The 57,671-nt window shown below is 67.8% G+C and carries 34 protein-coding genes, 2 tRNA genes and 2 pseudogenes (2 of these 38 cut by a window edge); 17 read left to right on the top strand and 21 right to left on the bottom strand.

Annotated features, from left to right (window positions below; genetic code table 11):
- From ybgF to IP92_RS21395, 6 genes are all read left to right on the top strand, one after another.
- Window positions 1–367: the end of a tol-pal system protein YbgF gene (gene ybgF, locus IP92_RS21420; protein WP_145878932.1), read on the top strand. Its footprint begins 380 nt before the window's first position; the window shows 367 of its 747 coding nt (coding positions 381–747); the start codon falls outside the window, past its left edge; its stop codon occupies window positions 365–367.
- Between the two features lie 250 nt (window positions 368–617).
- Window positions 618–693, top strand: a tRNA-Lys gene (locus IP92_RS21415).
- 24 nt (window positions 694–717) lie between these two features.
- A tRNA-Lys gene (locus IP92_RS21410) sits at window positions 718–793 on the top strand.
- 223 nt (window positions 794–1,016) lie between these two features.
- Window positions 1,017–2,711: a TIGR04141 family sporadically distributed protein gene (locus IP92_RS21405; RefSeq protein WP_145878929.1), complete on the top strand. Its 1,695-nt coding sequence runs from the start codon at window positions 1,017–1,019 to the stop codon at window positions 2,709–2,711.
- A 258-nt stretch (window positions 2,712–2,969) separates the two neighbouring features.
- Window positions 2,970–3,404, top strand: coding sequence for a hypothetical protein (locus tag IP92_RS21400; RefSeq protein WP_145878927.1), 435 nt, complete (start codon window positions 2,970–2,972; stop codon window positions 3,402–3,404).
- A 4-nt stretch (window positions 3,405–3,408) separates the two neighbouring features.
- Complete coding sequence (locus IP92_RS21395) at window positions 3,409–3,879, top strand: hypothetical protein (RefSeq protein WP_145878924.1); 471 nt, start codon at window positions 3,409–3,411, stop codon at window positions 3,877–3,879.
- Window positions 3,880–3,889: 10 nt separating this feature from the next.
- Here the strand turns inward: IP92_RS21395 and IP92_RS21390 are convergent, their stop codons facing one another.
- The 3 genes from IP92_RS21390 to IP92_RS21380 all read right to left on the bottom strand — a co-directional run bounded on the left by IP92_RS21390 (window position 3,890) and on the right by IP92_RS21380 (window position 8,055).
- The gene (locus IP92_RS21390; protein ID WP_229418902.1) at window positions 3,890–6,634 is read right to left on the bottom strand and encodes a TonB-dependent receptor; all 2,745 of its coding nucleotides are present in this window, start codon (window positions 6,632–6,634) and stop codon (window positions 3,890–3,892) included.
- A gap of 217 nt (window positions 6,635–6,851) precedes the next feature.
- On the bottom strand, window positions 6,852–7,754 hold the full coding sequence (locus IP92_RS21385) for a sulfurtransferase (protein WP_229418901.1): 903 nt from the start codon (window positions 7,752–7,754) through the stop codon (window positions 6,852–6,854).
- 118 nt (window positions 7,755–7,872) lie between these two features.
- On the bottom strand, window positions 7,873–8,055 hold the full coding sequence (locus tag IP92_RS21380; protein WP_145878920.1) for a hypothetical protein: 183 nt from the start codon (window positions 8,053–8,055) through the stop codon (window positions 7,873–7,875).
- Between the two features lie 108 nt (window positions 8,056–8,163).
- On the opposite strand from IP92_RS21380, the gene IP92_RS21375 reads away from it, so the two are divergent.
- From IP92_RS21375 to IP92_RS21360, 4 genes are all read left to right on the top strand, one after another.
- Entirely contained in the window at window positions 8,164–11,148 is a 2,985-nt protein-coding gene (locus tag IP92_RS21375) for a reprolysin-like metallopeptidase (protein WP_145878918.1), read from the top strand.
- A 147-nt stretch (window positions 11,149–11,295) separates the two neighbouring features.
- The gene (locus IP92_RS21370; RefSeq protein WP_145879288.1) at window positions 11,296–11,868 is read left to right on the top strand and encodes a cohesin domain-containing protein; all 573 of its coding nucleotides are present in this window, start codon (window positions 11,296–11,298) and stop codon (window positions 11,866–11,868) included.
- A gap of 111 nt (window positions 11,869–11,979) precedes the next feature.
- A complete protein-coding gene (locus IP92_RS21365; protein WP_145878916.1) occupies window positions 11,980–13,164 on the top strand; it encodes a DesA family fatty acid desaturase in 1,185 nt (394 codons plus the stop codon).
- A 57-nt stretch (window positions 13,165–13,221) separates the two neighbouring features.
- On the top strand, window positions 13,222–13,818 hold the full coding sequence (locus tag IP92_RS21360) for an IMPACT family protein (RefSeq protein WP_145878914.1): 597 nt from the start codon (window positions 13,222–13,224) through the stop codon (window positions 13,816–13,818).
- Here IP92_RS21360 and IP92_RS21355 read toward each other — a convergent pair.
- Entirely contained in the window at window positions 13,815–14,999 is a 1,185-nt protein-coding gene (locus tag IP92_RS21355) for a DUF418 domain-containing protein (protein ID WP_145878912.1), read from the bottom strand. The two genes, IP92_RS21360 and IP92_RS21355, sit on opposite strands and share 4 nt — an antisense overlap.
- Before the next feature lie 136 nt (window positions 15,000–15,135).
- Here IP92_RS21355 and IP92_RS21350 point away from each other — a divergent pair, with 136 nt between their 5' ends.
- Window positions 15,136–17,157, top strand: a complete 2,022-nt coding sequence (locus IP92_RS21350; protein WP_145878910.1) for a DUF945 family protein — start codon at window positions 15,136–15,138, stop codon at window positions 17,155–17,157.
- Here IP92_RS21350 and IP92_RS21345 read toward each other — a convergent pair.
- The 4 genes from IP92_RS21345 to IP92_RS21330 all read right to left on the bottom strand — a co-directional run bounded on the left by IP92_RS21345 (window position 17,154) and on the right by IP92_RS21330 (window position 24,203).
- Window positions 17,154–19,091, bottom strand: coding sequence for a helicase-related protein (locus tag IP92_RS21345; protein WP_229418900.1), 1,938 nt, complete (start codon window positions 19,089–19,091; stop codon window positions 17,154–17,156). The two genes, IP92_RS21350 and IP92_RS21345, sit on opposite strands and share 4 nt — an antisense overlap.
- A gap of 73 nt (window positions 19,092–19,164) precedes the next feature.
- Window positions 19,165–21,567: a sensor domain-containing protein gene (locus IP92_RS21340; protein ID WP_158206821.1), complete on the bottom strand. Its 2,403-nt coding sequence runs from the start codon at window positions 21,565–21,567 to the stop codon at window positions 19,165–19,167.
- Between the two features lie 268 nt (window positions 21,568–21,835).
- Entirely contained in the window at window positions 21,836–23,056 is a 1,221-nt protein-coding gene (locus IP92_RS21335) for an MFS transporter (RefSeq protein ID WP_145878905.1), read from the bottom strand.
- 229 nt (window positions 23,057–23,285) lie between these two features.
- The gene (locus tag IP92_RS21330; protein WP_145878903.1) at window positions 23,286–24,203 is read right to left on the bottom strand and encodes a LysR family transcriptional regulator; all 918 of its coding nucleotides are present in this window, start codon (window positions 24,201–24,203) and stop codon (window positions 23,286–23,288) included.
- 116 nt (window positions 24,204–24,319) lie between these two features.
- Between IP92_RS21330 and IP92_RS21325 the strand changes: the two genes are divergently transcribed.
- A complete protein-coding gene (locus IP92_RS21325; protein ID WP_145878900.1) occupies window positions 24,320–25,333 on the top strand; it encodes a zinc-dependent alcohol dehydrogenase family protein in 1,014 nt (337 codons plus the stop codon).
- 6 nt (window positions 25,334–25,339) lie between these two features.
- On the opposite strand, the gene IP92_RS30735 is transcribed toward IP92_RS21325, so the two are convergent.
- From IP92_RS30735 to IP92_RS21295, 6 genes are all read right to left on the bottom strand, one after another.
- Entirely contained in the window at window positions 25,340–26,932 is a 1,593-nt protein-coding gene (locus IP92_RS30735) for a methyl-accepting chemotaxis protein (protein ID WP_145878898.1), read from the bottom strand.
- 191 nt (window positions 26,933–27,123) lie between these two features.
- Window positions 27,124–28,470 carry a cytochrome c gene (locus IP92_RS21315; RefSeq protein WP_145878896.1) on the bottom strand — a complete coding sequence of 449 codons (1,347 nt, stop codon included), beginning with the start codon at window positions 28,468–28,470 and terminating at the stop codon, window positions 27,124–27,126.
- 9 nt (window positions 28,471–28,479) lie between these two features.
- Window positions 28,480–30,255: a GMC family oxidoreductase gene (locus IP92_RS21310; protein WP_145878894.1), complete on the bottom strand. Its 1,776-nt coding sequence runs from the start codon at window positions 30,253–30,255 to the stop codon at window positions 28,480–28,482.
- Between the two features lie 12 nt (window positions 30,256–30,267).
- Window positions 30,268–30,990, bottom strand: coding sequence for a gluconate 2-dehydrogenase subunit 3 family protein (locus tag IP92_RS21305; protein ID WP_145878892.1), 723 nt, complete (start codon window positions 30,988–30,990; stop codon window positions 30,268–30,270).
- A 30-nt stretch (window positions 30,991–31,020) separates the two neighbouring features.
- A complete protein-coding gene (locus tag IP92_RS21300; RefSeq protein ID WP_145878890.1) occupies window positions 31,021–31,686 on the bottom strand; it encodes a response regulator in 666 nt (221 codons plus the stop codon).
- Window positions 31,683–33,122, bottom strand: a complete 1,440-nt coding sequence (locus IP92_RS21295; protein WP_145878888.1) for an ATP-binding protein — start codon at window positions 33,120–33,122, stop codon at window positions 31,683–31,685. The genes IP92_RS21300 and IP92_RS21295 overlap by 4 nt, the downstream gene beginning before the upstream one ends.
- A 271-nt stretch (window positions 33,123–33,393) precedes the next feature.
- Here IP92_RS21295 and IP92_RS21290 point away from each other — a divergent pair, with 271 nt between their 5' ends.
- Genes IP92_RS21290 through IP92_RS21280 form a run of 3 tightly spaced genes read left to right on the top strand, consistent with a single transcriptional unit; the run spans window position 33,394 to window position 36,573 of the window.
- Complete coding sequence (locus IP92_RS21290) at window positions 33,394–33,813, top strand: hypothetical protein (RefSeq protein WP_229418899.1); 420 nt, start codon at window positions 33,394–33,396, stop codon at window positions 33,811–33,813.
- On the top strand, window positions 33,814–35,283 hold the full coding sequence (locus tag IP92_RS21285; protein WP_145878887.1) for an ATPase domain-containing protein: 1,470 nt from the start codon (window positions 33,814–33,816) through the stop codon (window positions 35,281–35,283). It begins immediately after the preceding gene.
- A gap of 6 nt (window positions 35,284–35,289) precedes the next feature.
- Window positions 35,290–36,573, top strand: a complete 1,284-nt coding sequence (locus IP92_RS21280; protein ID WP_145878885.1) for a hybrid sensor histidine kinase/response regulator — start codon at window positions 35,290–35,292, stop codon at window positions 36,571–36,573.
- A 22-nt stretch (window positions 36,574–36,595) separates the two neighbouring features.
- Here the strand turns inward: IP92_RS21280 and IP92_RS21275 are convergent, their stop codons facing one another.
- Both IP92_RS21275 and IP92_RS21270 read right to left on the bottom strand, forming a co-directional pair.
- Complete coding sequence (locus IP92_RS21275) at window positions 36,596–38,827, bottom strand: xanthine dehydrogenase family protein molybdopterin-binding subunit (RefSeq protein ID WP_199271825.1); 2,232 nt, start codon at window positions 38,825–38,827, stop codon at window positions 36,596–36,598.
- 11 nt (window positions 38,828–38,838) lie between these two features.
- Window positions 38,839–39,321: a (2Fe-2S)-binding protein gene (locus IP92_RS21270; protein ID WP_145878883.1), complete on the bottom strand. Its 483-nt coding sequence runs from the start codon at window positions 39,319–39,321 to the stop codon at window positions 38,839–38,841.
- Between the two features lie 118 nt (window positions 39,322–39,439).
- Between IP92_RS21270 and IP92_RS21265 the strand changes: the two genes are divergently transcribed.
- Window positions 39,440–41,236: an amidase gene (locus IP92_RS21265; RefSeq protein ID WP_145878881.1), complete on the top strand. Its 1,797-nt coding sequence runs from the start codon at window positions 39,440–39,442 to the stop codon at window positions 41,234–41,236.
- Window positions 41,237–41,335: 99 nt separating this feature from the next.
- Window positions 41,336–41,887, top strand: coding sequence for a DUF6622 family protein (locus IP92_RS21260; protein ID WP_307724867.1), 552 nt, complete (start codon window positions 41,336–41,338; stop codon window positions 41,885–41,887).
- Here IP92_RS21260 and IP92_RS21255 read toward each other — a convergent pair.
- From IP92_RS21255 to IP92_RS21240, 5 genes and pseudogenes are all read right to left on the bottom strand, one after another.
- Complete coding sequence (locus tag IP92_RS21255; protein ID WP_145878877.1) at window positions 41,866–43,938, bottom strand: calcium-binding protein; 2,073 nt, start codon at window positions 43,936–43,938, stop codon at window positions 41,866–41,868. The genes IP92_RS21260 and IP92_RS21255 overlap by 22 nt on opposite strands.
- 209 nt (window positions 43,939–44,147) lie before the next feature.
- Window positions 44,148–48,650 (bottom strand): annotated as a pseudogene (locus IP92_RS21250) (beta strand repeat-containing protein); the annotation flags it as partial.
- A 1,485-nt stretch (window positions 48,651–50,135) separates the two neighbouring features.
- A pseudogene (locus IP92_RS30820) lies at window positions 50,136–50,477 on the bottom strand (calcium-binding protein); the annotation flags it as partial.
- A 442-nt stretch (window positions 50,478–50,919) separates the two neighbouring features.
- On the bottom strand, window positions 50,920–57,093 hold the full coding sequence (locus tag IP92_RS21245; protein WP_145878874.1) for a calcium-binding protein: 6,174 nt from the start codon (window positions 57,091–57,093) through the stop codon (window positions 50,920–50,922).
- A gap of 200 nt (window positions 57,094–57,293) precedes the next feature.
- Window positions 57,294–57,671, bottom strand: partial view of a hypothetical protein gene (locus tag IP92_RS21240; RefSeq protein ID WP_229418898.1) — the 3' portion only. It continues 138 nt past the right edge of the window; the window shows 378 of its 516 coding nt (coding positions 139–516); its start codon lies beyond the right edge, outside the window; its stop codon occupies window positions 57,294–57,296.

The raw sequence follows: 57,671 nt of genomic DNA, 5'->3' as shown, positions 1-57,671 counted from the left end.
CGAACAGAACGCGTACGACGCCGCGATGCAGCAGTTCAAAGACGGCAACTACGACGCCGCCGCCACGGCCCTGCAGAACTTCGTACGCCGCTACCCCGGCTCGGCCTACGCCGCGAACGCCCAGTACTGGCTCGGCAACGCCTACTACGCCCAGCGCGACTGCAAGAACGCGATCCTGGCGCAGCAGCAGCTGATCAAGACCTACCCGGACAGCCCGAAGGCCCCGGACGCGATGCTGAACATCGCCAGCTGCCAGGCCGAGCTGAAAGCCGTCAACAACGCGAAGAAGACGTTGAACGAGCTGATGAAGACCTACCCGAACTCGGCCGCCGCGAAGACGGCGAAGGAGCGGCTGGGCGGGAAGTAAACCTCACGGTTGTGTTCGTGTCCTTCTGGGGTCAGACCCCAGGGCACACGAGCTGATTGGTAGCGGCGCCCTGCCGGAGAGTTACCCGCTCGAGCAAGGGCACGTACGGACGAGATCAAGGCAGAGCCCGTGTCCTGTCGGGGTCTGACCCCAGAAGGACACGAGCTCGGCTGTAGCGGAGACGACTCGATGCTCCGGAGCATTTGACAGAACGGTTGGGTCGTCCTATAATCCCGCTTCTTCTTTCGGAGGGTCGTTAGCTCAGTTGGTAGAGCAGCGGACTTTTAATCCGTTGGTCGCAGGTTCGAGCCCCGCACGGCCTACCACTTGCAGGAATTTTTTGTTTTTGTGGGTCGTTAGCTCAGTTGGTAGAGCAGCGGACTTTTAATCCGTTGGTCGCAGGTTCGAGCCCCGCACGGCCTACCACATGATACGCAGAGAAGCCCACGAACTTCGGTTCGTGGGCTTTTTTGTTTTTTGGATTCCTAATCGCGCCGCAAACTATTTTTCCCGAAGCAGCCATCAACTTCCGTTGTATCTCGACAACTAAGCGGTTGCGGGGAAATTTGAACAGGGCTACAGTCAGGCTGATCAGAAACCAAGAGTTCCGGGTTCCGCTGACTGGGCAGCACTAAAGAAGGGACACATTATGGGCGGCAATGATGCGAGCACATCGATCAAGCATGCACTTGCTCAGAAACTTCCGGGCACCGAGACGCCCGTGGAGGATGATGAACCAAGACAACAGGTGAGCATTTTTCGCCTGCACATGAAGTACCTCCCAGAACTCGAAAGGATTTTCTCTCCGACCGACAAAACGGCAGTAACCTTATCCGCCATGGAGGGGCTTGAAGGACGCTTTTTCCCTCTGCCTGGAGAAACCGCTCCACCCAGCTGGCTAGGGGCAGTCGAGCGCTTACTTCCCCCAGACACGAAGCTAAATCTCATCGGATTGCACCCTGGGGGCATGTTATATGTGAAATGTAACGATGAGCACTTTGCGCTTACATTTGGCCATGCTTGGGCATTGCTAAAGGACGAGTGGTTAGTAGCCAGATTTGGGATCAGGGTCGCTCTAAACTGCATTGCGAGAAACCAGCTCACGGAGTTGAAGGCTGAACAAGTATTTGCTGCATGGCACTTATCTAATGAGCGAGCTCCGAAGCCCTCCTCTGTCCAAAAATTCTCACTGGAGAGCGATAGAGATCTCGTACATACTATTGAGGGACAACCGAGCGAAAACATCGCTACGCATCTTGGAAGTAAAATTAGAGGAGGCACTTCCTTAAAAGCAAATATCCAGTTTTCGAAGTTGCGTGAGGTGCTAAGCATTGTATCCGCCTTAGAAAAGAAAACTGACTTCCAATCCATTTGGCCCGAGATCGACAATCTCGTATTGCTGTCTGACGCTTCTGAACTGGAGGCGCTGGACAAAAAGCTCGAGGAAACATTCAGAAATAAAGAGAAGTTCTCGGAACTAAATCTGGTAGTTCCTGCACAACGGAACTCTGAGCTGCCCCCTCCCTTCGGTTACGTTATCGGGCGGTTACCGGCAAAAGGAAAAAATGGAAGGCCGTACGTTCCTTACTTAATGCCAAGCGCTTGGCAAAGCTACCTTAACCAACAGAAGCTACCTTTAACGGTTTACAGTGCCAAATCGACAAGTGTGCACTTTCTGGACGAGAAACAGGAGAGGGTATTTGTCTCGAACATATACGATTGCATAGGATTCGAAACTTCCGTTGACGAAGACGGATCGACCGGAGACTATGTACTATCGTCTGGGAGATGGTACAGAGCCTCATCATCATTCATTGCTTCTGTTAACCAAGAGCTTATGAGGTTAGCCGTACCAGACCGACACCCTCTGAAACCATGGAATTCAACGGACGATGAAGGCGTCTATAACTCGTCGTGTACATTAGGAAGCGCAAGCCTTTACCTCTTCGATGCAAAAAATATTCGCCATGGAGGTGGGCAATCGCAGTTCGAGTTCTGCGACATTCTGGACGTTCAAAGCAAGACACTTTACTTTGTCAAGCACGTGGGGAAATCGCACCACTTTAGCCATCTATCCGAGCAGGTGAGACGAACGGTCGAACTTACGTTTGGGCCCGACGATGCCTTCCGCAAAAAGTTGAGCATCCTTGTTAGCTCGCTATACCCAAACTTAGACATTTCATGGATTACACATCAGCGCCCTATGCCAGGGAGTATCAATCTCTGTTTTGTCTCAATGGGTAAACATTATTCCAAGTTCCCTTTCTTTGCCAAGTGTGGCCTATCGAAGCTGAGCAAGGAGCTGAGCAGGTTAAACCATAATGTCCAGTTTATTTCGGTTTAATTGTGCATGGCCATAATTACAGGTAACGTGTTGAGGCTCGTCGAAACCGCTAGGCTAGCGATGTACGACTTCCTCCGTATCCTTCGATCAGCCTTCACGCCCCGAAGCCGCAAAACGTTTCGAAGGGCGATTACGCCGACAGCACCCTGGATAAGTTCTCAACGCATCGTCCCGAAAACTGGGCGATCCGCGCGCCAACGGCGCCCAACGTAGTGATGGGCATCGTAAGGAGCCGCAGTCCCCTCCGTTGGCCGCGCGGTGGCACAGCGGATCAAGGCACAGGGTTACACCCTCAATCAATTGATCGCCAGGCAAACGGTACGTGCACATGGCGAGCGGGCGGTGTTTTCACGGTTGTCGACAACGCGTCAGAACGCAATTTATGCGGAAATCGTTTCGTCCGCCGGACGGTCGAATGCCGCGGTGACGCGTGCCATGGCACGGATGCGCTATGCAGGCAGGGGACTTATCGTCGTCGCGGTCGCGCTGTCGGTGTACAACGTCGCGACCGCAACGAACAAGGGTACCGCATTCAAGAAGGAACTGGCAGCGAACGGCGCGGGCATCGCAGGTGGCGTCGCCGGCGGGGCGGTGGCGGGATTGGCTTGTGGCCCGGGCGCCCCGGTCTGCGTCACGGTGGGCGCTTTTGTCGGCGGAGTGCTGGCCGCTTTCGGTTCAACCTATCTTTGGTAACGCAATGAAAATCCAGTCCCGCTCCCGATTCGATCTGCGACCGCTGCCTCAGGCGGACGAGGCGCACCCGCTGAGCGAGATCCTGATTGACGGCCATCCGAGCAGCGTCACGATCGCCGGTGCGGTGCTCGAGGCCTGTGTGGAGTGCGATGACGGCTTCCTGGTGTTCGCCAGCGATGACATCCCGTACGAGGAAACGTTGCGGATCTATTTGCTGAACCCCGCGTTGACGGTGCTCGACAAGGCGACGCTGAGCGCGCCCTATACGACCGGCGCGTTCGCCAACCTGCGTATCGTCGACCGCAGCACGCTGCGGTTCGACTTCTTCGGCGGCGTGCCGTGGACATTGACCCTGCACGAGCACGAGGTCTTCGCCCTCCCCTGGCGGCCGGCCCCCAGGGGAGTACGAAGGCCGTTCGGCTTGCGCCGCCGCTTTCAGCTGTCGGGCGATCCCCTGCCCGACAAGGACGGCTGACGTTCGATACTCAGAACGCCACCCTGACCCCCACATTCACCCTTCTCCCGACATCCTCCAGCGTCAGGAACTGGCTCTCGTTGCTGGCGTACTCGCGCATCCGCTTGTTGCCCAGGTTGATGCCGTCGGCGTACAAGGCGATCGTCGGCGTGATGTTGTAGCGCAGGCTCGCATCCGTCTGACCGTACGCCGCGCGGTTGCGCGGCAAGGTGCTGCCGCCGCCGCAGTCCACCGAGTAGTGGTTGCGCCAGTTGTAGCTGACGCGCGCCTGGAAGCGGTCGTTCTCGTAGAACGCCGAGGCGTTGTACGACTGCGGCGACAGGCCCGGGTAGCCGCACTCCAGTGCGCCGGCATCGCCTTCGCGCGTGGCGTTCGCGTCGACGTACGTGTAGTTCGCCGCGACGCCGAAGCCCTGCAGCCAGCGGATGTTCGTATCGAACGCGTACTGGCCGGCGATCTCGACGCCCTTGATCTTGCCGCTCTGGCCGTTGCGCACGCGCGAGTCGTGCACCACTTCGTCGTACTGCGGGATGCGCATGTCGACCAGCCGGGTCTCGAGGAAGTCCGACACCTTCTTGTAGAACACCGCGGCGCTGACGTAGTTCGTCTTCGACAGATACCACTCGTACGACACGTCGAAGTTCTTCGACTGCATCGGCTTCAGGTAAGGGTTGCCGCCGCCGGTCTGCACGTCGCCGAACCGGCCGCCGTACCAGTTGTCCACGCCCATCTGCGACAGCGTCGGACGCGTTTCCGTCTTCGATGCGCCGAAGCGCAGCAGCATGTCGCGCGTCACGTCGATCTTCAGGTTCGCGGACGGCAGGAAGCTGTGGTAGCTGTTCTCCACGGTCGTGGGCGCGGATGGGCCCCAGTTCAGGATGTACGTCGTGTCGTTCGGGCTCTTCGTGGCCGAGATCAGCGTGCGGCTGACGCCCGACGACATCGACTTCACGTGCACGTACCGGAAGCCCGCATTGGCGGACCAGCCCTCGCCTTCCCAGCGCGAGTCGGCGAAGAAGCTCGCCACCTTTTCCTTCACGCCCCAGGTGGATGCGGGATTGCGGTAGTCGATCGCCATCGGGCCGTTCGGATATTTCGTCTTGTCCGAGTACAGCGCCGGATCGTTCGACTGCGCGATCAGGGCCGGCTGGTTCAGGTAGGCCATGTACTCGTACGGGTCGAAGCGCAGGTACGACGACGGCACCTTGCCGCCGCCGAAGTAGCCGTCCAGCGGCGTGACGGTGAACAGCGATGCCGGCAGCGACACGTGGTAGCCGGAGAACGCGTTCCACGAATCGCTTTCCCACTTCGTGCGGCCCACGTCGCGCTGCGAGTACGACACGCCCGTATCGAAGCCCTTGAAGAAGCCCATCTCGTGATCCCACGACAGGTTCAGGCGCCCCTCGTGCAGCTTGTCGCGGTTGTGCACGTCGCCGTTCGACACCGCGTGGGCGCGCACCGCCGTGGGATCGGCGATGTTGTCGCCGAACGTGATCGACGGGATCGCGTCGAACACGAGCGTGTCGCCGTTCTTCGGCACCATGCCGGCCACCACCCACATGTCCGGCGAGCGCGACGTGGTGCGCGACGTGGACACGTCGCCCTCCAGCCGCCATTCCGGCGCCAGCGTCCACTTCGAGTTCAGGCCGAACGCCTTCGTTTCGGACAGCCGGTCGCCGCCCTTGACGATCATATCGTTCGAGTTGGCTTCGCCCAGCAGCTTGCCGGGGCCCGCGATGGCCGGGTTGTTCGCGTAGAACGTGGCACCGGGCCGCAGGAAGCTTGTGATCTGGTCGTTCTGGTCGTACTTGACGCCCAGCTGCACGGGGTTGTTCCAGTCGCTGAACGCGATCACGTCGTTGCGCTGGTCGAGGCGCGAGTACAGCGCGTCGGCCGTCATCTTCCAGGCGGGGGACGGGTTGTACTGCACCGTCAGGTTCGCCACCGTGCGCTTGCGGCTTTCCTTCTCCTGCTGGAAGCCGTAGCTTTGCGGGATGTACAGCTTGCGGGTCGTCACGTCGGCCATCGTCAGGCCCCTTGAGTTCAGGTCGCCGTTAATCATCGACACGTCGCGGTAGTTCCACGCATCGTTGATGGCCTTGTTCTGCTTCGATGCGCGGTCCGTGTACGAGATCGAGCCTGTCACGCCGAACGTGCGATCGTCGTTCGCGAACGAGTACATGCCGCTGATGTTGGGCGTGTGCTCCTTCGAGTTCGAGTCCCACGAGTGCGACACGTTGACGACGGACGTATGGCCCGTCTTGCCGGACAGCGGCCGGGCCGTCTGGATGTCCACCGTCGAGCCGATGCCGCCTTCGGGCAGGAACGGCTGCGACGTCTTGTACACGAGCGCCTTCGAGATCAGGTCCGACGACAGCAGGTCGAACGAGAACTCGCGCCCGCCCGTATCGCTGGTGATCGTGCGCCCGTTGACGAGCACGTTGTTGAATTCCGGCCCCAGGCCGCGTACCGAGATGTAGCGCCCCTCGCCGTTGTTGCGCTGGATTTGCACGCCCGTCACGCGCTGCAGCGACTCGGCGATGTTCGTGTCGGGGAACTTGCCGGCATCCTCGGCCGACACGGCGTCGACGACGCCTTCCTGCATCCGCTTCGTGTTCAGCGACGAGCTGAGGGAGGCGCGGATGCCCGTCACCACCACCCGCGCGGACGGGTCGACGTCGCCGCCCGTTTGCGCGGCTGCCCCGCCGGCGATCAGCATTTCGGCAATCAACGCAGCCAGGACGTTCTTGCGCATTCTTGTTGTATGCATCGCTTTCTTGTCTCCATTTGTTATGTTTTAAACCGGATTTCCTCCTGCTTCCCGCAGCACAGATCGTTACCGTGCGCGGCCATTGTTGTGTGATAGTCGGCCGCTGCCGGACCATTTTAGGCACAGCGGTTTTGCGACTTGCTATTGATTATTTATCATCCGCTATGCCAAAAACATATACATGGCATCGCTACCACATATCTCAGGCAGCTTCGCAGGCGACCGCCCGGCTCCATTCGAGCCAGCCGCCGTCGTAGACGCAGATGTCGGGCCAGTCCATCAGCCACGCATAGAAGAAGGCCAGCGACGCGCGCCAGCCGGTGCCGCAGTAGAACGCATTGCGTTGTCCCGGCACCACACCTGCCGGCCCCCAGAAGGCGGCGATGTCGGCTGCCGGCTTCATCCGGCCAGCCTCGTCGTGATACGCGCTCATGCTGTTGACGTCGCCGTCGGCACCGGCCCTGCCCCAGCGGGCGCCGGGGATGTCGCCGCGGGCGGCGATGTAGTGGTAGCCGGACACCTTGCCGAGGAATTCAGCCTCGCTGCGGATGCTGACCAGGGCGCCGTCCGCACTCGCCAGCAGCGCCCGTGCTTGCGGCAGGCCGATCAGGTAATCCGGCCGGCCGGGAAATGGCGCGCCGAAATCCGCCACGGGGAGGCAAGGCGGCGGCGGTCCCGTTTCAATCCGCAGCCCGGCCGCTTGCCAGGCCGCGAAGCCGCCGTCGAGCAGGCGCACGTCCGTCACACCCGCGTACAGCAGCAGGTGCGCGGCGCGCGCGGCGGCCAGGTTGTTGCGGCCGTACAGGATCACGGTGGTGTCATGCCGGATACCGAGCGCCCACAGCACGCCGAGCAGCGTGTCGTCAGCGACCTTGTTCCATAACGGCGGCCCCTCTATGGCGTTTGTGTCGAGCCGGAGCGCACCGGGCACGTGTGCCTGCATGTAGTCGCCTGCGCCGTCGCAGCCCACTTCCAGCAGGCGCCATCCGGGCCTCGGCGCCTCCGGTACGCGTGCGCCATCCACGAGCGCGGCCAGCCAGGCGGCGCAGACGAGCTGGCGGGAGCGCACGAGGTCGTGGCGGAAACAGGCGGCAGGCTGGGACAAGGCGGCGCGGGACAAGGAGGTGAGCGGCGATGGCGAAGGCGCATTGTAGACCATCGCCATGTAGCGGCCGCTGCCGGAGAGAGATTACATGCGCCTTACCGCAAGCCGATTCGTCTATTTACAACATGATAAAAATTAAACTTGTGTCAAGTAACAAATAAGCAATAGCATGGTCGAGTTCACTGAGCCGATCGGCCGCGGTGAACGCCACCGCCGCGCCAGACGGCGGAACGGGATTTTCCCGCACAACGGATGCAGGCATCGGATCGGCAGCACAGCAGCTCAGCAGCAATGCATGCACGCACTGCACCACATCAAGCACCACTCAAGCACTACTTCAAGCACGACAGCGAAAGAACAACAGAACCAGCCACTTCAAGCGTAGAACACCGTCGCGAAAGGACACCGCATGAGAAACAAGCCGTCGATTCCGCCGTACCACGGCGGGCTCACCGGACCAGGCGTGAAATCCTCCCTGGCCCTCTGCATCGCCCTCGCCTTTGCCGCCGCGCCGATCGCGCACGCCGCCCAGGCCACCGTCCAACCCGTCGTGAACCAGGCTGCCGCGCCCTATTGGCAGGACGTGCCGGTCGCTTCCGAGTCCCTCACCGTCGGCGGCGCCAAGCGGCCCGCCCTGAAGCTGAAGCGCTTCCATGGCGCGGCCCTGGACAAGGGCGGCATGAAGGCATTGACGGCCGGTGCGCCGGCCGAGCGGCCCGACGGCTCGATCGGCAACGCGCTGACGATCGCCCTGCCCCACCCGGACGGCGGCTACCAGCGCTTCGCCCTCGTTGAATCGTCGATCATGGAACCGGGCCTGGCGGCCCAGCATCCCGACATCAAGACGTACAAGGGCAAGGGCATCGACGACCCCAGCGCCACGCTGCGCATGGACATCACGCCGCTCGGGCTGCATGCGTCGGTGCGTTCGCCGAACGGCGGCTGGTACGTCGACCCGTACTACCGCCTGGACGACAGCCTGTACGCCAGCTATCACGCCCGCGACCTGACCAACCAGCACGGTCCGCTGGTCGAATCGGCGGCCGGGGAGGCGCGGCTGATGCTGTCGCGCGGCTTCTACCAGGAAGGCGACAACGTCGAGGTGCGCGGCAGCGGATTCGCGCCGGGCGCCAGCGTGACGGTCACGGTGCGCAGTGAAGGCGACGGCACGGCATTGCAGAGCGCCGTGGCGACGGCCGACAGCAAGGGCACCGTCACCGTCACGCTGCCTGCCGGCAGCGCGGGCGCCGGTGCGTTCGAGGTGGTGGCCAGCGACGGCCGCGCCGAAAGCACGGCCTCGTACCACGTCGTCGACGCCGGCGTCGCGGCGAATGCCGCCACCGGCACGCAGCTGCGCACGTACCGCCTGGCGCTCGTCACCGACCCGGCCTATGCCACCTACTTCGGCGGGGCTGCCAACGTGACGGCGGCCAAGGTCACGCTGATCAACCGCGTCACGCAGATCTACGAGGACGAGACGTCGATCCGCCTCGTGCTCATCGACGGCAACGATGCGCTGAACCTGAACACGGCGGCGCAGATGACGGGCACCAACGGCCCCTGCGGCGGCGCGGCCTGCTTCACCGCCGACCAGGCGGAAAGCTGCGGCAGCCCGACGCTGTCGCGCAACCGGATCGTCACGGGCCTGCTCGTCGGCGCCAGCAAGTTCGACATCGGCCACATCGCGCTGGGCACGCCGGGCGGCGGCGTGGCGAGCCTCGGCGTCGTCGGCGGCAATGCCAAGGCGCAGGGTTGCACGGGCGTGGAAACGCCGGAGGGCGACCTGTTCGCGGTCGACTACGTGGCCCACGAGATGGGCCACCAGTTCTCCGGCAACCACACGTTCAACGGCACGCAGGGCAGCTGCGGCGGCAACGGCAACGACGACACGTCGATCGAACCGGGCAGCGGCTCGTCGATCATGGCCTATGCCGGCATCTGCCGCACCGACAACCTGCAGGCGCACAGCGATCCCTACTGGTCGCAGCGCAGCTTCGACGAGATCAATGCCTACGTCTCCGGCCCCGAAGCGTCGCTCAATGAAGTGCAGGCGGCCGCGCTGCGCAATTTCGCCAGCACCGGCCAGCAATTCCAGGTCAGCTGGAACGGCAACCTGTCGGCACCGATCGTGCGCGGCACCAACTACACGGCGGCCGGCATCAAGGCCGCGATCCAGGGCATCGCCGGCTGGCCGGCGGGCGGCGTCGTCAGCATTACCGGCGTGTCGAACAACGGCTTCACGGCAACCTTCGGCGGCACGCTCGCCGGCACCAACGTGGCGCAGCTGCAGCTGGTGAACTTCACGGCCGGCAGCAGCGGCTTTGCCGGCGAGATCGTGGCGGGCGGGCGCACCAACCGGGGCGGCGCGCTGTCCGCCACGGGCAACGCGGCCCCCGTCGTCACGGCGCCGGCCGGCTACACCATTCCCGTGCGCACGCCGTTCGCGCTGACGGGCGATGCCAGCGATGCCGACGGCGACCCGGTCACCTACATGTGGGAGCAGAACGACCGCGGTACCGGCAGCACGCTGCTGAGCAACGCGAAGACGAACGGCCCGCTGTTCCGCCAGTTCGGCAAGCGTGCGCTCGTCAGCGCCACCGACACGCTGGAATACGATTCGCCCGGCGAGAACCACACGACGGCCGATCCGACCCGCGTGTTCCCGGACCTCGACCAGGTCCTGGCCAACAACACCAACGCGCAGACGGGCGCCTGCCCGACGCCGGCCGCCACGCCGACCGCCGCCGACATCGACTGCTACTCGGAATACCTGCCGACCGCGGCCTACGTGGGCGTGCCGGGCACGAACGCGAACCCGGCGTCGCTGAACTTCCGGCTGACGGCGCGCGACGGCCGCGGCGGCGTTGCCAGTGCCGACACGAAGCTCGTGCTGGCACCGAACGCCGGTCCGTTCCTCGTCACGGCGCCGAACACCGCGGTGTCGCTCGAAGCGGGAACGGCGCAGACGGTGACGTGGAGCGTGGCCAACACGAACGTCGCACCGGTGTCCGCCGCGAACGTGAAGATCACGCTGTCGGCTGACGGCGGCAAGACGTGGCCGTACGTGCTGGCCGACAGCACGCCGAACGACGGCAGCGCGTCCGTGACGCTGCCGGCCATTGCCACGACGACGGCACGCATCAAGGTCGAGGCCGTGGGCAATGTGTTCTTCGACGTGTCGAACGCGAACTTCACGATCCGCCTGACGGGCGACGTGAACGGCGATGGGCAGGTAGACTGTGGCGACCTGGGTCTCATCAAAGCGTTGTATGCCAAGCGTACCGGCCAGATTGGCTTTGACGGCCGTGCGGACGTGGTGCAGGATGGGGTCATCGATGCACGCGACCTTTCCTACGTCGCCCGGCGCGTGGCAGCGGGCACGGCATGCAATTGAGGGTGGAAGCTGAGGGTGGAAGCTGAGGGTGAAACCCGACGCTGACCACAGTTTCGGAGTGAGGTAACACTGCTGCAACCGGCGCCGGCGGGAAATCGTTCCAGCCGGCGTCGACAACACTGCCCCTGGTGGCAACAAGGAGAAAACATGCGTGAATGGAAAAAATACCTGGGCGCCGCACTGCTGAGCTTTGCCGCCGCCCAAGCCGGTGCGGCCACGCTGACCGCCACCGCCAGCCCGAACCCGGCAAACGTCGGCCAGTCCGTCGCCGTCGCCGTGCAGATCATCGATGTGCCGGACTTGTTTACGTACCAGTTCTCGATTTCGTTCGACCCGACGGTGCTGCAGGCCACGTCGGTCGCGCTGGGCGACATCCTGGTCACGGGCGGCACGTCGTTCGGCGCGCCGGGCGCGATCGACAACTCGGCCGGCACGATCTCGTTCTTCTACAACACGCTGATCGGCCCGATCTCCGGCGTCACGGGCTCGGGCACGTTGGCCAACATCACGTTCCAGGCGGTTGGCGCGGGCAGCTCGACGTTCGGCTTCACGGACATCATGCTGCTCAACAGCGGCGGCGAAGACATCGCCTTCGGCGTGGCGAACCCGCGCGTGGACGTGTCGGCCGTTCCCGAGCCGGCCACGTATGCGATGCTGGGCGTGGGCCTGATCGGCGTGGCGGCACTGCGCCGGCGCCAGCTGGCCGCGACACGCAGCTGACGTTGCCGGGCCCGGCCGCCGCTGCGGCCGGGCTCAGCTTGACGTGCGTACATCGACGCACCAGGCGAATCTGGCTATGCTGACACCAGGCCCCGATCGGAAAGGAACAGCATGGACGAATCCGTCATTCTCGCCTTCTTGTCGCATGGAGTGCTCGACTGGAGCGCCTGGCAGATCGTTGCCTGCACGCTCGCACTGACCCATGTCACGATCGCCGCCGTCACCATCTACCTGCACCGTTGCCAGGCGCACCGCGCCCTGACGCTGCATCCGCTGGCAAGTCATTTCTTCCGTTTCTGGCTCTGGTTGACGACCGGCATGGTCACGGCCGAATGGGTAGCCGTGCACCGCAAGCACCACGCCCGCTGCGAAGCGGACGGCGACCCGCACAGCCCGGCCGTGTTCGGCATCCGCCGCGTGCTGCTGGAAGGCAGCGAGCTGTACCGCATCGAAGCCGCCAATGCCGCCACCGTCGCACAGTACGGCACCGGCACCCCAAGCGACTGGATCGAGCGCCATGTGTACGGGCGCTGGACGTGGCAGGGCGTGGGCCTGATGCTCGTGATCGACGTCGTGCTGTTCGGCGTCGTCGGGCTCACCGTGTGGGCCGTGCAGATGCTGTGGATTCCCATCACGGCGGCCGGCGTCGTCAACGGCCTGGGCCACTGGTGGGGCTATCGCAACTACGACGGTCCCCATGCGGCCACGAACATCGGCCCGCTGGGCCTCCTGATCGGCGGCGAGGAGCTGCACAACAATCACCACACCTACCCCACGTCGGCCAAGCTGTCCGCACGATGGTTCGAATTCGACGTGGGCTGGCTGTACATCCGCCTGCTGCAGGCGTGCCGGCTGGCGCAGGTGACGCGGGTCGTGCCGCGTGCGCGCCGCGCGGTGCCGAAAGCCGTCGCCGACTTGCACACACTGCAGGCGATCATCGCCAACCGGCACGAGGTGATGGCGCGCTACCGCCGCATGCTGTGCCGCGCATTCCGCGCCGCCAGGAGCGACATGGGCGCGGACAAACGTTCGCTGGCCCAGGTGTACCGGCTGCTGCGGCGCGACCCGGCGTTCGTCACCGGCGAACAGGCGGCCTCGCTGGCGCACAGCCTGCGCCAGCACAGCGCGCTGTGGGAGATGCAGCAATTGCGCGCGGAACTGGCCGAGCTGTGGCAGCGCAAGCATGCCCAGCCGGAGGAGTTGCTAGCCCATCTGCGGCAATGGTGCGAGCAGGCCGAACGCTCCGGCATCACGATCCTGCGCGACTTCGCCACCCGGCTGCGCAGCTACGCGTGATTCCAGGCGGGCGCACCGGGCGGTTACAATGCCCCGTCGCCCCACGTTTCGCCACCGATGCCCCATACGCTTGCCGCCCCCTGCTCCGCCGAACTCCTGATCAAGAAAAGCCGCTTCATCGCCTGCGTGCAGCCGATGACCGACCGGGCCGCCGCGCAAGCCGTCGTGGCGCGCCAGAAGGCCGAACACCCGGGCGCCGCGCACGTGTGCTGGGCACTGCTGGCGGGCGGCCAGTCGGCCGCCGTCGACGACGGCGAACCGAGCGGCACCGCGGGCCGGCCGATGCTGGACGTGCTGCGGCACCAGGATCTGGAAGGGGTGCTGGCCACCGTCGTGCGCTACTTCGGCGGCGTCAAGCTGGGTGCCGGCGGCCTTGTGCGGGCCTATACTGACAGCGTCGCACAGGCGTTGCTGAAGGCGGAACGCATTGCAATCGTCAAAGCGCGCACGTTGCGCTGCGCCGTGCCGTATGCGCTGGAAGGCTTGCTGCGGCGCGAGCTCGATGCCGCGGGCGCCACGCTGGGCGACGTGGCGCATGGCGACGATGTCGTTTGCGAGTTCACGCTGCCGGAAACCGCGGCGCCGGCGCTCGTCGCCCGGTTGAACGAGGCGGGTAACGGCCGGGTGCGGTGGATCGATCCGGAAGAGGCTTAAACGGCCGCGGCCTGCGTCCGCCCTGCCCCGACCCACGTGGCGCGATGCCACAGCGTTTCCAGCGGCCCCTGCTTGTGGCGCTTCAGCCACCATGCCGAGAACAGCCCCTGCAGCAGCGCCAGCGCGATGCCGATCAGCAGGCACACGGAAGCGCCCGTGTAGCGGTACAGGCCGAGCCCAAAACCGTAGTACAGCGTGGTGCCGACCACCGATTGCATCAGGTAGCTCGTCAGGCTCATGCGCCCGAGCGGCGCGAACGCCTGCAAGGCGCGCGTCACCACACCCTGCTGGTACAGCAGCGCGAAGCCGGCCACGATCACGCCCATCAGCGCGAAGTTCGCCCACGACTTGACGATCATTACGAGCGGCCGGCGCAGCGCTTCGCCCGCCACCTGGCTCTCGATGCCCAGCTTGGCCGCGTACAGCGCCGCGAAGCACAGCGCGGCGACGGCCAGCGTACGCCGCCACCACGCGCGGTTCGTTACCGACAGCGCGAACACGCCGGCGCGGCCCGCCAGCATGCCCAGCATGAACAGCGCCGGAATCTGGAACATGCGGCCGTTTTCCCAGCTCCACAGCACTGCGGCCGTCTTGCCGTTCGTGAGATTGCCGTACCACGTCTCCAGCAGCGTGCCGTTCGCCAGGTAGGCGTTGCCGCGGCCGAAATAGGTCCACGATGCCGGGTCGGCCAGCTTCGCATCCGGCTGCGGCAGCGCCTGCAGCACCTCGTACCAGCCGTACGGTTGCAGCAGCAACGCGCAGGCGATCGCGAGGACGGCCCGGTCGCCCAGCCGCGCCACCGGCAGCAGCGCGAACGCCATCACGGCGTAGTACGACAGGATGTCGCCCTGGTAGAACAGCGAATTGACGAGGCCAAAGCCCAGCAGCAGCACCATGCGCCACGCGAAGCGGGGCCGGAAATCCTCGCCCTGCGCGGCGCGGCGGGCGAACTGGATCTGGAACGTCAGCCCGAAGAGCAGCGCGAAGATCAGGTAGGACTTGCCGCCGAACAGGAAGAACGCCGTCTCCCAGATGCCCTTGTCCAACGCCACCAGCCAGCCCGGCTGGCCGTCCGGCAGGTGGTACAGGTCGAAGTGTTCGAGGTTATGCAGGAGCATGATCGACACGATCGCGAAGCCGCGCAGCGCGTCGACGAGTTCCAGGCGGGAGGAAGAGTTCATCGGGCAATTATAGTTGGAAAGCTTACCAGTTTCGCAATTACCAGCATTTTGTGCATCGTTGTGATTATTTGCGCATTTTCCGAAAAGAAATTTCGCTAGACTGCGGGGCTTGCTCAACCATTTCCCCTATCGAATTGTGAAAGTACCATCCCTGCTGGCGATGCTCGCCGCCGCCACGTTCGGCTCGGCCGCCGCGGCCGAGCCGCCCGCCGCTGCCACGCCCACCGATCCGGTCGCCCTCGCGGCCGAAGCCGCGCGCGACGCCGCCGATGCTGCCGAGACGGCCCGCCGCGCCCATGCCGAGGATGCACGCCTGCGTGCCGAAGGACAGCGCGCGCTGCAAGGCCTGTCGCTGCAACTGCAACGCCACGTCGATCCGCTGGCGAAGCAGCAGGCGCCGACGACCGACCAGCTGGACGCGATGGAGCGGGTGTTCAAGAGCCGGCAACCGCTGCGCGTGGAACTGTTGTCGAAGCGCGGCGCGCCGAAGCGCCAGCGCCTGACGTTGCCCGCCGGCGCCTACACCGGCATCGACGGAACGACGACGTGGCAACCGCTGACGTGGCAGGTCAACCACAGCGCCGACGCGCGCCGGATGGACTCGACGTTCGTGTGGCCGGGAGCCGTTCATGCCCAGGCCAAAGGCACGTTGACGGTGCAGGATGCGGCCGGCAAGAGCCAGCAGCGGCGCGGTACGGACGGCCTGTGGTTCGGCAGGACGCACTTCACGGCCGAGAACGTGCGCTTTGAAGCGCCGAACTCGCCGCCTGCCGACTTCATCCACCTGCGCGGCCGCAGCACGACCAGCCCGGCAGGCAAGTCGATGCACCAGGACTATGACATGCTGGTGGAACGGCTCAAGGTGGCCGACTTCACACTCGAACAGCTGCACATGGCGTTCCAGTTGCGTAATCTCGACCGGGCTGCCGTGGCACGCATCGCGCAGACCGAAGCCGGCGACAAGGACCTCGTCTATGCGCAATTGAAGCAACTGGCGCTCTCCGGCGCGGAACTGCGCATCGACGACATCAGCGCGCGCTACAAGGGACATACCGCGAGCGTGCACGGCACCGTCGCGCTGCCCGGCGTAACGAACGACGACTTCTCCTCCGTGGCGAAACTGACGCGCAAGCTGAAGTTCCGCTTCGACGCGAAGGTACCGCTGCCGCTCGTGCGCGAGATCGCCACGGCGTTCGCGGCCAGGAACACGGCCAAGGGCGCGCCTACCGCCGAGCAGTTGTATGCGGGGATCGTCGGCAAGGCCGTCGGCGACGGCTGGGCCCGCGTCGAAGCGGATGCGTTGCTGACGTCGATCGAATGGCGCGACGGCAGCCTGGTCATCAATGGCAAGCCGGTCGAGTTGCCGCAGGCCGCGAAGGCTGCGCTGGTCGTCGTGCCGCCGGCAGATCCGCAGCCGCCGCAAAGGCTGTCGATGGCCACACGCCCGGCCGATTCCCTGCTGGCGCACGCGCTGAACGGTCATCCGATGGCGCTGGCGGCGCAGTGCCGCAGGGAGGTCGAGCGCGGCGCGGACGCCACCGACACGGCGTTCGACTGGTGCCGCAAGGCCGCGGACAAGGACATGCCGGAAGCCTTCGGCCAGCTCGCCGTGCTGTACGACCGGACCGGCGACAAGGCCCAGGCGGAAGCATGGCGCCGCCGCGCCGCCAGCGCGGAGCCCGAGCTTCCCCGCGACGAGCTGGAGCACGGCGGCTCCGAAGTGCTGCGGCAGCGCGCCGGTGAATGGGACATCAGCGAATTCCGCTTCGACCCGCGCTTTGCGCGCGACCTGCTGGTGTCGATGGAGACGCCGCGCAAGCATGACAAGTGGGTGCCGGTGCTGTCGCTGTGCGTCGCGGCCGAAGCGCCGAGCGACCGGGTATGCCTTGCAATGTCGCGGTATGGGGACGACACGCAACTGGCGGTGACCAAGCGCGTGCAAAGCCAGCTCGTAGACAAGCCGCAGCAGCGGCTGGACGCGGAAGCCGCGCTGGGCATGTCGCATCACGTGCGGGTGTATGTGCGCGACGACGTCGTCTATTTCGAATTGAACGGCAACCGCGTCATTGCCGAGCCGGTGGGATTCCCCGTCGAGGTCATCGAACTGGGGTGCTCCACCGCGGATTGCCGGTTCTCCTTCATCCCGCCCGCTCCCTAGCGCCGGCGGTGCCGCCGCCGCGCCGCCGTGTTCTGGTCCTGCAGCATCGAATCGACCCGCTCCGACGCGCGGCGCGACAGTTCCTGGGCCAGCTCGATGTCCGGGAAGTAGTCCGGCAGGCGGTAGCCGAGCCACGCATACGCCGAGTACATGCGGCACGTGTCTTCCACCTCCTGCAACGTCATGTAGTACAGCGACGTGCCTTCCTGCAGGCGCGTGGTGCGCTGCTTCGACAGCGCCACGCACCAGTGCTCCCACGCGTTCTGCAGCGCCACCACCTTCGTCGACACGGGCACCAGCGACAAGGTGAACTTGTCCGCCACCGACAGCGGCAGCGTATCGAGCCATGTGGCGCGCTCCATCTGGTCTTCCGTGATGCGCGGGTAGAAGAAGCCGTCCGGCACGTCGATGTTGTGGATGAAGCGTTTCAGCAGCTTGGCGAGCGACGTTTCGCCCGTGACGGCGGCGATGCGGTGCAGGTGCTCCAGCGTGGGCGCCACCGCGAACCCGGTCGTGTTCAGCGGCACGGGCTTTTCCTTCAGCAGCGAGCGCATCACCTCGTGGCTGTCCGCGTCGTAGCCGGCCACCAGGCCTTCCTCGTGGATGCCGTAGCGCCCTGCCCGGCCGGCGATCTGGCGCGCCAGCGCGGCCGGGATCTCTTCCTCTTCGTAGCCGTTGAACTTGATCGTGCTCGTCATGACGATGCGCTGGATCGGCATGTTCAGGCCCATCGCGATCGCATCGGTGCCGACGACGATGTCCGCCTCGCCATCGCGGAAGCGCTGCGCCTGCGCGCGCCGCACTTCGGGCGACAGGTTGCCGTACACGGTGGCCACCGAATGGCCCATCTCGGCCACCATGTCGCGCCACATCAGCACATCGCGCCGCGAAAACGCGATCAGCGCATCGCCCGGCCGCAGGTTCTTCACCTTGCGCACGGGCCCCGGCTCCATCGCCAGCGGCCCCTTACGCTTCAGCACGTGCACTTCCAGCTGGCATTCCAGGCGTTCGGCCAGCGCCTCGACGGCGCGGCGCGCTTCCGGTGCGCCGACCAGGTACACAGTGCGGGCCGGCGCGCCGCACACGGCCGCCGTCCACGCGGCGCCGCGGTCGCGGTCCGCCAGCATCTGGATCTCGTCGATCACGGCCACGTCGACCGGCGTGCGGGTGTCCAGCATCTCCACCGTGCTGGCCACGTGCGTGGCCCCTTCGGCCAGGCGGCGCTCCTCGCCCGTGACGAGGCTGACGGCCAGCGGTTTGCCGTGCTGCGTGACCTCCAGCAGGCGCTCGTAGTTCTCCAGCGCCAGGAGCCGCAGCGGTGCCAGGTAGACGCCGCTTGCGGCCTTGGCCAGCGCTTCCATCGCCTTGTGCGTCTTGCCCGAATTGGTGGGGCCCAGGAGCGCGATGAACTTGCGCGGCAGGCGGCGCGCCACCTCGAACGACGCCGGGTATTCGGCCAGGTTGATGCTCTGGCGCGTGCGCTCCGCATGCCGCTCCTCGCGCTGGCGCTCGACGGCGTGGCCCAGGCGCTGGCGGATGCGGTCGAACACGACAGTGGCCGGCTCGGACGTCTGCAGGTCCGCCAGCGTGTGCAGGAAGTCCATCGGCGCGAGGCCGTATTCGTCGCACTCGCCGGCCAGCTCGCGCACGAAGCCGGCGGCAGCGCCATGCAGCTCGCGCAGCGCACGCTCGTTCGAACGCTCGCGGATCAGCGCGGCGCGCGCCTCGGCATCGAGCTTGCGCCATTTCGACGGCTTGGCCAGCACGCCCTGTGCCGGCACCAGCGCATACGGCACGTGCAGTCCGGCGTGATCGACGCTGCCGGCAATGCGCAGGAACACCCTGCCTTCCATCTTGACGAGAGCGATGCCGCGCGCGGGCAGGTCCAGGTCGAGGCTCAGTTGGTCGTCGTCTTCGGGGGTCTCTACGGTCATCGTGGTCGGTGTTTCTCGGCTGGGCCACGAGTATAGCGTGCGCGGCGCAGCGGCGGAGGACGGCTCGCGCCCCTCAGCCGGCGTGCTCGGCCGCGATCAGCTCCCCCATCCGCTCCGCATCGACAGGCTCGCTCAGCAGATTGCCCTGCGCCGTGTCGCAGCCGTGCCGGCGCGCCGATTCCCATGCCTGCCTGGTCTCCACACCCTGCGCGCAGACGGCCATGCCCAGGCCATGCGCGATGCCGACGATCGCGGCCAGCACACTGCTTTCGGCCTCCTTTGTGCCGGCATCCTCGATCAGCGTGCCGCAGGGCTTGACGACGTCGACGGGATAGCGCGACAGCGACGACAGCGCCGTCAGCTCCGTGCCGAACGCGTCCAGCGCCAGGGCCACGCCCAGTTCCTTCAGTTGGGCGAGGTATTTGTCGGGGAACTTCGGATCGAGCACGAGGCTCTCCCTGACTTCCAGCTGCAGCGCGGGGCATGCCCGGTTTTCCTGCACGAGCCGGCGCAGCACGGGCAGGAAGCGCGGATGCTTGAACTGCCGGGCCGACACGTTCACCGTCAGCGGCGCCGCAAAGCCGCCGCCGCTCCATTCGCGGTGCTGGCGGCAGGCCGTGCGCAACGTCCATTCGCCGATCGGCAGCATCAAGCCGGCCTGCTCCGCATCGTCGATGAACTGCCCGGCCGTGAGCAGGCCGCGCTCCGGATGATGCCAGCGGATCAGCGCCTCGACGCCGGCGATGCGGCCCGAGCGGATGTCGAATTGCGGCTGGTAATGCAGGCAGAACTCTTCCTCGTGCAGCGCGCGCAGCAGCTCGCGCTCGCTGCGCTGGGCATCGCGGGCGGCCGCGCCCATCTCGTCGCGGTAGCGCTGGAAGTTGTAGCGCCCGCGCCCCTTCGCCTCGTACAGCGCCAGGTCGGCCAGCTTCATCAGCTGCTCGCCATCCTGCGCATCGAGCGGATACACGGCGATGCCGAGCGACGCGCCGCTGTGCACCTCCTGCCCCTCGATCGCGTAGGGCCGGCCCAGCGTCTCGACAAGCTTCTCGGCCAGCGCGCTGGCGGCCGTCGGGTCGGCAAGATGCGTCTGGATCACCACGAACTCGTCGCCGCCCAGGCGCGCCGCCAGGTCGCTGGCGCGGATGTGCGTGCGGATGCGCTCGGCGACCTGGCGCAGCAGCACGTCGCCCACGTGGTGGCCGAGGCAGTCGTTGATGAGCTTGAAGCGGTCCAGGTCAAGCAGGTGCAGCGCCACCATGTGATCGTCGCGCCGCGCGTAGGCCAGCGCGTCGCGCAGCCGGTCCGGAAACTGGGCGCGGTTGGCCAGGCCCGTCAGCGGATCGTGGTTGGCCAGGTGATACGACTGCTCCATCGCCCGCCGCAGGTCTTCCTGCGCCTTCTTGCGTTCCGTGATGTCCTCGACGATCGCCACCGTGTGCAGCGGCACATTGCCTTCGCGGCGCAGCGCCGTCGTCACCTTCACCCACAGGAACGAGCGGTCGTGCCGGAGGAAGCGGTTTTCCATCACGTGCGCATCGACTTCGCCGGCGGCAAGGCGGCGGTACAGCGCCAGCGTTTCTTCCCCGTCGGCCGGGTGCGTGATGGCGTGCACGGACAGGTGGCGGAACTCGTCGGCGCTGTAGCCCAGCATGTCCAGCAGCTTCGGGTTGGCGTTCAGGAAGCGGCCATCCAGCGCGCACTCGGCGATGCCCAGCGGCGCGTGCTCGAACGTGGCGCGGAAGCGCTCCTCGCTGCGTCGCAACGCTTCCTGTTCGGCCTTGCGGCGGGTGATGTCCTGTATCATCATGCTGGCCATCATGCCGCCGGTGCCGTCCCGAAACAGGCTGGACGAGACACTGCCTTCGAAGCGTTCGCCGCCGCGGCGAATGAATGTGATCTCGGCACTCGCCTCGCCGGTCTCGGCGCGCGCTTCGCAAGCGGGCGCGACGCGCGGATCGGCCATGTCGATCACTTGCTCCCGCCGCAACGTCAGCATTTCCCGCTCGCTATAGCCGAACAGCCGCAGCGCGGCCGGGTTGGCGGAGACGATCGTGCCGTCCGGCTCCATCAGCAGCACGGCATCGTTGCTGTGTTCGAACAGAGCACGGTAGCGCGCCTCGCTTTCGCGCATTGCCGCTTCGCTGATCTTGCGTGGGCTGATGTCGCGCACGAGCTTGACGAAGCCTTGCAGCGTGCCTTGCTCGTCATACAGCGCGGAGAGCACGATCGAAGCCCAGTAGCAGCTGCCGTCCTGCCGCACACGGATGCCTTCCTCGCTGAAGCTGCCGTCGCGCGCGGCCAGCGCCAGCGCCTCGGCCGGCCGGTTCGCCGTCCGCTCCTCGGGGGTGTAGAAGATCGAGAAATGCTGGCCGAGGATGTCGGCCGCGCCGTAGCCCTTCAGGCGCTCGGCGCCGGCATTCCAGGTGCGGATCGTGCCGGCTGTATCGAGAATGAACAGCGCGTATTCGCGCAATTGGTTCAGGAATGGGCCCAGCTGGCCGGCATAGCGGTCGAGTTGTCCTTGGCCTTGCCCTTGGCCTTGACCTTGGCCTTGTCCTTGGCCTTGTCCTTGGCCTTGTCCTTGGCCTTGGCCTTGGCCTTGGCCTAGACCTTCACCTTGTCCCTGGCCCTGCTGCGTAGCCTCCATGCGCGGCCCCGTGTCGTGCAGGCACCGCGCCACCGCGGCGGCCTGATGAACGATAGACAGGGCCGGGTTCGATAGGTTCCCGGAATTTCGTGGTTCAGGCTGCCGACAGCGCGGCCCGTGCACTGCCGCGGTCGACGGCGATCGACAGCGCCAGCACGGCGATGCCGCCCAGCGGCAGGATCGCGCCGACCAGGGCGGTCGACGTCAGGCCGTAACCGGCGGCGATCGCCATGCCGCCGGCCCATGCGCCAAGCGCGTTGGCGACGTTGAACGCCGAGTGGTTCAACGCGGCCGCGACTGTTTGCGCATCGCCGGCCACGTCCATCAGGCGCGTCTGCACGGCGGGCACGACGGCGATGCCGGTGCCGATCAGGAACAGGTTCAGGCCGGCCAGCCACAGATTCGAGCTGGTCCACGCAAAGGCGGCCAGCACGAGCGCCTCCCAGACCAGCACGCTGAAGATCGTGGCTGTCTGCGCGCGGTCGGCGAACCAGCCGCCGGCGAGGCTGCCGACCGTCATGCCGACGCCGATCAGCGCCAGCAGCACGGAAATCTGCAGCGGCGTCGCGTGGGTGATCTGCTGCAGGGTCGGCGTCACGTAGGTGTACATCGCGAACATGCCGCCGAAGCCGATGCCGACCATCAGCAACGTCAGCCACACCTGCAGCCGGCGGAACACGCCCAGCTCGCCGCGCACGCTGGCATTGCCGGCCGGGATATGCGGCAGGCACAGGGCCACCATCGCCACCGTCAGCAGCGCCAGTCCGCCGACGATGCCGAACGCGGAACGCCAGCCCAGCATCTCGCCCAGCAGCGTGGCGAGCGGTACGCCGAAGATATTGGCCACCGTCAGGCCGAGCATCACGCGGCCGACGGCCTGCGCGCGCTTGTCCGCCGTGACGAGGCCGGCGGCAACGAGCGCGGCGACGCCGAAATACGCGCCGTGCGGAATGCCGGCCACGAAGCGGGCCAGGATCAGCAGGGCCGGCGTGGGCGCCAGCGCGCCGAGGAAATTACCGACGGCATACATCAGCATCAGGCACATCAGCATCATCCGGCGCGGCATGCGCGCCAGGAAGATCGCGATCAGCGGCGCACCGACGACGACGCCGAGCGCATAGGCGCTGATCATGTGGCCCATCGCCGGCAACGTGGTGCCGAGGTCGCGCGCGACGAGCGGCAGGATGCTCATCGACGCGAACTCGCCGGTGCCGATGGCGAGGCCGCCAAGCGCCAATGCCAGTTCGGCAAGGCCGGCGCCACGGGGCGCGATGATGGTGGGAATCTGGGAATCGGGAAGTGCTGCTTCTTGCATGGGGGATGGTGCGACGAAAACGAAGCCGGGCAGGATAGCACGGTGGGCGAATTCGTGCAGGAGCTCGCTTGCGCGGCAATGGCTCAGCTCGTGTCCTTCCGGGGTCAGACCCCAGCGGGACACGAGCTGAGCCGGGGCATCGGACACACGCGCGGCGTGGTTCTGGTTGAGCTCGTGTCCTGTCGGGGTCTGACCCCAGCGGGACACGAGCTGTGCCGTAGGCTGCGGCTCAGCACCGCACGTCGCGGTGTGCCAGCAGGGGCGGGATGCTTTCCAGCAGCGCGTCGATTGCGGCGCGCACGCGCAGCGGGATGCGGCTGGCGTGCGGCCAGACGAGGTGGATGTCGTTCGCCACCACCTGCTCCGGTTCCATCACGATCGCCAGCCGGCCTGCCAGCACGGCCGGGCCCACCAGCCAGCACGGCATCCACGCCAGGCCGGCGCCGGCCAGGACGGCGTCGGCGATGGCCTGCAGGTCGTCGAAGCGCAGCTGGCTGCGCGGCGTGACTTCGCGCACCGTGCCGTCCGGGCCGTACAGCTGCCACGGCACGGGGCGGCCATTGTGGGCATACACGACGCCCGCGTGCGATAGCAGGGCATCCGCGTCCGCCGGCACGCCGTGGCGCGCCAGGTAGGACGGTGCGCCGCACAGGCACATGCGCTGCATGCCCAGCTTGCGCGCGACCAGCGTGGCGCTGTCGGGCAGGGTGCCGATGCGCACGGCAAGGTCGAAGCCCTCTTCCGGCAAGTCCAGCACGCGGTCGCTGAACACGCATTCGATATCCAGCGCCGGGTGCCGCTGCGCCAGTTCGACGAGCGCCGGGGCCACGCAGTGGCGGCCGAACAGCACCGGCACCGAGATGCGCACGCGCCCGGCCGGTTCGTGGCGGCCGTCGTCAAACGCCGCTTCCACCGCGCGCAACTCGGCCAGCGCGCGCTGCGCGCTTTCGTAGTAGGCCTGGCCGTCGTCCGTCAGTGCCAGGCGGCGGGTGGTGCGATAGAACAGGCGCACGCCCAGCCGCGCTTCCAGCCGGGCCACCGCCTTGCCGACGGCCGAACGGGTAACGCGCAATCGCTCGGCGGCCTGGGCAAAGCTCCCCGCCGTGGCCACTTCGACAAAGACGCCGACGCCTTCCAGGTTATCCATCGATTGCATCCTCCATGGCGACAATGAGGGGAGCAACTCTCCCCAATGGAACCGCAGATTCTACGTTACCTTGGCGTCCTGCGTTCAACGCCTATCCAACCGCATGAAAGGACACCATGAAAGCCTACCAACTGCAACCGGGCGACGGCATCGCCGGCCTGCGCCGCATCGGCATCCACACCCCCACCCCGTTGCCCCACCAGGTGCTGGTGCGCACCCGCGCCGCGGCGCTGAATTACCGCGATCTGATGTTCGCCCGCGGTAACTACGGCGGCCATGGCGCCGCGGCGCTGGTGCCGCTGGGCGACGGCGCCGGCGACGTCGTCGCCGTCGGCGCGCACGTCACGCGCTTCAAGCCGGGCGACCGCGTGATCCACGCCTACTTCCCCGGCTGGGCGGACGGCGCACCGACACCCGCCAAGACGGCTGCCTCGTTCGGCACGCACATCGACGGCACACTGGCCGAAGCCTTCGTCGCCGACGAAGCGGCGCTGGCCCACATGCCGGCGCACATGGATTACGTGCAGGCGGCCACGCTGTCCTGCGCCGGCACGACGGCGTGGAACGCGCTGTTCGTCGCAGGCCGGCTGAAACCCGGCGCATCGGTACTGCTGCTGGGGACGGGCGGCGTGTCGGTGATCGCGTTGCAGCTGGCGCGCGCGGCGGGCCTGGCGGCGATCGTCACGTCGTCATCGGACGAGAAGCTGGAACGGGCGCGCGAACTGGGCGCGGCCGGCACGATCAATTACCGTGCGACGCCGGAATGGCAGGAGGAAGTGCTGCGCCTGACGGGCGGGCGCGGCGTGGACCTGACGGTGGAGACGGGCGGCGAAGGCACGCTGGCCCGGTCGATCGCCGCGACGGCGATGGGCGGCACGGTGGCCGTCATCGGCATCACGAGCGGCCTGGGTGGCGCGCAGATCGATCCGATTTCACTGATCGCCGGTGCCAAGCGGCTGTCCGGCATTTTCGTCGGCAGCCGGGTCATGCTGGAAGACCTGGTGCGCTTCACGGAAGCGGCCCGCATCAAGCCGGTGGTCGACCGTGTGTTCACGTTCGACCAGGCGGCCGAGGCCTACACGTATGTCGACCAGGGCCGCCACTTCGGCAAGGTGGTCGTGACCGTTTAGATCACGTCAGTACAGCGCCAGCGCGCGGTTGGACGAGCGGCCGGAGGACGGCGCACCTTCCAGCCGGAACGTGCTGACCAGCTCTTCCAGCTGGGCCGCCTGCTGGCGCATCGATTCGGCGGCGGCCGCCGCTTCCTCGACCAGCGCGGCGTTCTGCTGCGTGGCCTCGTCCATCTGTGCGATGGCCTGGTTGATCTGGTCGATGCCGGCGCTCTGCTCTTCGCCCGCCAGCATGATGTCGGACATGATCGTCGTGACCTTCTCGACGCTCGTCACGATCTCGTCCATCGTGCTGCCGGCCTTGCCGACCAGCTGCGTGCCCGCTTCCACCTGATTGACCGATGCCGTGATCAGTTCCTTGATTTCCTTCGCGGCGGCGGCCGAGCGCTGGGCCAGGTTGCGCACCTCGGAAGCGACGACGGCGAAGCCGCGGCCCTGCTCGCCCGCACGCGCCGCTTCCACGGCGGCGTTCAATGCGAGGATGTTGGTCTGGAACGCGATGCCATCGATGACGGCGATGATGTCGACGATGCGTTTCGAACTCGTATTGATCGTGTCCATCGTGTCGACCACCTGCGACACCAGCTGGCCGCCCTTGCCGGCCACCGACGATGCCGTCAACGCCAGCTGGTTCGCCTGACGCGCGTTGTCGGCGTTCTGGCGCACGGTCGACGTCAGCTCTTCCAGCGACGACGCGGTTTCTTCCAGGCTTGCGGCCTGCTGCTCGGTGCGGCGCGACAGGTCGGCATTGCCGGCCGAGATTTCATGGCTCGCTACCGCGATCGCGCTGCTGCCGTGGCGCACGCTCTGCACCGTGGCCGCCAGTTGCTGCTGCATCTTCGACAGGCCGGCCAGCAGGTTGCCCATCTCGTCATGCGACGTGACGGCGATGCGGTCGGCCAGGTTGCCGGCGGCGATCGCATCGAAGTGGCCCAGTGCCTCGTCGAGCGGGTTCATGATCGCGCGCAGCAGCACGATCGTCGCGCCGACGATCACGATCAGGCCGATCGCGATGGCCGCCGTGAAGCCTTTCAGCACGCCGTCGTAGAACGACTGGCTTTCGGCGAAGTGCTCGGCCGCCGATTTCATCTGGTATTGCTCGAGCTTGTTCGACGCGGCATCGAACGTCGAGAACATCGGCGTCAGCTTCTTCATCGCCAGCTCGTCGATACGGGCCGTGTCTTTCGAGCGGATCGCGTCCATCAGGCCGCGCAGGCCGTTGTCGATGTAGGCGGTGCGCTTGGCGTCGAGGTCGGCCGTCAGCGCGCGCTCGTCGTCATCCATCGGCATCGCCAGGTATTCGCGCCACGACTTGTCGGCATCCTTGATGAAGCCGTCCGCACGGCCCAGCGTTTTTTCCAGGTCCGGCGCTTCCGGATGGAACACGCCGCGGTCGATGACGAACCGGGAACGGTTGAGGAAATTCTTCGCCTCCGCCAGCTTCAGCGCCGACGCCATCTGCTTCTGATACACATCTTGCAGTGCAGCATTCACGGTCCGGATACCGTTGATGCCGACGCCGCCGATGACGACGAGCAGGATGCCGAGAAAGGCCATGCAGGCGATCAGCCGCAGGCGAATTGTCAACCGTTTAATCATGATTATCTATCCGTAAATTTGGTGCATTGCACTTGATCGTCGCGCTTTGCCCGTCCAGAAAGTGAAAACGGCGGTGCCCCGGGATCACCGTTGCACCGCCTGCTTGTTGCATCGCAACAATTACTGCAAGTCTATCACAAAGTTGCCGTGTATAAACTGTTTATTGGTGAATTTTGTTGCTTTCCATCCAGTCAGCGCGACGCATGTTCCGCATCGAGCTGTTTGCGTACCTTCGCCACGGCCGATGCCGTCGCGGCCGGGGCCTGGTTGCCCCAGCTGGTGCGCACGAAGGTGACCAGTTGTGCGGTCTCTTCGTCCGACAGGCGCCAGGCAAAGCCCGGCATGCCCAGGTTCGACGGCGCCTTGCCCGTCGTCGGCAGCGCGCTGCCCGCCAGCACCAGACGGATCAGCGACGCCGGGTCGTCCGCCAGCACGGAGGGATTGCCGGCCAGCGCAGGGAACGTGACGGCATTCGACTTCGCATCGGTGCGGTGGCACGCGGCGCAGTTGTCGACGTACAGCTGCGCGCCCCGGTTCTCCTCATTCCCGGCGCGCAGCGCGCGCGCCGTCGCCTCGCTGGCGGCGAACGTCGCCTTGCCCTGCCCGACCGCGGGCAGCGACTTCAGGTAGGTGGCCATCGCTTGCCGGTCCGCGTCCGTCAGGTGCTGCGTGCTTTGCGCAACCACGTCCGCCATCGGCGTGCCGACGACGGCCGCATGGGCATTGCGCGCCTTCGCCAGCGTATCGGCGATGTCACGTTCGCTCCAGCGCCCCAGGCCGTCGGCCGCGTCGCCGCGCAGGTTGACGGCGAGCCAGCCGTCGATCACCGCGCCGCCGGCCAGGTAATGGGGCGACGACTCGTCCTGCGCCAGTTCCTGCATCGTCGTGGCGCGCGGCGTGTGGCATGCGCCGCAGTGGCCGAGGCTTTGCACGAGGTAGGCCCCGCGTGCCAGCGCCGCGCTCTGGTAACGGTCGACGGGGATCGTGGCGACCGGCGGCGCGAACGCCTTGCGCCACAGCGCCAGCGGCCAGCGCATCGACAGCGGCCAGCGGATGTCCGCCGTGCGGTTCGCCGATTCGACCGGCGCCACGCCCTGCATGAAGTACGCATACAGCGCGCGCAGGTCGGCGTCCGTCATCTTCGCGTACGACGGATACGGCATCGCCGGATACAGCGTGCCGCCGGCCGGCGTGATGCCGTGCCGTACCGCGCGGTCGAAGTCGTTCAGGCTGAAGTTGCCGATGCCCGTCTTCTTGTCCGGCGTGATGTTGGAGCTGTACAGCGCGCCGATCGGCGTGGCCATCTTCAGGCCGCCGGCGAACGGCTTGCCGCCCGGTGCCGTATGGCAGGCGATGCAGTCCGACGCGGTGGCGATGTAGCGGCCGGCGGCGATCAACTGGTCGGTTGGCTGCGTTTCGGCGCCGGGGCCGATCGCCCGCGTGTCGGTCGGCAGCGCTGCCACCAGCGCGGCGCCGCCGACGGCCACCACGGCCAGGCCCAGCACGATGGCGAGTGCACGTTTGGTTGTTGTCTTCATCGATGATCCTTATGCGTGCACCAGCGGGCCGGGGTTCTTCAGGTACTGCTCGCGGATCGCCGTGGCGCACCAGTACGCCAGCGCGCCCACCATGCCGGTCGGGTTGTAGCCATTGTTTTGCGGGAAGGCGTTGGCGCCCGGAGCGAACACGTTCGACACGTCCCACGATTGCAGGTAGCGGTTCAGCGCGGACGTCTTCGGGTCGCTGCCCATGATCGCGCCGCCGCACGTGTGCGTGCTCTGGTACTGCGTCACGTTGTAGTGCGCGCCGTCCTTCTTCGCATCGCCCTTCATCGCCTTCGGGCCCAGCACCTTGCACATGTCGGTGGCCTTTTCGACGAGGTATTGGGACGCCTTGATCTCGTTGTCGTGCCAGTCGAACGTCATGCGCAGCAGCGGCCGGCCGAAGGCATCCTTGTAGGTCGGGTCCAGGTCCAGGTAGGCATCGTCGTAGGACATGCACGAGCCCTGCACCTCGTAGTAGAACGAGTGGCGGAACGCTTCCTTGACGCCCTGCTTCCACGCGCTGCCCCAGTTCGGCACGCCGGGCGCCGTCTGGATGCCGCGCACCGGGCCGGCGCCGGGCTGGCGCGCCCAGATGATGCCGCCGCCGATGTAGCCGCTCTTGGCGCTGTCGTTGCGGTTGCCGTTCAAGTCGTCGAACGTGGCGCCGCCGCCGCCGATGCCGATGAACGGGTTGGCCTGCACGGATTCGTCGAAGAACAGCACGACGCGGTTCAGGTTCTGGTACGAGTAGTTGCGGCCCACGGTGCCCGTCTTCGTGACGGGGTCGTATGGCGTGCCGATGCCGGAGACCAGCATCATGTGCACGTTGAACAGCGAGAACGCGCACAGCAGCACGAGGTCGGCCGGCTGCTCCGTCTCGCGGCCCTGCGCGTCGAGGTAGGTGACGCCGGTGGCCTTCTTGTTGTCGGCCGTCAGGTTCACTTTCAGCACCTGCGCCAGGGTGCGCAGCTCGAAATTCTCGCGGCCGCGAATGGCCGGGAAGATGCACGCATTCGGGCTCGCCTTCGAGTAGTTCAGGCAGCCGTAGTCCGAGCAGAAGCCGCAGAAATTACAGGGCCCCATCTGGCAGCCGTACGGGTTCGTGTACGGCGCGGAAGCGTTCGACGCGGGGATCGGATACGGGTGGTAGCCCATCTCTTTCGCGGCCTTGTAGAACCACTCGGCGCCCAGGTAGTTCGGATTCGGGCCCAGCGCGTAGTCGCGCGAGCGGGAGCCTTCGAACGGGTTGCCGCCTTCGATATATTTACCGTCGATGACGCCGGCCTTGCCGCTCGTGCCGCACACGTACTCGAAGTGGTCGAAGTGCGGTTCCAGGTCTTCGTACGTGATCGGGAAATCCTGCACCGTCATGTTCGATGGGATGAATTTCTTGCCGTAGCGCTGCTCCAGGTTGCTGCGCACCTTGAAGTCTTCCGGCAGCGCACGGAAATGGCAGCCGGACCAGTGCGAGCCGGCGCCGCCGACGCCCGTGCCCGGCTTGAACGACCCCATTTGGCGGTACGGCACGGCCGTGTCGGCGATGCCGTGGCGGATCGTCACGGTTTCCTTCGACAGCGCCTGCAGGTACTTGCGGTGCACGGAGCCTTCCAGCTCGTCGACGACGCGCGGGTACGAGAAGTCCGGCTGCGTGTCGCGGTCCGGACCCCGTTCCAGCACGACGACGGACAGGCCCGCATCCGTCAATTCCTTGGCCATGATCGCGCCGGTCCAGCCGGCGCCGACGATCACGGCATCCACTTTGTTCTTTACGATGGTCATCTTCGATTCTCCTTATCCGCGCCGGCCGGCCAGGTCCACCGGGCCGATCGGATACGGTTTGTCGCGTACCTCGACCCAGTCGAGGTAGTCGGCGCGCATGCCGGGGTAGCCGATCATCTTCCACGCGCCCATGTTCTGGTTGCCGCCATGGCGCGGGTCGGCGAAGTAGCCGTTGCGCACCTCGGCCAGCAGGGTCGAGAAGAACAGCTTGGCCGAGATGTCGTCGAACTTCAGGTCGCCCTTCTCGGCCGCCTGCAGCAGCGCATCCTGCTGCTTGCCGTCCAGGTCGGCGAACGCCTTGCCGGCAAATTCGCGGCCTACGTGGGCATCGAACGCCTTGATGCCGACGCGGACGATGTCGCGCAGCGCGAGCTTGCCCTGGTAGCCGAACTCCGGCGCGGCCTTCACGAACGGGCCCTGCATGTACCAGATGTCGCCGGCCGCGTACGGCGTCTGCATGTGCTTGTCGAGGAAGCGCGGCACGTTCATTTCGACGGCACCAGGGCCGTGCTCGTCGTGCGGGATCAGGCGGTCGCAGGCCGCGTGCACGAAGCGCCATTCCGCGCTCGTGAAGAACGTGGGCGTGTAGGCTTCCGGCTGGCCTTCCGGCGCCGGGCCGGCCGCGCTGGCATCGAGCGCGCGCACGGCGCCGGCACCGGCGGCCGCGCCAAGTGGCAGGAAGACGAGGCTCTTGATGAGACTTCGCCGCGAAGTGGGTTGCTTGTCGTCCGACATGCTGTCTCCGGTCGTGGGTTGAAAGTGGGACTACAGCCAGCGATAGCCGATCCCGTAGACGGCTGCGATGGCATCGGGCAGGCCGGCTTCGCCGAGCTTGCGGCGCAGGTTCTTCACGTGCGCATCGATCGTGCGGTCGCTGACGACGCGGTGGTCCGCATACACGTTGGCGCGCAGCTCGTCGCGGGTGCGTGCCACGCCGGGGCTGTCGCGCAGCACCTTCAGCAGGCGGAATTCGACTGGCGTCAGCGCCAGCTCGCGGCCGTCGACGAAGGCACGCAGCGCCAGCGCGTCGATGTGCAGGCCGGCGCGCGGCGTCGCCTGCGGCGGGCGGCGGCGCAGCACGGCGCGCACGCGGGCCACCACTTCGCGGGGGCTGAACGGCTTGCAGATGTAGTCGTCGGCCCCGCTGTCGAGGCCTTCCAGGCGGTCTTCCTCGGCGGCGCGGGCCGTCATCATGATCACGGGCAGGTCGCCGCCTGCACGCAGCGCGCGGCATAACGTCATGCCGTCGACACCGGGCAGCATCCAGTCCAGCAGCACCAGGTCGACGCCGCCGGCCGCGACGAGCGACTGCACGCGGCGGCCGTCGTGCAGCGCGGTGGCGCGGTACCCGGCCGCTTCCAAGTACGACACGAGCAGGCGGGCCAGCCGCAGCTCGTCCTCGACCACCAGCACGTGCTGGGCGGCGCTCATGCCGGCTCCTCCAGCGGCAGGCGCAACGTGATCGTCAGGCCGCCGCCCAGCGTGGCGCCGGCCGCGATCGTGCCGCCATGCGCCTCGGCGATGCTGCGGCAGATCGCCAGCCCCAGGCCGCTGCCGCCGGTGCCGCGGCTGCGCGAGCTGTCGCCGCGCCAGAAGCGCTCGAACAGCATCGTCAGCGCCTCGTGCGGCACGCCGCGGCCGTCATCGGCGAACGTGAGCACGGCGTGGCCGTCCTCGCGCTTCAGCAGCAGCGCCACGCGCGTGGCCCCTTCGGCATGGCGCAGCAGGTTCGTGAACAGGTTGCGCAACAGTTGGCGCAGGCGGATCGTGTCGCCGCGCGTCGTCAGGTGTTCCGGCAGCTCCGCGTACACGGCGGTGCGGGCGACCGCCAGCGGATCGCGCCACTTCGCCAGTTCGGCGCCGACCAGCTGGGCCAGGTCCAGCGGCGCGATGTGGTAGTCGAACACGCCGGCGTCCGTCAGCGTGATCTGGCGCATGTCCTCGATCAGGCGCGACAGGGTCGCCACCTCTTCCGTCAGCAGCGTCACGCTGCGCTGGTTCATCGGCTCGATGCCGTCCTCCATCGCTTCGAGCTGGGCCTGCAGCACGGCGAGCGGCGTGCGCAGCTCGTGCGAGATGTCGGCCATGAAGTGGCGGCGCAGGGCCTCGTTGCTTTCCAGCGTCGCCGTCATGCTGTTGAAGTTGCGCGCCAACGTGGCCAGTTCGTCGCGGCCGCCGTCCGGCACCCGCACGCCGTAGTCGCCGGCCGCCACCTTCGCGGCGGCGACCGTCAGCCGCCGGGTCGGCGCGACAAAGCTCCGCGCCAGCAGCATCGCGGCCAGCGCCGCCAGCGCCAGCGTGGCCAGGCCGATCAGCGCGCTGTCGCGCTGCTGCTGCACGAGGAAGCCCTGCTCCGCCTCTTCCGACAGGCCGCGCAGCGGCGCGCCGACCAGGGTCGCGACCTGCCGGCCGTCGACCAGCACGCGCTGGTAGCGCAGCGGCATGTCGCCTTCGGTCTGGTGGTTGCCGGCCAGGTGGGCGCCGTCCATGTCGTACAGCGCCAGGCGGCGCGGCCCGCGGCCGGGCACGGCGTAGTAGATCGAATCGCCGCCCTCGTGGTGGATCGACGTGTCGCCGGCCAGCGGCGCGGTGGCGCGCTCGCGGCCGATCGCGCCGGTGTAGCGCTCCCATGCGCCCTGGTTGCCGCGGATGAAGTCCCAGTTGCCGTGTTCCCGGTAGGCGCGCGCCAGTTCGAACGCCATCGCCTCCATGCGCCGTGCCTCCACCTCGTTCAGGTAGCCCTGGAAGCCGCGCTGGAAGCTCCAGCGGGTGCCCAGGCCGACACCGAGCGCCGTCAGCACGCTGACGACGAGCAACGCGCAGAACAGCCGCGTGGTGATGCCGATCCTGATGCCGAGTATTAACATCCCGACATTTAGCCACGGCAACTAATTCGGTACAAGCCCTCGCCCGCGCGACAGTTTAATTCTTCACAGAAACTTCACAATGTTTCGTTTGCGTTATCGAACCAACAATGCCAATATCGCCAGGCTCCCTCCGCGCCCTTTATATTAAGACGGTACAATAAGGCCGCACGATCAGCACTCTTAGCGAGCGGCTGCTCAGCGGTACGCCGGCTATAATGTGCCAAACGGCGGCTTGTTCAGCCGCCCGGCACATACACACTGATCAGCATGCATGGATAACAAAGACGACAAGCGCCGGCAACTGATTCACGCGATGCTGGCGCAGCCCGGCGGCGGGGATCCGGCCGAGCGCCATCTGCTGCCATGGCGCTCGCTGGCGGTGCATCTCAGCCCCCTGATCGGCGAAAGCGGCTTCGGCGCACTGTACGGCAGGACGGGGCGCCTGCTGGCGCAGCAATACGGCTGGCTCACGGTCAGCCCGTCGTCGCAAACGCTGGACGCATTGTTCCGCACACTGAAAGAAGACCTCGCCAGGGCCGAGCCGGCGCAAGCGGCGCTGGCGAACGAAGCCCTGCTGACCACGTTCACGCGGCTGCTTTCCGACCTGATCGGAACGGCACTGACGACGAGGCTGATCGACTCCGCGTGGCACAGCGCGCAGGCACAAAACAATGCAGGGGAGCAGAAGTAAATGACCGACAAAGTAAGCTTGGGATTGCTGGAGACCGGTGTGCCGGGGTTGGATACCCTGCTCGGCGGCGGACTGGGCGAGTATTCGTTCAACCTGATCGCCGGCACGCCCGGCAGCGGCAAGACGACGCTGGCGCACCAGATGATGTTCTCGCTCGCCTCCCCCGAGCGGCGCGCGCTGTTCTTCACCGTGCTGGGCGAGCCACCGCTGAAGATGCTGCGCTACCAGCAGCAGTACAGCTTCTTCGAGCTCGACAAGGTCGGCAGTGCGATCCGCTACGTGAACCTGGCCGACGACCTGAAGAACGGCGATTTCTCCGGCGTGCTCGAGCGCATCATGCGCGAGGTCGAGGCATTCTCCCCAAGCCTCGTGTTCGTCGACTCGTTCCGCTCCGTGGCGCAGACGGCGAAGAGCGGCAGCGAAGGCATCGCCGACCTGCAGCACTTCATCCAGGAGCTGGGCACGCGCATGACCAGCTGGCAGGCGACGACGTTCCTGATCGGCGAATACGCCCATGTCGATGCGGAAGCCAATCCGATCATGACGGTGGCCGACGGCGTGCTGTCGCTGTCCCAGTCGCAGCAGGACAATTCGATCGTCCGCAAGATCCGCATCGTCAAGATGCGCGGCCAGGCCCATATGGCGGGCATGCACACGTTCCGCATCAGCGGCGACGGCGTGCGCATCTTCCCGCGCCTGCTGCCGCCGCTGGCGCTGGACCGCATCCCCGGCCAGCCTGTCGACCGCACCCCGCGCCGCATTTCCAGCGGCGTGCCGTCGCTGGACGTGCTGCTGCATGGCGGCATTCCGGAAGGCCACTCGATCCTCGTGGCCGGCCCGTCCGGCTCCGGCAAGACGATCCTCGGCACGCAGTTCCTCGCCGAGGGCGCGCGCCAGGGCGAGAAAGGCGTGGCCGCGTACTTCGAGAAAGGCACGGCGCGGCTGCGCAATGCCGCGCTGGCCGAGCTGGTGCAGGCCGGCCACGTGCACATCGTCGAAAGCCGGGCGCTGGACCTGACGGCCGACGAACTGCTGCAGGAGCTGCTCGACACGATCGTCGCCACGGGCGCCAAGCGCGTCGTGCTCGACTCGCTGTCCGAAGTGCTGCTGTACCTGGCGCCGGAATTCCGCCGCGAATTCCGCCTCACCGTATTCCGCATCCTGTCCAGCCTCGCCAAGCTGGGCGTGACGGCGATCGTCACGCTGGGCATGGAGGACCGCTTCACGGAGCTGCGCTTCTCCGAGGCCGAGATCTCGTTCCTGACAGACGGCATCATCGTCACCCGCTACGTCGAGATGGACGGCGAGCTGACGAAGGTGATCGGCGTCGTCAAGCTGCGCGGCTGCTCGCACAGCACGGCCCTGCGCACATTCCAGATCACCGACCACGGCATCGAGATCGATGGGGAGCGCGTGCGCTTCGACGGCATGCTGTCCGGCCATCCGTCGCCGCAACAGGACGGCGGCTGACACCTTATGGCGGACCTCGAGCAGCCGCCGCTAGACGAACCGGGCACGGTCGCGGAACTGCGCGCCGCGCTGGCGTACGCGCGCGAGGAAAACGCCCAGCTGCGCGAAGCCAACGGGCATCTCGTGCAGGCAACCGTCAACGCCCAGACCCTGCAGGACGAGGCCGAGGCGGCGAACCGCCGCCAGAATGAATTCCTCGCGATGCTGGCGCACGAGCTGCGCAATCCGCTGGCGCCGATCAGCATGGCCGCGGCGATGCTGGAGCGGATGCCGGACGTGTCGCCCGACCTGGTCACCCTGCGCAACGTGATCAGCCGCCAGACGGAACACATGGCGCGGCTGCTGGACGACCTGCTCGACGCGGCCCGCATCAGCAGCGGCCGCATCCGCCTCGACATCGTGCCCGTGCCGCTGGCGGACGTGCTGGACCGCGCCGTCGAGACGGTGCAGCCGCGCATCGCGGAACGGCACCAGCGCCTGGAAGTGCGGGTGGCGGCGCCCGGCCTGACGCTGCGCGGCGACCGCGTGCGCCTGACCCAGGTGTTCTCCAATCTGCTGGCCAACGCGTCGAAGTACACGCAGGACGGCGGCCACGTGATGCTTGCCGCCACCGCCGACGCGGCCGGCGTGCAGGTGACGGTGACCGACAACGGCACCGGCATCGGCGCCGACGTGCTGCCGCACATCTTCGACCTGTTCACGCAGGGCCCCCGCTCGCTGGCACGCTCCGAAGGCGGCCTTGGCGTGGGCCTGAACGTCGTGCGCAACCTCGTGCACATGCATGGCGGCACGGTGCACGGGCACAGCGACGGCGTCGGCCACGGCAGCCGCTTCACCGTGGTGCTGCCTGCCGGCGGCGCGGCACTTGCCGCCGCGCTGCCGGCCGCTGCCGCCACCGTGCACGAAGCGTGCCGCGTGCTGCTGATCGAGGACAACGTCGACGTCTGCGACACGCTGAAGGGTTTCCTGATGCTGGATGCGCATGCCGTCACCGCCGCCTATGACGGCACGGCCGGCCTCGCGCTCGCCGCGCAGGGCGGCTTCGACGTGCTGATCTGCGACATCGGCCTGCCCGGCCTGGACGGCCTGGAAGTGATCCGCCGCCTGCGCGCGGGCGGCAGCAAGATGTTCGCCGTCGCGCTGTCCGGCTACGGCCAGGCGCAGGACCGCGCCAACGCACTGGCCGCCGGCTTCGACGAATACCTCGTCAAGCCGGTGCGGCCGGACAGCCTGCTGGAACTCATTTCGTCGGACGGTTGCCGGCTGCGCCGCCAGCCGGGGGCGCAGTGAAGCGGGCCGCCGCCCGCGCCGGCTACGCCTTCTTCAGTGCCGTGGCCACCGGCAGCTTGCGGATGCGCTGCCCGGTCGCCGCGTAGATCGCATTGCACAGGGCCGGCGCGACACCCGCCGTGCCGGGCTCGCCGATGCCGCCCGGGTCGTCGCGCGATGCGACGATGTGCACCTCGATCGGCGGCGCCTCGTTCATCCGCATCACGCGGTAGTCGCCGAAGTTGGTCTGCATGACGCGCCCCTTGTCCAGCGTGATCTCGCCCCACAGCGCGCCCGTCAGGCCGAACACGATGCCGCCTTCCATCTGCGCGACGATGCCGTCCGGGTTCACCGCCTGGCCGCAATCGAGCGCGCAGACGACGCGGTGCACCTTCACGTCCCCATCGCCACCCACCGACACGTCGACGATCTGGCACATGTAGGTGCCGAACGCGAACTGGCACGACACGCCCCTCCCCACCTTGCGGCCCGCAACGGCGGCCACCGGCTTGCCCCATCCCGCCTTTTCGGCGGCCAGGTTCAGCACGGCCAGCAGGCGCGGCGACTTGTCCAGCAGCGCGCGGCGGTAGGCCACAGGGTCCTGTTTCGCCGCCTGGGCCAGCTCGTCGACGAAGCTTTCGACGACGAACACATTGTGCGTGGGGCCGACGCCGCGCCAGAACGCCGTGGGCACGGGCGGCTCGTGGCGCAGGTATTCCACGCGCAGCTCGGGGATCGAGTACTGCAGGTCCGCCGCGCCTTCGACGGCATCCGGGTCGACACCGTTCTTCACGGCGGGCGGCGCGAAGCGGGACATGATCGAGGAACCCGTCACGCGGTGGAACCACGCGCGCGGATAGCCCTTGTCGTCCAGCTTCGCGGCGATGCGGTCCACGTAGTACGGGCGGTACATATCGTGCTGGATGTCTTCCTCGCGGCTCCACACGACCTTCAGCGGCCCGGGCTTGGCCTGCGCCTTCGCCAGCGCGACAGCCTGCATCACGTAGTCGACTTCGAGCCGGCGGCCGAAGCCGCCGCCCAGGTAGAAGTTATGCACCTTTACCTTTTCCAGCGGCAGGCCGGTGAGCTTGGCGGCCGCGCCCTGCGCCAGGCTGGGCACCTGGGTGCCGCAGTACAGGTCGCAGCCGTCCGCGCGCAGGTCCACCGCGCAGTTCATCGGCTCCATCGTCGCGTGGGCCAGGAACGGCGCCTCGTAGATGGCCTCGATCTTGCGCCCGGACTGCAGCTCCTTGGCGGCGTTGCCCTTGTCCGTGGCGACGGCACCGGCGCCCTGCGACTTCGCCATCATGTCGGCGACGATGCTGCGCGTCGACACGTTCGCGTTCGGCCCCGCATCCCATTGCGGTTCCAGCGCGGCCAGGCCCTGCTTGGCGGCCCACATGTGGTCGGCCACGACGGCCACCGCGCTCTCGAGCTTGATCACTTCGCGCACGCCCTTGATGGCCAGCGCCTTCCGCGGGTCGACCGCTTTCAGCTTGCCGCCGATGATGGGGCAGGCCGCCACGGCGGCGATGCCCATGTTCGGCAGCTTCGCATCGATGCCGAACTGCGCGCTGCCGTCGACCTTGATCGGCGAATCGAGCCGCGCATGCTTCTTGCCGATCAGGTTGTAGGTGGATGGGTCCTTCAGCGCGATCGCCTTCGGCGGGGTCAGTTTCGCGGCCGCGTCGACCAGCTCGCCGTAGTGCGCCGTCTTGCCGGAGTTGTGCGTGACGACGCCGTTCGCCACCTGGCACGTATCGGCCGCCACGTTCCACTGCTGCGCGGCGGCCTGCACCAGCACCGCACGGGCCGCGGCGCCCGCTTCGCGCAGCGGCTTCCAGGCGCCGCGCACGGAGGTCGAGCCGCCGGTCACCTGGCCGCCCAACAGCGGATCGCTGTACAGGTTGTTGTCGGCCGGCGCATGCTCGAGCTTCACCTTGGCCAGGTCGACACCCAGCTCCTCGGCGATCAGCATCGGCATCGACGTGTACGTGCCCTGCCCCATCTCGACCTTGTGCATGACCAGCGTGACGATGCCCTGCCGGTCGATGCGGATGAAGGCGTTCGGCGCCAGGCCCGGTGCGCGGTCCGACACGGCCGTCGCGGCCTGGCCCACGGCCTTCTCCGGCGGCGGTTCCTTGCGGTCGCTTTCCTTGCGGTCGCAGCCCGGCAGGATGAAGCCGATCAGCAGCCCGCCGCCGGCCGCGGCTCCCACCTGCAGGAAGCGCCGCCGGCCGCTGCGCACCTCGCCCACTTCGTTCATGTTCCCCATGGCGTCTCCCATTATGTTGCCGCGGTTGCCGCGGTCGCCGCGGCGCTGCCTGCCGCGATCTTGATGGCCGCACGGATGCGGCCATAGGTGCCGCAGCGGCAGATATTGCCGGACATGGCGTTGTCGATGTCCGCATCGGTCGGCTTCGGCGTGGCGGTCAGCAAGGCGGTGGCGGCCATCACCTGGCCGGACTGGCAGTAGCCGCACTGCACCACGTCGATCTGGCGCCAGGCGGCCTGCACGCGCGCGCCGACCGGATCCCTGCCGATCGCCTCGATCGTGACGATCTTCTTGCCGACGGCCGCCGAGACGGGCGTCACGCACGAGCGGATCGCCTGGCCGTCCAGGTGCACGGTGCAAGCCCCGCACAGCGCGGCACCGCAGCCGAACTTGGTACCGGTCAGGCCGGCCACGTCGCGCAGCGCCCACAGGATGGGCATGTCGTCCGGCACGTCCAGCGTGGTATCGGTGCCGTTGATGTTCAGGGTGGGCATGTTGGCTCCTTTCGTGATCGTCTCCGACTATAGGGTAATCGGCCGGCGGATGGCGCGCCGCTGCGCTAAGATGGAGGACCTCGCCTCCCTATAGACCAGTTGCCTCGACCGCCGATTCATGACCCGCCGCCGCTTCCTGAAAACCGCCCCACTCGGCCTGCTGGCCGCCACCACTACCGTCATCGCGCAGCCGCCGGGCGCCACGCCACCGCCCGCGCCGGCCGGCGCGCCGCCCACGCTCGGCGCACAGCCGCCGACCGGCCCCGCGATCACTTCGGCCACGTTTGCCGAAGCGGAAAAGCTGATGCAGGTGAAGCTCACGCCGGCGCAGCGGGCCATGGCGGCCGAGGCGTGGCCGACGTCGCTGGCCGGATTGATGAAGCGCCGCACCGCCGCCAACAAAATGCCGCTCGGCGAAGACGTGGCGCCGATGTCGCGCTTCGATCCCGTGCTGCCGGACACGAAGGCCGGGCCGGCGCGGGCCCGCTTCGTGCGCGGCGCCGCCGATCCGGGGCCGCTGCCCGCCAGCGACGACGACATCGCCTACGCCAGCGTGGCGCGGCTGTCGCGCTGGATCGAGGCGCGCCAGCTGACGTCGGAGCGGCTGACCAATATCTACATCGCGCGCTGCCGGCGCTTCGATCCACGCCTGCTGGCCGTCATCACGCTGCTGCCGGAACGGGCGCTGGAGCAGGCGCGCCAGGCCGACCGCGAGATCGCCGCCGGCCACTATCGCGGCCCGCTGCACGGCATTCCGTATGGCGTGAAGGACTTGCTGGACACGGCCGGCATCGCCACCACGTGGGGCGCGGAACCGCTGAAGGACCGCGTGCCGGTCACCGATGCGGCCGTGATCGCGCGCCTGCACGAGGCGGGCGCCGTGCTGCTGGCCAAGCTGTCGCTGGGCGCGCTGGCGATGAACGACATCTGGTTCGGCGGGCAGACGAGGAATCCGTGGCTGCCGGAGGAAGGCGCGTCCGGCTCCAGCGCCGGGCCGGGCGCCGCGATGGCCGCCGCATTGGTCGCGTTCACGATCGGCAGCGAGACGGGCGGCTCGATCGTCAGCCCCAGCACGCGCTGCGGCGTGACGGGCCTGCGCCCCACCTACGGCCGGGTGCCGCGCACCGGCGCGATGACGCTGTGCTGGTCGCTCGACAAGCTGGGGCCGATGACGCGCTCCGTCGAGGATGCGATGCTGGTGCTGCGCGCGATCGCCGGCCCCGACGCGGGCGACACGGCCAGCGTGCGCGCGCCGCTGGACTTCAATGCCGGCGCCTCCGCGCGCGGCCTGAAGATCGGCTACCTGCCCGAGTGGCTGCGCGAGGCGCCGGCCACCGACGTCGACCGCGCCGCGCTGGAGCTGGCGAAGAAGGCCGGCATGAAGCCGGTGCCGGTGGCGTTGCCGGACTGGCCGTACATGTCGCTGAACACGATCCTGTTCGCCGAGGCGGCGGCCGCGTTCGAGGACTGGACGCGCGATGGCCGGATGGACCTGCTGTCCGAGCAGACGCCCGATGCGTGGCCGAACCTGCTGCGCGAAGCGCGCTTCCTCTCCGCCGTCGATTTCGTGCAGGCCGACAGGATGCGCCGCCTCGTCGCCGAGCGCATGGCCGCCATCTTCCGCCAGGTCGACGTGCTGCTGGTGCCGTCGCTGCGCGACGAGATGATCGTCATCTCGAACAACACCGGCCATCCGTCGCTGACCCTGCGCACCGGCTTCGTGCACGTGAGCGAGGCGCGCAGCGACTGGGCACCCCATCCGTCGCGGCCCGTGCCGAAGTTCGCCCAGCCGCGCCGCGTGCCGCACGGCGTGACCTTGATCGGCCGGCTGTTCGACGAAGGCACGCTGGCCCGCGCCGGCATGGCCCTTGAGCGCCTGGCCGGCGTGGCGCAGGAACGGCCGCCGGGGTTCTGAGCCCCGCGGCGGCGTTTTTTCGCGCCGCGCCAGCCCGCTTTCGCGCCCGGCCTGGGCCGTTTCGTCGCAAACGGCTCGCGCCGGCGCCGGCCGGGCCGCATGATCTCCTCATCGCATACCACCCACACCGAGGAGAACACCATGCTGCAGCAAATCGTCACCCACACCCCGATCTACGTCTGGCTCCTGCTGGCCTTCCTGGTCAGCCGCGGCATCGCCGCCAGCCGCGACCGCGTGCTGCCGCTGCGCCGCGTGTTCGTGATCCCGGCCGTGCTGCTGGTGCTGTCCGTGCAGGACATGGCGCACCGTTTCGGCCTGGATGCGGCGCCGGTGCTGGGCTGGCTGGCCGGCGCGAGCGCCGCCACGCTGCTGGCATGGCGCGCCACGGCGCCCGCCCAGGTGGACCGGGCCGCCGGCACCGTGCTGCAACGCGGCAGCTGGCTGCCGCTGGCGCTGATGCTGGCCACCTTCGTCACCAAGTACGCGGTGGCCGTGGCCTGCGCCGTGCGCCCCGACCTGGCTGCCGGCGCCGGCTTCGCCGCGACGGCGGGCGCGCTGTACGGCGTGTTCAACGGTCTGTTCGTGGGCCGCGCGCTGCGCTGCCTGCCGCGCGCCGCCGCCACCCCCGCTCACATCAACGCGATGTCGTAAAACATTCCGCCGTGCGTGCCCGGATGCGGCACGCCCGTCAGCTCCACCACCTGCTGCTGGCCATCATCGGCCGGCAGCGCCATCGCCTGGACGGCGGCCTGGACGAGCGACGCCGTCGCAGCGGGTGCAGAGGCGAACTCCACCCGGCCGTCGTAGCCGATACCCTGCTGCCACGTCTGCGCGGCGCCATCGGTCCAGCCGACGATCACCCGGCCATCCTCCCCTTCCGTCACCGACAGCGCCGCCAGCTGCCCGGCGATGGCGCCCTGGTTGACCTGCCACACCTGGCCGGTCGGGAAGCCGACGCCCATGTAATAGCGCCCCATGATCGCCGTCGTGCCATCCGCCGCCACGCTGTCCCACACGACGATGAAGCCGCCGTCGCGCAAGCCCGTCACTGCCGCCTCGTGCTGGAACAGCGCGTTGGCCACCGTGACCGGGCTGCCGGCCGCCGCGCCGCTCGCGTCGAAGCGCTGCGCCATCACGGCGTCGTCCGCGGTGGCCGGATTGCCGTCGTCCTGGATCCACGTGACGACGGTGCCGGCGGCCGCCGCGCCGCCGCCGGCATACAGCGTGGCGATCGCGACGTCGGTGACGACGCCTGCCGTCTGCAGCCGCACGTCGTCGCCCGCCGCGGTGCCGTCCCAGGTGAACTGCCGCACGGCGACACCCTCGCCGGAACCGTCCGCCCAGTGCCACGCGGCCATGCAGCCGTTGTCCTGCTCCGCGAGTACCGGCGCCGCCTGCGCGCCGGCCGGCGCCGTGTTGACGACGACGGTGCCCTGCGCGATGCCGCCCGCATCGAAGCGCTGGGCATGCACGTCCTGCCCGCCATCCTGCCCGCCGTCCTGCCACGCTACGACGAAGCCGCCGTCGATCGTTGCCGTGACGGCGGGCGCCGTGCCGCCGGCGGCGCCGTCGACCAGCAGCTCGGCGCCGCTGGCGCTGCCGTCCGCGGCAAAGCGCTGCAACGCGATGGCGCCGCCGGCCGCCGCCGTATGCCAGGCCACCACCCAGCCGCCGTCGTATAGCGCCGCGACGGCCGCGCCGTCCTGCTGGCCGGCGGTGGCCGTGTTCACCGCGCCGGCGCCGTCTGCCGCGGTGCCGTCAGCGCTGTAACGGTGGAGGAACACGCCGCCGTCGCCGCCCGCATCCGTGCCGCCATAGGCAATGACATAGCTGCCGTCCAGCAGGGCGGTCACGGCGTGCGCCGGCGCGGCCGTGGCGACGAGCCGGTCCGCGCTCGGCAGATGCAGCACCTGGTCGGTGAACGCGAGGTGGCGGATGCCCACCAGCGTGTCGGTGCCCGTATTGGCCCGGTCCGCGCGCAGGTCGGTCACCGCTAACCGGCCGTCGGCCAGCGCCGTGATGCGGTAGTCGGCCAGGGTGCCGCCAAAGAGCGCCGTGTCGTCGCCGATGCCGCCCACCAGCGTGTCGTCACCAAGACCGCCGCATAAGGTGTCGTTGCCGGCGCCGCCGTCCAGCAGGTTGGCGCCGGCGTCGCCCGTCAGCGCATCGGCGAAGGCGCCGCCCGTCACGCCTTCGATGGAGCGCAACACATCCGCGCCCGCACCGCCGGACGCGCTGCCCGTGCCCAGGTTCACGGTGACGCCGGCGGTCGCGTCGCCATACCACGCGATATCGAAGCCGCCCGCACCGTCCAGCGTATCGGCATCCGCGCCGCCGGACAGCGTGTCGGCGCCGGCGCTGCCCGTGAGGCTGTCGGCATAGGCAGATCCCCACGCCTGTTCGATCGACACGAGCGTGTCGTCGGCCGTGCCGTCCTGCGCGCTGCCGGCACCCAGGTCGACGACGACGCCGCTGGCCGCTTCCCGGTAATCGGCGCGGTCGCTGCCGGCGCCGCCATCGAGCGTATCGGCGCCATCCGAACCGCGCATCGTGTCGTTGCCGGCGCCGCCCGCCATCAGGTCGTTGCCTTCGTCGGCCAAGTTGCCGAAGCCGCCGACAAACAGGTCCGCCCCATCGCTGCCATCCTCGACGTCGTCGAACCAGCTGCCGAATACCACCGTTGCATTCAGTTTCAGTGTCATTTCCCGCTCCCGATGAACATTGCCATACGGCAATTTATCGCAATGCAGGGCGATAAATTGGCCGCAGATCAAAGGAGAACGATGCGCGAAGGCGAACACCTGCTTGCGTTGCGATACGGCAACAACGCGGTGACGCGAGCCGAGGCGGCCCTCCGGAATGAAAAAAGGCGCCTCCACGGAGGCGCCTTCGCAGCGATGGCAGCGCCGCGTCAGCCCGCCGTGCCGAACACGAAATCGCCCACCGCCGTTGCCGGCACGCCCGTCAGCGTGGCCAGCAAGGTCAGCTCGCCCGCGGACACCTGCGCGTCCGCCGCGGCCGCGCTGAACTTGAACACGGCCGAGGACAGTCCGTTGTCGACGACGAACAGCCGCATCGCGCCAACGTCGTAGGCGGATTGCGCCGAACCGATGACGGCCGCGGCACCTGCCGTGTCCAGCGTCTTCGCGTTCGTCGTGACGATCACCAGCTCGGCGCTGGCGGCGAAGTCGCCCTTGCCGGCGGCCAGCGTGGCGCCGTCCACCGTCGAGTCACGGTTGCCGATGGCCAGCACCGGCGCATCGAACACGATCACGTCGGTGCCGGACTTGAAGTCGGCCACCGTATCGGGCTTGTCGCCCTTGTCGATCACGAACGCGTCGCTGCCGTCGCCACCCGTCAGCGTATCCGCGCCGGAACCGCCAACCAGCACGTCGTTGCCCGCGCCGCCGGCAAGCCGGTCGGCGCCGCTGCCGCCGAACAGCAGGTTGTCCTGCTCGTTGCCGGTGCCCGAGAATGCCGCGGTACCCGTGTAGAATAGCATCTCCACGTTCTTGTCGAGCACGTACGACGCCAGCGCCGTCTTGACGGCATCGACGCCGCCGTCGCCATCCCCTTCGTGCACTTCGCCGGCCGTGTCGACGATGTACACGTCGTCGCCCGCGCCGCCGGCCAGCACGTCCTTGCCGGCACCGCCGTCGAGCGTGTCGTTGCCGGTGCCGCCCACCAGGCTGTCGGTGCCCGCGCCGCCCTGCAGCGAGTCGTTGCCTTCCGCGCCCGCGATCGTGTCGTTGCCGGCGCCGCCATCGATGGTGTCCGGGTTCTCGCTCCCTTGCAGGTTGTCGTTGCCGGTCGATGGCGCCTGCAGGCGCAGCTCGTTCACGGCAACCAGCACGTCGGCTTCGGCGAACCGCACGGCCTCCACATTGCGCAGCGTGATCACGGAGCCCGTCAGCAGGTCGGTCAGCAGCGTGTCGGTGGCGCTGGCACCGAACACCGCGTAGCGCAGTTCGGAGCCCGCCACGACGGCGACGTCGCCGCCGGTGCCGCCGTCGAAGACCTTGTTGCCGCCGTCGAGGATGGCCGTGTCGTCGCCAGCGCCGCCGGACAGCGTGTCGTAGCCCGCATCGCCGACCAGGGTGTCATTGCCGTCGTTGCCGGACAGCTTGTCGGCGTACTGGGTGCCGACGATCAGGTTGTTGCTTGCGTTGCCGTTGCCCGTGAAGCCCGTCTGCAGGTTGTAGGCGACGAGGTCTTCGACGTTGGCTGCCAGCGTGTACGAGGCCACTGACGCGTACACGAAGTCGTGGCCGTCGCCCGCTTCGATGATGACGTCGCCGCTGGCGTCGACCCGGTATTCGTCGTCGCCTGCGCCGCCGGCAAGCGTGTCGTTGCCGGCACCGCCGACGAGCTTGTCGTTCCCCGCACCGCCTTCGAGCCGGTCGTTGCCGCCGCCGCCGCTCAGCGTATCGTCGCCGTCCAGGCCCGTCAGCACGTTGGCCAGGTCGTTGCCCGTCAGCGTGTTGGCTTCGCCGTTGCCGGTGACGTTGGCTGCCACCTTCGCCGTCACCTTCGCGGCCTCCACGTTGGCCGCCAGCGTGTAGGTGGCGTTGGCCACCGTCAGGGCCACCTGTACCGTGTCGTAGCCGCCATCGACGGCTTCGACGATCACGTCGTCCTTGCTGTCGACCGTGTAGGTATCGGTCCCCTCATAGCCGACCAGCGTGTCGGCGCCCGCCAGGCCGTCCAGCGCATCCGCGCCGCTGCCGCCGGTCAGGCTGTCGGACCAGGCCGATGCCTTGTTGGCCAGGTTGGCCAGCTCGACGAATGTCAGCTCGCGGTCCGCGAAGGCGAACGATTCGACGCCGCGCACGGTCGTGGCCGCGGTGCCGGTGATGCGCACGTCCCCTTCGCCGATGCGCTCGATCGTGTAGTCGGCCAGGTCGCCGTTGAAGCGCGCCGTATCGGTGCCGGCGCCGCCGTCCAGCGTGTCCGCGCCCGCGCGGCCGGCCAGCGTGTCGTTGCCGTCGCCGCCCACCAGGCTGTCCGCACCGGCCGTCCCCGTCAGCATGTCCGCACCGCCCAGGCCGAACAGCTTCGCGGATGCCGCGGTGCCGCCGGAGAGCGCGTTGCCGTCCGCGTTGCCGGTGCCCGTGACGGCCTTGCCGGCCGCATCGAACACCAGCATCTCGACGTTCTTGCCGAGGGTCCAGGTCGTCAGGCCCGTGGCGCGCACGATGTCGCTGCCGCCGCCGTCCGCTTCGACGACCTGGTCGCCGGCCGCATCGACGACGTATTCGTCATTGCCGGCGCCGCCCGCCAGCGTGTCGCTGCCCGCGCCGCCGTCGAGCAGATCGGCGCCCGCGCCGCCATCGAGCTTGTCGTTGCCGGCGCCGCCGCTCAGGGTGTCGTTGCCGTCCAGGCCCGCCAGCACATTGGCCAGCGCATTGCCGGTGATCGCGTTGTTCGCGCCGTTGCCGTTGACGTTGACGGCCACCTTCGCCACGACGTCGGCGTTTTCCAGCGTGGCGCCGAGCGTGTACGTGTAGCCCGCCTGCGCGATGTCGATGCGCACCTTGTCCGTGCCGCCGCCATCGAGTTCGACGATCACGTCGCCCTTGCTGTCGACCGTGTAGGTGTCGTCGCCGGCACCGCCCGTCATCGTGTCGGCACCGGCCAGGCCGTCCAGCGCCTCCCCTGCATCCGTCCCGAACAGCTGGTCGCCCCAGGCCGAAGCGACGTTGGTGGCGACCAGGTCGGCGAACGATACGACCTCCTTGCCGAATTCGAACGTTTCGACGTCGCGCACGGTCACGGCGACGTCGGTCACGCGGTGCGTCAGCGTGACGGCGTTCTCGCCGCTGCGCACCACCTTGTAGTTGTCCAGGATGTCCTCGAAGCCGGCCGTGTCGTTGCCGGCACCGCCGTCGATCGTGTCCATGCCGCCCATGCCGCCGATGCGGTCGGCGCCGTCGCCGCCGGACAGGCTGTCCGCGCCCGCGCCGCCGAACAGCGTGTCGTCGCCGGCAAGGCCGGCCAGGCGCGCCCCCGTCGACTGGACGGCGCGCATGAAGTTGTCGGCGCCGTTGCCGGTGCCGCTGAACGCGCCCTCGCCGGAGTAGCTGAGGAATTCCACGTCCGTGCCGAGCGTGTAGCTGGCCAGCGACGTCTGGACCATGTCGGTGCCGCCGCCGGCCGCTTCGATCACCTTGTCGCCCGCGTTGTCGACGACGTACAGGTCGTCGCCGGCGCCGCCCGTCATCGAGTCGATGCCCGCGCCGCCGTCCAGCGTATCGTCGCCCGCGTTGCCGGCCAGCGTATCGTTGCCGGCAGCGCCATCGAGCACGTCGCCGCCGACGCCACCGCCGATCACGTTGTTCAACGCATTGCCCACGCCCACATAGCCCTGCGGGCCGGCGACGAACTGCAGGTTCTCCAGCTCCGCGCCCAGCGTGTAATCGGCACGCGCGACGATCGTGTCGATGCCGCCGGCAGCCTGCTCGACGACCGTGTCGCCCGCGTCGACGTAATACGTGTCGTTGCCGGTGCCGCCGACCAGCGTATCGCTGCCGCCACCGCCATCGAGCGTGTCGTTGCCCGCTTCGCCGCTGAGCGTGTCGTTGAACTGGTCGCCCGTGATCTGGTTGTTCGCAGCGTTGCCCGTGCCGCGCTGGCCGTTCAGGCTGGACAGGAACAGGTTTTCCACGTTCGCCGCCAGCGTCATGTCCTGCATCACCGCATACACGGTATCCGTGCCCGCGCCGGCCGCCTCGGTGATCGTCTCGCCGCCATCGACGACGATGTAGGTGTCGTCGCCCGCGCCGCCGATCAGCGTGTCGGCGCCGCCCATGCCGCCATGCAGCGTGTCGTTGCCGGCCCCGCCATCGAGCTTGTCGTTGCCGCTGCTGCCCATGATCGAATTGTTCAGCGCGTTGCCGGTGCCGACGTAGCCGGCGCCGCCCGTGAACGTCAGGTTCTCGACGTTGGCCGCCAGGGTCGTGGCCACCGTCGCGGTCACGGTATCGGTACCGCCACCGGCCGCCTCGACGATCGTCACGCCGGCATTGTTGACGAGATAGGTATCGTCGCCGGCGCCGCCGATCAGCGTGTCCTTGCCGCCGTTGCCGTTCAGCGTATCGTTGCCGGCGCCGCCGTCGAGCGTTTGCGCGGCGCCGTTCGCGCCCAGGCTCATGAACCATGCTTCGCTGTCCGCGCCGCCGGTGCCTTTCAGCACGCCGTCGATCGTCAGCGCGAAGGCCTTGCTGGCCGCGCTCTTGTTGCCGTTCGCATCCGCGACGACGGCCGTGAACGAATGCGTGCCGGCGGCCAGCTGGTCGAGTTCGACGGCCCAGCTGCCGTTGTCGTCGACGCCGACGGTGGCCAGCTTCGTCGCGCCGTCGTACAGCGTGACGGTCGAGCCGAAGGCGGCGGCGCCGGTGACCATCAAGTGGCCGTTGGTCACCTTCGCGGCGCTCTGCACATCGGTCAGCCCCCAGTACTGCATGCCGTTGTATGCCGGGTCCAGCATCGGCATCGCGCCGCCGATGACGGACTTGACAGCGATCGTCGTGGCGCCCGGCGCAGTGCTGCCCGGCGCGGTAACGAATTCCGGATTGCCGTTGTAATCGACGATCTGCTGGTAGATGCCGCCGCTGCCCGGATAGGCGCTGCCTTGCGTGCCCCAGCTGACGACGACGCGCTGGTCGGCCGTTTCGATGACGGTCGGCGCGAGAGCCACGCCCAGCGCGGAGCTCTGGTTGACCTGGAACGCGGCGCCGGCCGCGCTGCCGTCGGCATTGTAGTGGCGGCCCATGATGACGGACGTGTCGTCCGCCGCGACTTCGTCCCACACGACCATGAAGCTGCCGTCGCGCAGGCCGACGACGCTGTGGCCGATCTGGTCGCCGTTGCCGGCCACCGTGATGTCCGCACTGCGCACCGAGCCGTCGGCGTTGTAGATGCGGGCGTGGACCGTGTCGGTGCCGTCCTTGGCATCCTGGATCCACGTGACGACGTAGGCGGGAATCGCCGCGGCGTACGGCGCGTACAGGCTCGCGACCTTGACGGCGCCAATCTTGCCGCCATCCGGCGCGACCGCCACGGCGCTCTCGCTGCCGGCAGTACCGCCGTCGAGGCCGAAGGCCTGCGTCATCACGGCATTGGTGGCCGCGTTGTACCATGCGACGACGTAGCCGTCCTGGAGTTCCGCCACGGCCGGCGCCACCTGGTCGCCGTCCGTCGCCGCGTTGACGGTGAATTCGCCGCCCGCCTTGTTGTTGTCGGCGTCGAACTTCTGCGCCTTGATGTCGAGCGTGGCGCCGCTGCGGGACTGCCAGGCGACGACGAAGCCGTTATCGCTCGTCGCCGTGACGACGGGCAGGCGCTGGTCGCCGGCCGTGACCGAGTTCACGAGGACTTCGTCGCCGACCTTAGCGCCGGCGGCATCGAAGCGCTGCAGCCGCACGTCCCAGTCGGACTCGTAGCCCTGCCAGACGAACGGGTTGCTGTGATAGACGGCGACCCAGCCGCCGTCGTACAGGCCGGTGACGACGACGGCGCGCTGGTCGCCGACCTGGTCGGCGTTGACGAGCACGTCGCTGCCGGCCGGCACGCCGTCCGCATCGAACTTGCGCAGGTAGATGCCATCGCCATTCGCATCCGGCGCCCGCCACGCGGCAACGTAGCTGCCGTCGAGCAGCGTGGCCACGGACTGGTACAGCTGGTAGCTGGCCGGGTTGGCGGCAACCACGTGGTCGACCGCCTTCAGCTCGATCGTTTCGGCCTTCGCGCCGCCGAGGAACGTCAGCTTGCGCACGTCCCACACGATGTCGGTGCCGTCCGGCGAGCCGGCGCGCAGGTCGCGGATCGTCAGCTTGCCGGCCGCATCGGACTTGATTTCGTAATCGGTGCGCGCGCCGCTGTACACGGCGACGTCGACGCCGCTGCCGCCGACGATCGTGTCGTCGCCGCCGCCACCGCGCAGCGTGTCGTTGCCGGCCAGGCCGTCCAGCACGTTGGCATTGGCGTCGCCCGTGATCGTGTCGGCGAAGTAGGAGCCGAACACGCCTTCGATGCCGGCCAGGCTGTCGGTGCCGTCCGCTCCCGTCGCCTGCCCCGTCGCGAGGTTCACGGCTACCGCACCGTCGGCATAGCCGTAGCTGGCGATATCGCGCGTGCCGGCAGCGCCGTCGAGCGCATCGTTGCCCTTGAAGCCGAGGAGGACGTCGTTGCCGTCCGTTCCCACCAACGTATCGTTGTCTGCCGTGCCCGCGATCCTTGCCATGCTCATCCCTGAAAGTAGTTTATTTGTGAACTTTGTTGTTAAAATTTTATGGGCGGCAATTTATCATGCGAGTGGGAAATTAGCACCAAGTGGATTGGGGAAAGTGGGAATTGTTGTGCTAGTGACACAGGGGACAAAAGGAACGCACTACAGGAAGACCGACTGCGCAAATAAGGCGCTGTTCGCGTAAGGTTGGGGAACTTCCAGGCGTCAACGCTGTCTTACCTTCTGTTGAGATACCTCATCGATATCAGGAGGCAAGGATGGGAACGAGCGGCTTTCAGCACCTGTTCCGTGCGCTGGCGCATCTACCGCTGTCGGCTGACGAGATCATATCGGCGATAAGTTCCGTTCCGGGGTGAAAGCTCAGCGAACGCGAACAGCGCGAAAAAAAAAGCCGCCCGGCTAACCGGACGGCATTCCTGCGCAGCCTTGAAACGAATCAGGCCACCGTGTTGAACAACTCGAACGTCACGGCGCTCACATCCTTCACGCCCGTCAGCGTCGCCACCTGCGTCAGCTCGGCCGCCGACACCACCGCGTCATTGCCGTTGGACGTGAAGCGGAACAGCGCGGTCGAGGCACCGTTGTCGATCGCGAACAGCGCCACGTCGCCCACGTGATACGACGCCGTCGCGCTGCCGATCACGCGTGCCGCCGCCGTCGTGTTCACTGCCGTCATGTTCGCCGTGAAGACCACCAGGTCGACGTCGGCCGCGAAACCGCCCACCGCGTCGCGCACGACGGTGCCGCCACCGCCCAGCTTCAGGCCCGCCACGTCGAGGGCGATGGTGTCGCCCGCCGCGTAATCGGTGATCGTGTCGTTCGAGCCCAGGTCCAGGTGGAACACGTCGTTGCCCGTGCCGCCCGTCAGCGTGTCGTTGCCGGCGCCGCCGGACAGCGTGTCGTTGCCGTCGGCGCCCCCGAGACGGTCGGCGCCGCGGCCGCCCGTGATCGTGTTGGCTTCCGCGTTGCCGGTGCCACTGAACGAACCGGTGCCCGTGTACACGAGGTTCTCCACCGCCGCCGCCAGCACGAGGCTCGAAGACGTCGTCTGCACCGTGTCGATGCCCTGCCCCGCTACCTCGGTCACCGTGTCACCACTGCCGTCGACGATATACAGGTCGTCGCCCGCGCCGCCCGCCAGCACGTCGTTGCCGGTGCCGCCGTCGAGCGTGTCGTTGCCCGCGCCGCCCTGCAGGTTGTCGTTGCCAGCCAGGCCGGCCAGGCTGTCGTTGCCGGCGTCGCCGACCAGCGCGTTGGCGGCGGCGTTGCCCGTCAGGACATTGTCGGCGTCGTTGCCGGTGACGTTCGTCGCCACCGCGTTCGTCACGACGGCGTTTTCGACGTGGCCATCGAGCACATAGGTCTTGCCTGCCGTGGCCAGCGCGATGCGCGCCGTGTCGGTGCCTTCGTTCTGCGCTTCGACGATCCGGTCGCCCACGTCGTCGACGATGTAGATGTCGTCGCCGGCCAGGCCCGACATCGTGTCGGCACCGGCCTTGCCGTCGAGCGTGTCGTCGCCCGCCGAGCCTTGCAGCGTGTCCGCGCCCAGCGTGATCGCATCCTTCAGCAGATCGGTCAGCGCGAAGCCCTGGTCGGCGAACGTCACCGTCTCGATGCCCTTCAACACGATCTTCGCGCCGTCCTTGGCCGTCAACAGCGTCTCGTTCGCCACGAGCGCGCTGACGGTGTAGTCGGCGCGCTGCCCATCCAGCACGGCCGTGTCGTCGCCGGCGCCGCCGTCGAGCGTGTCGCTGCCGGCATGGCCGCGCAGCGTGTCGTTGTCGGCGCCGCCCGTCAGCTTGTCGTTGCCGCTGCCGCCGTCGATGACGTTGGCAAGCGCATTGCCGGTGCCCGTGAACGCGGCGCTGCCGGTGTACACGAGGTTCTCGACGTTGTTCGCCAGCGTATACGAAGCGAGCGTGGTGCGGACCGTGTCGGTGCCGCCCTGCGCCGCCTCGACGACCGTGTCGCCGGTCCCGTCGACGAAGTAGACGTCGTCGCCGGCGCCGCCCGTCATCGCATCGCTGCCGGCGCCGCCGTCCAGCGTGTCGTTGCCGGCACCGCCATCGAGCTTGTCGTTGCCCGCACCGCCCAGCAGGCTGTCGATGCCATCGCCCCCGACCAGCGTGTCGTTGCCGGCGCCGCCATCGAGCGTGTCGTTGCCGTCCAGGCCGGAGAGCGTGTTGGCGGCCGCATTGCCCGTCAGCGCATTCGCGGCCGCGTTGCCGGTGATGCTCACCGCGGCCGTCGACGTCACCTGCGCATGCTCGAGGTTCTCGCCCAGCACGTAAGTCGCGTTGGCGGTCGTCAGCGCGATACGCACGGTGTCCACGCCGCCGCCCGCTTCCTCGATCACGACGTCATCCTTGTTGTCCACCGTGTAGGTGTCGTCGCCGGCCAGGCCGGCCATCGTGTCCGCGCCGCCCAGGCCGTCCAGTGCATCGTTGCCGGACGTGCCGGTCATGCCGTCGCCCCATGCGGTTGCCTTGGTCGTCATCGCGAGCTCGGCGAAGGTCACGGTGCCGTCGGCAAACGCCAGGCTTTCGACGTCGCGCACGACGACGGTCGTGCCGCCCGCTTGCAGCGACAGCGCGCGGTCGCCGGTGCGGGTGATCGTCCAGTCGGCCCGGTTCCCGCCGAGCACCGCCGTGTCGTTGCCGGCACCGCCGTCCAGCGTGTCGGCGCCGCCGCCGGCGCGCAGCACGTCGTCCCCGGCGTCGCCGACCAGGCTGTCCGCGCCGGTGCCGCCGACCAGCGTGTCGTCGCCGGCCAGGCCGGACAGCTTGCCGCCACCATTACCGTTGGTGATCTCGTTCGCGTCCGTGTTACCGGTCAGCGTCGTGCGAGCGGTGCCGTCGTAACGCAGGTTTTCCACGTTCGCCGCCAGCGTGAACGTGGCGGCCGTCGTGACCACCGTGTCCTTGCCGCCCAGGGCCGCTTCGATCACCTGGTCGCCGGCGCTGTCGACGTAGTACAGGTCGTCCCCGGCACCGCCTTCGAGGCGATCGACACCGGCGCCGCCGTCCAGCGTGTCGTTGCCCGCGGCGCCCGCCAGCGTGTTGGCGGCGTTGTTGCCGACCAGCTTGTTGTCCAGTTCGTTACCGGTCACGCTTGCCGCGCCCGTCGTCGTGATGACGGCGTTTTCCACGTTCGCGGCCAGCACGTAGGTGGGACGCGAGGCGAACGCCACCTGCACCGTGTCGATGCCCTGGTCGCCGGCCTCGACGATCACATCGTTGGCGGAATCGGCGACGTAGGTGTCGTCGCCCGCGCCGCCGGCCAGCGTGTCGTCGCCGGCGCTGCCATCCATCGTGTCGGCCTGCGCCGAGCCGGTCAGTTTCTGGTTGCCGGGGCCGGCGATGTCGCCCGTCACCACGGCCCAGTCCATCGGCTCGCCGCCGGCGAACACGAAGCGCTCGACGTTGCGGACGATGACGGTCTGGCCGTCCGGGCCCGTCAGCTGCAGTTCGGACTGGCCGTTGCGCACGCGGGTGTAGGCGTCAAACGCGTAGTTCAGGTAGACCGTATCGGTGTCGCTGCCGCCATCGACCGTCGCGGCGCCCGCGCCGACGTACAGCGCATCGGCGCCGGTGCCGCCGGTCAGCGTATCCTGGCCGCCGTTGCCGCGCAGCGTGTCGTTGCCGGCGCCGCCATCGAGCTTGTCGTTGCCGGCCGCGCCGACGATCAGGTTGTCCAGCGCATTGCCGGTCGCCGTGAATGCCGTGTCGCCGATGCGCACCAGGTTCTCGACGCCGGCGCCCAGCGTGTAGCTGGCCAGCGCGGTGTTGACGGTATCGATGCCGCCGCTTGCGGTGGCCACTTCGGTGACGGTATCGCCCGCGTCGACGATGTACGTGTCGTCGCCGGCGCCGCCCGTCATGGCGTCGGCACCGGCGCCGCCGTCGAGCGTGTCGTTGCCGGCGCCGCCCGCCAGCGTGTCCTTGCCGTCGCCGCCGTACAGGGCGTCGTCGCCGCTGCTGCCGGTGAGGGAGTTGTTCAACGCGTTGCCGTAGCCCGTGTGGCCGGCGCTGCCTTCGAACACCAGGTGCTCGACGTTGTCCGCCAGTGTGATGTCGACGGTGGCGCGCACCGTGTCGGTACCGCCGTTCAGGTTCTCGACGACGGTGACGCCGTCGTTGCCGATCACGTAGGTGTCATTGCCGGCACCGCCTTGCAGCGTGTCGGCACCGCCGCCGCCGTCGATCGTGTCGTTGCCGGCGCCGGCATCGATCGTCTGCGCATTGACATCGGCACCGCGCGTCGTGAAATAGGCCGCGTTGTCGCTGCCGGTCGTGCCGGCGATCGTGCCCAGCACGACCAGTGCCACGGTGTGGCTGGCCGCGCTGGTCTGGCCCAGCATGTCGGTGGCGGTCGCGGTGAAGCGGTGCGCGCCCGCCTCCAGGTCCTTGAATTCGATGATCCACGCGCCGTCGCCGCCCGCGGTCACGCGCCCGACCTTGACGCCGGCGTCGTACAGCGTGACCGTCGCACCCGCGTCGGCGGTTCCCTTGATCAGCAGGTGGCCCTTGCTGAACGTGCCCTCGTCGACGACGGGGCCCGGTGCCTGGATCAGCGCGCTGTCCGTCGCCGGCGCGGCGCCCGCGCGCGCCGCCATCTGCTCCTGCACGGCCTGCACACTGAATTGCGGTGCCGCCGGCGGCTCGCCGGTGCTGCCCGCTACCGCGAACTCCGCCGCGCCGTCATAGCCGACTTCCTGCTGCCAGACGCGGGCCACGCCGTCCGCGCCCATCGCCGTCCAGCTGACGATCACGCGGCCGTCGGCCGCTTCGGCCACCGTCGGCGCACCGATCGCCCCCGTCGCGGCAACCTGGTTGACCTGCCATGCAGTGCCTGCGGCCGAGCCGTCCGCATTGTAGTGGCGCCCCATCACGGAAACGGTGCCGTCCACCGCCACATTGTCCCACACGACGATGAAGCCGCCGTCGCGCAGGCCCGTCACCGCTGCCTCGTGCTGGAAGCCGGCCGACACCACCGTGATCGGGCCGCCCACCGGCGTGCCCGCGGCGCTGAAGCGCTGCACCATCACCGCGTCGTCGGCGGTCGTCGCGTTGCCGTCGTCCTGCACCCAGGTCACGACGGTGCCGGCGACGCTGTAGCCCGCGCTGCCGTACAAGGTGGCGATGCCGACGCTGCCGACGACGCCGCTGGTCGCCAGCGTGACTTCCGAGCCCACCGCCGTGCCGTCCCAGCTGTACTGCTGCACCTGCACCTTGTGGCTGCTGCCGTTGTCCGACTGCCAGGCCACCATGTAGCCGTTGTCCTGCTCGGCGACGGCCGCGCCCTGCTGCTGGCCCGTCGTCGTCGTGTTCACCAGCGCAGCCGTCTGCGCTTGGCCATCCCAGCTGACGCGGGTGGCGCGCACGTCGGCCGTGCCGTCGCTGCCGGCGCCTTGCCAGACGATGACGAAGCCACCGTCGACGGTGGCGCTGACGCTGGGCGCGAGCTGGTCGCCCGCCTGACCCAGCACCATCTCGGTGCCGGCGCGGCTGCCGTCGGCATTGAAGCGCTGCACGGCGATGTCCCAGCCGTTTGTGCCCTGGCTTTGATAGACCGCCACCCAGCCGCCGCCATACAGCGCGGTGATCGCGGGCGCCTGCTGCTGGCCGGCCGTTGCGGTATTGATCTGCGTGGCGGCGCCCAGCGGCGTGCCGTCGGCATCGAACTGGCGGAAAAACACGCCGCTGCCGCTCGCATCGCTGCCCTGCCAGGCGATCACATAGCTGCCGTCAGCCAGCCCGGTGACCGATTGCGCCTGGCCGTCGGCCGCGACGAGGCGGTCGACGCCCGTCAGGTCCAGCTTCTGGTCGGCGAATTGCAGGTGGCGGATGCCGACCAGCGTGTCGGTGCCGTCCTGGCCGGCGCGCAGGTCGGTGACCAGCACGCGGCCATCGGCCAGGGTCGTCAGCGTGTAGTCGGCGAGATTGCCGGAGAACGCCGCTGTGTCGTCGCCGATATTGCCCACCAACGTGTCGTTGCCGGCGCCACCGCGCAGCACATCGTTGCCGGCGCCGCCATCAAGCAAATTCGCCGCCGTATCGCCGGTCAGGTAGTCGGCGTAGCTGCTGCCCGACAGGTTCTCTACATTGCGCAGCGTGTCGGTGCCCGTGGTCGTGGTGGCGTTGTTGGTGGCAAGGTTCGCGATCACGCCGGCGGCCTCGTCAGCATAGCTTGCGGTGTCGATGCCTGCGCCGCCATCGAGACGATCCGCGCCCGCGCCGCCAGCGATCCAATCGTCGCCGGCACCGCCGGTGATCGTGTCGTCGAACGCGGAGCCGCGCACGCGCTCGATCGACACCAGCGTGTCGGTACCCTTGTCGTCCGCCACGGCGGTCGCGCTGGCCAGGTCCACGACGATGCCCGCCCCGGCCAGGCTGTAGTCGACCAGGTCGCTGCCGGCGCCGCCGTCCAGCGTATCGGCGCCGTCCGACCCGTAGATCGTATCGTCGCCGCCGCCCGCCTGCACGATGTCGTTGCCGGCGTCGCCATACAGGCCGAAACCGCCGACAAACACGTCGCCGGCATCGCCGCCGACTTCAACGTCGTCATCGAAGCTGCCGAAACCGAGGGGACCCGTTAACTTGACCGTCATGATTTATCTGCTCCAGAAAGGATTTTTGCCACACGGCAATTTACCATGCGCGTTGGGCGAACGCAGCAGCAGATACAATCGAAATAGTGTCCCCGGGGTACGGGGTGGGGGTGGGTTGTTGCGGCTTAGCTACACTGTTTGCATTCGGATGCAAAAGCGTGCACGGACTATGTTATGCCTCAATATTGCAGAGCCGAAACTCATGTAGCGATCTTGTCATCCTCGGCCTGCGCTTCCTGCATCGCCTGGGGTTCCAGGTGCTCGGCGGGGATGTTCAGGCGGATGAATGCGCCCCACGCCAGCAGCAGCAATGCGGCGCACACGCCGATCACGCCAGCATGCGGCAACAGCTCCGGGCGCCCGTGCAGCGACTGGAATGCGGAGACCAGGCATTCGATCGACAGCGACACGATGACGACGATCAGGAAGCGCGACATGAAGCGGCGCACCCGCGTCGGGGTACTGATGCTGGCCTCGCGCTGCACTTCTTCCTCCAGCACGGTCTGGCCCAGTTCGAACGCGGCGACGGCGATCGTCAGCAGGCCGACCGATTCGAGGATGCGCACGAAGCGCGGCTG

The organism is Pseudoduganella flava, assembly GCF_007830495.1.
GTDB lineage: Bacteria > Pseudomonadota > Gammaproteobacteria > Burkholderiales > Burkholderiaceae_D > Rugamonas > Rugamonas flava.
The sequence above is the reverse complement of the archived record's forward strand: the minus strand, read 5'-3'. Positions and strand labels throughout refer to the sequence as shown.

Excerpts from the sequence above, each read along its gene's own strand:
- IP92_RS21325 (WP_145878900.1), top strand. The coding sequence starts at position 24,320 with ATGAAAGCCTACCAACTGCAACCGGGCGACGGCATCGCCGGCCTGCGC.
- IP92_RS21375 (WP_145878918.1), top strand. The coding sequence starts at position 8,164 with ATGAGAAACAAGCCGTCGATTCCGCCGTACCACGGCGGGCTCACCGGA.
- IP92_RS21245 (WP_145878874.1), bottom strand. The coding sequence starts at position 57,093 with ATGACGGTCAAGTTAACGGGTCCCCTCGGTTTCGGCAGCTTCGATGAC.
- IP92_RS21330 (WP_145878903.1), bottom strand. The coding sequence starts at position 24,203 with ATGGATAACCTGGAAGGCGTCGGCGTCTTTGTCGAAGTGGCCACGGCG.
- IP92_RS21270 (WP_145878883.1), bottom strand. The coding sequence starts at position 39,321 with ATGCCCACCCTGAACATCAACGGCACCGATACCACGCTGGACGTGCCG.
- IP92_RS21305 (WP_145878892.1), bottom strand. The coding sequence starts at position 30,990 with ATGTCGGACGACAAGCAACCCACTTCGCGGCGAAGTCTCATCAAGAGC.
- IP92_RS21265 (WP_145878881.1), top strand. The coding sequence starts at position 39,440 with ATGACCCGCCGCCGCTTCCTGAAAACCGCCCCACTCGGCCTGCTGGCC.
- IP92_RS21300 (WP_145878890.1), bottom strand. The coding sequence starts at position 31,686 with ATGAGCGCCGCCCAGCACGTGCTGGTGGTCGAGGACGAGCTGCGGCTG.
- IP92_RS21275 (WP_199271825.1), bottom strand. The coding sequence starts at position 38,827 with ATGGGGAACATGAACGAAGTGGGCGAGGTGCGCAGCGGCCGGCGGCGC.
- IP92_RS30735 (WP_145878898.1), bottom strand. The coding sequence starts at position 26,932 with ATGATTAAACGGTTGACAATTCGCCTGCGGCTGATCGCCTGCATGGCC.
- IP92_RS21280 (WP_145878885.1), top strand. The coding sequence starts at position 35,290 with ATGGCGGACCTCGAGCAGCCGCCGCTAGACGAACCGGGCACGGTCGCG.
- IP92_RS21405 (WP_145878929.1), top strand. The coding sequence starts at position 1,017 with ATGGGCGGCAATGATGCGAGCACATCGATCAAGCATGCACTTGCTCAG.
- IP92_RS21335 (WP_145878905.1), bottom strand. The coding sequence starts at position 23,056 with ATGCAAGAAGCAGCACTTCCCGATTCCCAGATTCCCACCATCATCGCG.
- IP92_RS21360 (WP_145878914.1), top strand. The coding sequence starts at position 13,222 with ATGCCCCATACGCTTGCCGCCCCCTGCTCCGCCGAACTCCTGATCAAG.
- IP92_RS21370 (WP_145879288.1), top strand. The coding sequence starts at position 11,296 with ATGCGTGAATGGAAAAAATACCTGGGCGCCGCACTGCTGAGCTTTGCC.
- IP92_RS21290 (WP_229418899.1), top strand. The coding sequence starts at position 33,394 with ATGGATAACAAAGACGACAAGCGCCGGCAACTGATTCACGCGATGCTG.
- IP92_RS21395 (WP_145878924.1), top strand. The coding sequence starts at position 3,409 with ATGAAAATCCAGTCCCGCTCCCGATTCGATCTGCGACCGCTGCCTCAG.
- IP92_RS21390 (WP_229418902.1), bottom strand. The coding sequence starts at position 6,634 with ATGCGCAAGAACGTCCTGGCTGCGTTGATTGCCGAAATGCTGATCGCC.
- IP92_RS21260 (WP_307724867.1), top strand. The coding sequence starts at position 41,336 with ATGATCTCCTCATCGCATACCACCCACACCGAGGAGAACACCATGCTG.
- IP92_RS21295 (WP_145878888.1), bottom strand. The coding sequence starts at position 33,122 with ATGTTAATACTCGGCATCAGGATCGGCATCACCACGCGGCTGTTCTGC.
- IP92_RS21285 (WP_145878887.1), top strand. The coding sequence starts at position 33,814 with ATGACCGACAAAGTAAGCTTGGGATTGCTGGAGACCGGTGTGCCGGGG.
- IP92_RS21345 (WP_229418900.1), bottom strand. The coding sequence starts at position 19,091 with ATGACCGTAGAGACCCCCGAAGACGACGACCAACTGAGCCTCGACCTG.
- IP92_RS21355 (WP_145878912.1), bottom strand. The coding sequence starts at position 14,999 with ATGAACTCTTCCTCCCGCCTGGAACTCGTCGACGCGCTGCGCGGCTTC.
- IP92_RS21255 (WP_145878877.1), bottom strand. The coding sequence starts at position 43,938 with ATGACACTGAAACTGAATGCAACGGTGGTATTCGGCAGCTGGTTCGAC.
- IP92_RS21315 (WP_145878896.1), bottom strand. The coding sequence starts at position 28,470 with ATGAAGACAACAACCAAACGTGCACTCGCCATCGTGCTGGGCCTGGCC.
- IP92_RS21310 (WP_145878894.1), bottom strand. The coding sequence starts at position 30,255 with ATGACCATCGTAAAGAACAAAGTGGATGCCGTGATCGTCGGCGCCGGC.
- IP92_RS21365 (WP_145878916.1), top strand. The coding sequence starts at position 11,980 with ATGGACGAATCCGTCATTCTCGCCTTCTTGTCGCATGGAGTGCTCGAC.